The sequence below is a fragment of the Trujillonella endophytica genome (genome assembly GCF_900110555.1).
GTDB lineage: Bacteria > Actinomycetota > Actinomycetes > Mycobacteriales > Geodermatophilaceae > Trujillonella > Trujillonella endophytica.
Window position 1 is genome coordinate 1 of the sequence record NZ_FOEE01000006.1, and the last position, 56,138, is coordinate 56,138.

The following is a 56,138-nucleotide window of genomic DNA, read 5'->3' on the forward strand; positions in this document are numbered from 1 at the left end:
ACACCACACAACCAAAGCTGCGCAGTGCACGGGGTAAAACTTGGCACTGACTTTCGGCACGCTGTTGAGTTCTCAAGGAACGGACGCGCGAAGAACCAGGCCCTTTGGGGCCTTCGTCAACTGCGGCTTTTCCCACTGTACGCCGGTCTCAGAGGCTCGCACCCCGGGGGGTTCTCGCTCGCTCCGCGGCCCTTGCGGGCCCGACTGGCAACAGGGAGAACCATACACGGCCCTGAGAGCCCCTGCACGGGGGGTCCCGGAGGGGGTCCTCCGAGCCGCACCAGGACCGCGAACGGCCTGGTCAGAGCCCCAGGAAGGACTCGATGCCGACCGTGAGGCCCGGCCGCCGGCGCACCTCGCGGACCGCCAGGAGCACGCCAGGCATGAACGAGGCCCGGTCGTAGGAGTCGTGCCGCAGCGTCAACGTCTCCCCCTCGGCGCCCAGGAGCACCTCCTGGTGCGCCACGAGTCCCGACAGGCGGACGGCGTGCACGGCCACGCCCTCGACGTCGGCACCCCGAGCGCCGGGGAGCGAGTCCGTCGTCGCGTCCGGTGCCGGCGCCATCCCCGCGGCCCGCCGTGCCTGCGCGATCAGCCTGGCCGTGCGGACGGCGGTGCCGGAGGGCGCGTCGACCTTCTGCGGGTGGTGGAGCTCGACGATCTCCGTCGAGGGGAAGAAGCGCGCCGCCTCCTGGGCGAAGCGCATCAACAGGATCGCGCCGATGCCGAAGTTCGGTGCGATCACGACCCCCAGCTCCGGCTTCGGCTCCAGCCAGGCGCGGACCGTGTCCAGACGCTCCTGGTCGAAGCCCGTCGTCCCCACCACGCAGTGGATGTCCTGGTCGATGCAGAACCGGATGTTGTCCATCACGACGTCGGGCCGGGTGAAGTCGACGACCACCTGGGCGCCGGCGTCGGCCACGTTGAACAGCCAGTCCCCCGCGTCGACCATCGCGACGAGCTCCATGTCGTCGGCCGCGTTGACCGCCTTGACGACCTCGGCCCCCATCCGGCCGCGGGCACCGAGCACCCCGACCGAGACGAGCGGCGCCTCCCCGCTGTCGGTACCGGAGGGCTGCGGGTCGGGAGCGGGAGGCACGGTGGTCACCGGCCCAGGTTTCCCGTCGGTGCGGCAGGGCGCAAGACGCCGTCCGTTCACCGGGACCGGCGGGCGCGGGCGAGCCCCGTCCAGGCGAGCAGCCCGAGGGCGACGCCGAGCACGTCGGCCAGCAGATCGGCCACCGACCCGGACCGGTTCAGCGGCGCCACGGCCTGGACGACCTCGCTCGCGCCCGCGTACGCGACGAGCAGCACCGCGAGGACCCGGGGGGCGATACCGGCCCACCGCCCCGCCAGCGCCAGGGCGGCGAAGAGCGCGAGGTGCACCAGCTTGTCGACACCCGGGGGCGCCGAGGGCACGTCGTCGCCGGGGGTGAAGAGCACCGCCAGGGAGACCAGCACGGTCAGCGCCAGCGCGGCCCGGGACGGCGCGCCGTGGACGGCGAGGGCCGGGTGCCCCATCAGAGCGTGTCGAGGTCGGACTCGCGGTAGGGCCCCACGACCGCCAGGCACGTCGGCCGGGTCAGCAGGTCCGCCGCCACGGCGCGCACCTGCTCGGTGTCCACCGCGTCGATCCGATCCAGCACCCCGCGGACGGGCACGTACTCGCCGTGCGCGAGCTCGCTCTTGCCCAGCCGGGTCATCCGCGAGCCGGTGTCCTCCAGCCCCAGCACGAGGCCGCCGCGCAGCTGCCCCCTCCCGCGGGCCACCTCCTCCGCGGTGAGCCCGTCGGCGGCCACCCGGGCCAGTTCCTCGCGCACCAGGCGCAGCACCTCGGGCACGCGCTTGGGCGAGCAGCCGGCGTACACGGAGAACGTGCCGGTGCCCGCGTAGTGCGTGAGCGCCGAGCCCACGCTGTAGACCAGGCCGCGCTTCTCGCGGATCTCCTGGAACAGCCGCGAGCTCATGCCCCCGCCGACGGCGGTCTCCAGGACGGCGGCCGCGTAGCGCCGCTCGTCGTGCCGGCCCACGCCGAGCCCGCCGATCAGCAGGTGTGTCTGCTCGGTGCGCCGGCTGATCAGCCCGGTCGCCCGCGCGGGACGGTCGAGGACGACGTCCCCACCGCTGCGCAGCGGCGCGGGATCGGCGCGACCGCCGAGCCGCTCCCCGAACGCCTTCTCCACGAGCTCCAGCACCTGCTCGTGGGAGACCCGCCCCGCCGCCGCGACCACGATCGAGGGGACGGCGTAGCGGCTGCGGTACCAGCCATCGACGTCGTCCCGGGTCAGGGACTCGATCGACTCCACGGTGCCGAGCACCGACCGGCCGAGCGCGGTGTCGCCGAACAGCGTCTCCGCGAACAGGTCGTGCACCGCGTCGGCGGGCTCGTCGTCGCGCATGGCGATCTCCTCGAGCACGACCGTGCGCTCGCTCTCGAGGTCCTCGGCGGTGTTGAGCGCGTCGGTGACCAGGTCACCGAGGATCGCCACGGCCAGCGGGAGGTCGCTGGCGAGCACGTTGGCGTAGTAGCAGGTGTGCTCCTTGGCGGTGAAGGCGTTCATCTCGCCGCCGACGGCGTCCATGGCCGTCGCGATCTCCAGCGCGCTGCGGGTCCGGGTGCCCTTGAACAGCAGGTGCTCGAGGAAGTGAGAGGAGCCGGCCACCGGGTCGGACTCGTCGCGGGAGCCGACCCCCACCCAGATGCCGACGGTCGCCGAGAGGACGCCGGGCATGGTCTCGGTCAGCACCCGCAGGCCACTGGGCAGCCGGGTGCGCTCGACCCGGCCACCGACGTCGTCGAGGTCCAGCAGCTCGGGAACGCCGACCGGCGGAACACCGGCCGGGGCCGGGGCCGACGCGGATGCGCCGACCCCGGCCCCGGGGGTGTTCTCGTGGGGAGTGCTCACGCGTCCTGCGGCGCGGCCTCGGCAGGAGCGGCCTCGGCCGGGGCCTCGGCGGCACCCTCGCCGTCGGTGGCCACCGGCACCAGGCTGATCTTGCCGCGGGCGTCGATGTCGCTGATCTCGACCTGCAGCTTGTCGCCGACGTTGCAGACGTCCTCGACCTTGTTGATCCGCTTGCCGCCGCCGAGCTTGCTGATGTGGACCAGCCCGTCCTTGCCCGGGAGCAGGGAGACGAAGGCGCCGAACGGCGTGGTCTTGACGACCGTGCCGAGGAAGCGCTCGCCGACCTTGGGCATCTGCGGGTTGGCGATCGCGTTGATGCGGTCCACCGCGGCCTGGGCCGACGGGCCGTCGGAGGCGCCGACGTAGATCGTGCCGTCGTCCTCGATGGTGATGTCTGCGCCGGTCTCGTCCTGGATCGCGTTGATCATCTGACCCTTGGGGCCGATGACCGCGCCGATCTTGTCGACCGGGATGCGCACCGTGGTCACGCGCGGCGCGTACGGGCTCATCTCGTCGGGACCGTCGATGGCCTCGCCCATGACGTCGAGGATGTGCAGCCGGGCCGCGCGGGCCTGGGTCAGCGCACCCGCGAGGACGTCGGAGGGGATGCCGTCGAGCTTCGTGTCCAGCTGCAGCGCGGTCACGAACTCCTTGGTGCCGGCGACCTTGAAGTCCATGTCACCGAACGCGTCCTCGGCACCGAGGATGTCGGTCAGCGCCACGTACTCGGTCTTGCCGTCGACCTCGTCGGACACCAGGCCCATCGCGATGCCGGCGACCGGCGCCTTCAGCGGGACGCCGGCGTTGAGCAGGGCCAGCGTGGAGGCGCAGACCGAGCCCATGGACGTCGAGCCGTTGGAGCCCAGCGCCTCCGACACCTGCCGGATCGCGTAGGGGAACTCCTCGCGGTCGGGCAGCACGGGCAGCAGCGCCCGCTCGGCCAGCGCGCCGTGGCCGATCTCGCGGCGCTTGGGCGAGCCGACCCGCCCGGTCTCACCGGTCGAGTACGGCGGGAAGTTGTAGTTGTGCATGTAGCGCTTGCGGTTCTCCGGCGACAGCGTGTCGAGCTGCTGCTCCATGCGGAGCATGTTCAGCGTGGTGACGCCCAGGATCTGGGTCTCACCGCGCTCGAACAGCGCCGAGCCGTGCACGCGCGGGATGACCTCGACCTCGGCCGACAGCGGCCGGATGTCGGTCAGGCCGCGACCGTCGATGCGCACCTTGTCGCGCAGGATGCGCTGGCGCACGACCTTCTTGGTCAGCGCGCGGAAGGCACCCGAGATCTCCTTGTCGCGGCCCTCGAACTGGCCGGCCAGCGCGGCCTTGACCTCGTCCTTGAGCGCGTCGGTGGCGTCTTCGCGCTCGGCCTTGCCGGCGATCTGCTGCGCCTGGGCCAGCTTGTCGCCGACCTGGGCCTCGACGGCGGCGTACACGTCATCGGAGTAGTCCAGGAAGCGCGGGAACTCCGCGACGGGCTTGGCAGCCTTCGCGGCGAGCGCGGCCTGGGCGTCGCACAGCGCCTTGATGAACGGCTTGGCCGCCTCGAGACCCTGGGCCACGACCTCCTCGGTCGGGGCGGGGGCGCCACCGGCGACCAGCTCGATCGTCCGCTGGGTGGCCTCGGCCTCGACCATCATGATCGCGACGTCGCCGTCGGGCAGGGCCCGGCCGGCCACGACCATGTCGAACACGGCCTCCTCGAGCTCCGTGTGCGTCGGGAACGCGACCCACTGGCCGCGGATGAGCGCGACGCGGGTCGCACCGATCGGGCCGGAGAACGGCAGGCCGGACAGCTGGGTGGAGGCCGAGGCGCCGTTGATCGCGAGGACGTCGTAGAGGTGCGCCGGGTCCAGGGACATGACGGTGATGACGACCTGGACCTCGTTGCGCAGGCCCTTGGCGAACGTCGGGCGCAGCGGGCGGTCGATCAGGCGGCACGTGAGGATCGCGTCCTCCGACGGCCGGCCCTCGCGGCGGAAGAACGAGCCGGGGATGCGCCCCGCGGCGTACATGCGCTCCTCGACGTCGACCGTCAGCGGGAAGAAGTCGAAGTGCTCCTTGGGCTGCTTGCCGGCCGTGGTGGCCGACAGCAGCATCGTGTCGCCCATGGTGATGACGACGGAGCCGGCGGCCTGACGGGCGAGCCGGCCGGTCTCGAAGGTGACGCTGCGGCTGCCGAAGCTGCCGTTGTCGATGACCGCGGTGGCGGTGGTGACCCCGTCCTCGGGGTCGAACTCGGCGGCGATGCTGCCGGTGGTGGTGGGTGCGGACATGGTGTCCTCTTCCTACGTCGCATGCGGCGACGTCCTCTTGTGGCGCCCTGCGCCGACTGCGTCCGGGGCGACCGGTCTTCGAGAGAGACCCTCGGGGACGTCCCTCCCCGAGGGGAGAGGTCGTGCCCGGGGGCCACCACCGAGGACCGGACCGCGTCTGGCCGGATCGGCCGGAGGCCGGGGGTTCCGTGCGGCGGATGCCGGACGGAAGAGGGGACCGCCCCGGTGGGACGGTCCCCTCGTCGTACTAGCGGCGCAGACCGAGCCGCTCGATGAGCGACCGGTACCGGTTGATGTCGGTCTTGGCCAGGTAGTTCAGCAGCCGGCGACGACGGCCGACCAGCAGGAGCAGGCCCCGCCGGCTGTGGTGGTCGTGCTTGTGCAGCTTGAGGTGCTCGGTGAGGTCGCTGATCCGACGCGTGAGCATCGCGACCTGGACCTCGGGGGAGCCGGTGTCGTTCTCGACCGTGGCGTATTCGGTCATGATCTGCTTCTTCGTCGCGCTCTCGAGCGCCATGGTCGCCTCCCGGCGGGCAGGTGTGCGCCCCCGGTCTGACTCACGGGGGCAGGTGGACACACGGATCGGGCCGGAGCCCGACGCCCTATCGTACGCGGCCCCCCGGACCGCCCCGCCATCGCATCGTCGTCCTACCGGACGGCACCGCGACCACGTTCCGTCCCCGACCTGCGCCGAGCCCCACCCGCCGCTCCTCGCGGAGGCCTCCGGCCCCCACTCGTCCCGCCGACCGCTTCACGGATCCGTACCCGGAGGGGGCGCGGCCCGGTCGGCCGCCATGTCACATGCCCAGGACGCGGCGGGCCTCGACGAGGTCGTCGTCCATGGCGGCGATGAGCTCGTCCATGCCGGAGAACCGCAGCATCCCCCGCAGCCGCGCGGTGAACTCCACACCGGCGTGCTCGCCGTAGAGGTCGCCGTCCCAGTCGATGAGGTGTGCCTCCACCGTGCGGCGCGTGCCGTCGAACGTGGGGTTGGTGCCGACCGAGATCGCGGCCGGGAAACGCGCCCCGCTGGCGCCCTCGACGTCGCGGAGCACGAAGTGGCCGGCGTAGACGCCGTCGGCCGGGACGGCGGTGTAGGGCGGGCTCTCGACGTTGGCCGTCGGATAGCCCATCTGCCGCCCCCGCCGGTGCCCGCGGACGACGACGCCGTCGACCCGGTGCGGCCGGCCCAGCGCCTCGGTCGCGGACGTCATGTCCCCGGCCGCGACGCAGGCGCGCACGTAGGTCGAGGAGATCGTCAGCTCGTCCTCGGCCACGCTGGCCAGACCCACGCCGTCGACGGAGAACCCGAACCGGCGGCCCTCCGCGGCCAGCGTGGCCACGGTGCCGGCGGCGCGGTGCCCGTAGGTGAAGTTCTCCCCCACGACGACGTGCGACGCGTGCAGCGTGGACGCGAGCACCGTGTGCGTGAACGACTCCGGTGACTGGCGCATCAGGTCCTGGGTGAACGGCAGCACGCACATCGCGTCGACGCCGAGCGCCTCGACCAGCTCGGCCTTGCGGTCCAGCGAGGTGAGGATCGCCGGGTGCGAGCCCGGTCGCACGACCTCGGCCGGGTGCGGGTCGAAGGTGACCAGCAGGCAGGGCCGGCCCAGCGCGCGGGCGCGCTCGACCGCGGCACCGATCAGCTTCTGGTGGCCTCGGTGCACGCCGTCGTACATGCCGATGGTGACGACGGTGCGCCCGAGGTCACCGGGGACGGCGTCCAGTCCGCGCCAGCGCAGCACCTCAGGCGACCCGGTGCAGCCAGCCGCGGGTGTCGGGCACCCGGCCGTGCTGGATGTCGAGCAGGTGACCGCGCAGCGCCATGGTCAGCGGCCCCGGGGTGCCGTCGCCGACGGTGAAGTCGCCCGTCCGGGCCTTGACCTCGCCGACCGGCGTGATCACCGCGGCGGTGCCGCAGGCGAAGGTCTCGGTGACGGTGCCGTCGGCGACCCCGGCCCGCCACTCCTCGACGCTGAACTTCCGCTCGGTGACGCGGTGCCCCCGCTCACGGGCGACCGTGATCAGGGAGTCGCGGGTGATGCCGGGCAGCAGGGTGCCGGTGAGCTCGGGGGTGACCAGCTCGGCGTCGGCACCCGTGCCGAGGACGAAGAACAGGTTCATCCCGCCCATCTCCTCGACGTAGCGCTTCTCGTGCGCGTCGAGCCACACGACCTGGTCGCAGCCGGCCGCGATGGCCTGCTCCTGCGCCAGCAGGCTGGCGGCGTAGTTGCCGGCGCACTTCACGTCGCCCGTGCCGCCCGGCGCCGCCCGGATGTAGTCCTCGGAGAGGTAGACCGACACCGGGTGCACCCCGCGCGGGAAGTAGGCGCCGGCGGGGCTGGCGATCACGAGGAACAGGTATTCGTGGGCCGGCCGCACGCCCAGGAACGGCTCGGTGGCCAGCTGGTAGGGCCGCAGGTAGAGCGTCTGGTCCGGGCCGGTGGGCACCCAGTCGCGGTCGGCGTCGACCAGCGCGTCGACGGCGGCGAGGAACGCCTCCTCGGGCACCGGGGGCATCGCGAGGCGGCGGGCACCGCGGACGAACCGCGCGGCGTTGGCCTCGGGCCGGAAGGTCGCGACGCTGCCGTCGGGCTGGGCGTAGGCCTTGAGGCCCTCGAAGATCGACTGCGCGTAGTGCAGCGCGGCCGTGGCCGGGTCCATCTGCAGCGGCGCATAGGAGGTGAGCCGGGCGTCGTACCAGCCCTCGCCCGCGCGGTAGCGCGCCACGAACATCGAGTCGGTGAAGTACCGGCCGAACCCGGGGTCGTCCAGCAGCTGCTGCCGCTCGGCGGCGGGGCGGCGCCGGATCTCCTCCACCACCACCGGTACACCCCCGGTGAACTCCCGGGGGGAGGTACGGCTGTCGGCGAGGGTGTCGGTCATGGCTCCCACCTGCGTGTCCGGGTGGGTCCGGCGGTCGGCGGACCCACCCGCCCACGATAGTCCCGGCCCGAGGGGACTCAGTTCTGCCGGTCCTGGGCCACCTTCGGCCCCGCGGACTCGATGACCTCGTAGGACCACAGGTGCGCGGAGTTCGCCGCGGCGGGGGCGAGCGTGTCGCCGCCGCCGGAGTGGGCCCGGCCGAAGTCCTGACCGGACTGCCAGGCCTCGTAGGCGGCCTCGTTCTCCCACCGCGTGTAGACGAGGTACTGGTCGGTGCCCTCCTGCGGGCGCAGCAGCTCGAACCACTCGAACCCGGGTGTGCTCTCGACCGCGCCCGCGCGTCCGCGGAAGCGCTCCTCGAAGCGCTCCTGCCGCTCCTTGGGCACGGTGATCGCGTTGATCTTCACGACGCTCATGCCGCAGCCTCTTCCCCGGCCCGGCGGAGGTCAACCGCCGTGCCCGCCCGCGGGCTCAGCCGGGCGGGAAGCCGACCGCGACGCGCGCACCGGCGCCGGCGTCCTCGACGAGGGCGACCAGACGCCCATCCGGATCGACGGCGGCGGTCAGCCCGGCACGGCCCGTGGCGGGCACCCGCTGGCCGTGGCCGAGGGCGGTGGCCTCCTCCGCGGTGAGGGCGCGCGCGGGGAAGACCGCCGTCGCCGCCCCGGTCAGCCCCAGGACGCCGCGCCCGCCCCCCGCCAGGAGTGCCGCCGCGGCGTCCTCGACGGGCGCGGCCTGCTCGGTCCGGAACGGGCCCGAGGCCGTCCGCCGCAGGGCGGTGAGGTGCCCGCCCACGCCCAGCGCGGCACCGGCGTCCCGCGCGATGGCCCGGATGTAGGTGCCCGCGGTGCACACCACGGTGACCTCGACGTCGACCAGGTCCGGCGCCGGCCGGGAGATCCGGTGCACCTCGAGCCGGTGCACGGTCACGGCGCGGGGTTCGAGGACGACCTCCTCCCCCGCCCGCACGCGGTCGTAGGAGCGGCGGCCGTCGACCTTGACCGCGCTCACCGAGGAGGGCACCTGCCGCAGCGGGCCGGTCTGCGCCGCCAGGGCGGCCCGGACGGCGTCGTCGTCCAGGTGGCCGGCGGGGGTGGTCGTCAGCACCTCGCCCTCGCGATCGTCGGTGACGGTGCTCTGCCCGAGCCGGACGGTCGCCTCGTAGGTCTTGTCGTGCCCGCTCAGGTACCCGAGCAGGCGGGTCGCGGTGCCGACCCCGAGCACCAGCAGACCGGTGGCCATCGGGTCGAGCGTGCCCGCGTGACCGATGCGGCGGACCGACAGGGCGCGGCGGGCCCGGGCGACGACGTCGTGCGACGTCATCCCGCCGGGCTTGTCGACCAGCAGGATCGAGGGCGCGACGTCGGCGTCGGCCCGGCGGTTGCGGCTCACGACAGGGCACCGGCGGGGCCGTGGGGCGCAGGCGGGACGTCGTCGCGGGGGGAGTTCACGCGCCCACGGTCGCAGGTGCGGTCAGCCAGCGGTTCCCGGCCACCCGGACGAGCACGCCGACCAGGCGCAGCGCGATGAAGAGCGTGAGCCCCGTCCAGATCCCGGCCAGGCCCAGGTCGAGCGGTCCGGCCAGCAGGGACAGCGGCAGGAAGCCGACGACGGCGGCACCGATGGTGACCGTCCGGAGGTAGCCGACGTCACCGGCACCCATGAGGACGCCGTCCAGGGCGAAGACCACACCGGCCAGCGGCTGGAACCCGGCGAGGAACCACCACACCAGCTCCGCCTGCTCGCGGACGGCGGGGTCACCGGTGAACAGCGGCACCAGCAAGCCGCGCAGGGCGAGGAGCAGCGCCCCCACCCCGATCCCGGTGAGCAGTCCCCAGCGGGCCACCCGGACAGCGGTGAGGCGGGCCTCGGCGACCCGCCCGGCGCCGAGCGCGTGCCCCACGAGCGTCTGCGCCGCGATCGCGTAGGCGTCCAGGACCAGCGCGAGGAAGAAGAACAGCTGCAGCGCGATCTGGTGCGCCCCGAGTTCCGCCGCCCCCGCGCGCGCCGCGACCCCGGCCGCGACCAGGAAGGCGACCTGCAGGACGGCGGCCCGCAGGAGCAGGTCCCGACCCAGCACCAGTTGCGCGCGGACCGACCGCAGGCGCGGGCGCCAGTCCGCGCCCTCCCGGACCAGCGCGCGCACGAACAGGGCGGCGGTGAGCCCCTGGCCGACGACGTTGGCGACCGCGGAGCCGGGGAGCCCGAGGCCTGCCGTGTGCACCAGCAGCGGGCAGAGCACGAGGCTGGCGAGGCTGCCGGCCAGCACGAACCGGACGGGGCGGCGCAGCTCCTGCACCCCGCGCAGCCAGCCGTTGCCGGCGAGGGACACCAGCAGCAGCGGGGCGCCGAGGGAGGCGATGCGCAGCCACTGCTCCCCCGCCTCGGCCACCGCTCCCCCGCCGCCGGCCAGCAACCGGGTCAGCGGCCCGGCCAGCAGCTGGAAGGCCGCCAGCACGCCGACGCCGAGCCCCAGGGCCAGCCAGGTCGCCTGGACCCCCTCGGCGACGGCCCCCGCGCGGTCACCCGCCCCGGCCCGTCGCGCCGCCCGGGCCGTGGTGCCGTAGGCGAGGAAGTTCAGCAGCGCCGCGGCCCAGGCCAGCAGCCCCCCGCCGACGGCGAGGCCGGCCAGCGGCACGGTGCCCAGGTTGCCGATGACCGCGGTGTCGACCAGCAGGTAGAGCGGCTCCGCGGCGAGCACGACGAGGGCGGGCAGCGCCAGCGACAGCACGGACGGCGACCGGGGGTCGGGGCGCGGCGGCCGGAGGCCTTCCGGCGCGGGAGCCGGGCCGGGCTCCGCGCCGGTCGGGGACGGCGCCTGGCCGCGGTGCGGTCCGGAGGACCGCGACGTCATCCCGAGGTCATCTCTCGGCGGACGGCCGCGATCGTCCCCTCGCGGTCGGCGTGCGAGGTGAACCCGGCGGCGGCCCGGTGGCCTCCGCCACCCAGCGCGGCGGCGATCCGGGAGAGGTCCGTGCCGCCGCGCGAGCGCAGCGAGACCGACCAGGTGCCGTCGTCCTGCCCCTTGAGGATGCAGGCGACGTCGGCGTCCTCGGTGGCGCGGACGACGTCGACCAGCGCCTCCAGCTGCTCCCCGGGCAGGCCGTGCTCGCCGGCCTCGGCGGTGGTCGACCAGCTCCAGACCAGGCCGGCGCCGACCTCGGGCTCCAGCTGAGCCCGGCCGGTCACCGACGACAGCAGGCGCAGCCAGCCGAAGGGCGCGGTGTCGAACAACCGGCGGCTGATGGCGGCGTGGTCGATGCCGGTCTCGAGCAGCCGGGCGGCCAGCCGGTGGGTGTCGGGGCGGGTGTTGCCGAACCGGAAGGACCCGGTGTCGGCGGCCAGGCCCGCGTACAGGCAGGTGGCCAGCGTCGGGTCGAGGGGCACCCCGAGCCCGTCGAGCAGGTCGGCCACGAGGGTGACCGTCGCCGGTGCCCCCGGGTCGACGACGCGGATGTCCCCGAACCCGGGGTTGCTCGCGTGGTGGTCGACGACGACGGAGGTGCCGGCGCTCTCCAGCAGCGGCGCGAGCTCGCCCAGCCGGCCGGGCGAGGCGGCGTCCAGGCTGACGAAGACCTCCGGCGCGGCCGGGACCTGCGACGAGGGCACCAGGCCCGCGGCGCCGGGCAGCCACGCGAGGGAGGCCGGGAGGACGAACGGCTCGGGGAAGGTCGCGACCACGCGCGCGCCGCGCCGGCGCAGCCCCTCGGCCAACGCGAGGGTCGCCCCCAGCGCGTCGGCGTCGGGCTGAATGTGCGCGGAGAGCACGACGGTGGAACAGCTCGCAGCGGCCTCGGCGAGGACGTCGGCCGCTGTCCGGGTGGGGCGGGGTGCCGGGATCCGGGCCGGGATCGTCACGACTCCGGGCCGGTGCCGGCCACCGGCGGGGCGTCCTGCTCCTCGCGGACGTCGCCGCCGCCGACCGGGATCGGCGGGCCGCCGTCGTCGGGCTCGTCACCGGTGATGCTCGGGGCGTCCCCGATCTGGCCGGTCCTCCCGCCGCGCGTCGGGTCTCCGGTGGTGGGCATGGGTTCGCCCCCGAGCTCCGCGCGACCCTGCCCCTCGTCGGGCAGGGTCGGGTCGGGGTCGTTCTCGCTCACGCGTTGCTCCTGCTCTCGGCGGCCACGTCGACGGGGGTGGCGGCCGGCCGGTCGCCGGCGTCCGCGGCAGCGGGGTCGCCGTCCTCCTCGTCGTCCTCGTCCGCGGGCTTGCGGTAGGGGTCGGGCTCGCCGGCGTACTCGGCACCCTGGCGCGCACGGGCGAGGGCCTCGTCGGCCAGACGGGCGCGCTCCAGCGCCTCCTCCAGCTCCCGGGCGGTGTCCGGGACGATGTCGGCGATGAACGTGAGGGTCGGCACGAACTTGATGCCGGTCTGCTTGCCGACGGTGGCGCGCAGGATCCCGGTGGCGCTGGCAAGCGCCCGCGCCGAGTCCGCGATCTCGGTCTCGTCGCCGTAGACGGTGTAGAACACCGTCGCCTCGCGGAGGTCGCCGGTGACCTTGGCGTCGGTCACGGTGACCATGCCCAGGCGGGGGTCCTTGATCTGCATCTCGATCGCGGCGGAGACGATCTGTCGGATGCGCACCGCGAGCTTGCGGGCGCGGGCCGGGTCGGCCATCAGGACCTCCAGCAATCGGGACGCCGGAACGGCGCCGGTGGGCGTGCGGCCCCGTCCGAGGGACGGCCGCGCGCGGAGCGAGCGGTCGCGTGGACGGGGTCTGTCGAGGGGTCCTTCTAGTCGGAGTCGCTGTACAGCTGCCGGTGGATCGACAGCAGCGTCACCTCCGGCCGGTCGGCCAGCAACCGCTCGCAGGCATCGAGGACGTCGACCACCTGGTGGGCGTCCCCGGCGAGCGTGGCGACGCCGACCTGAGCCCTGCGGTGCAGGTCCGTGTCACCCACCTCGGCCGCGGCCACGGCGAACCGGCGCCGCAGCTCGGCCACGATCGGCCGGACCACGGCGCGCTTGCCCTTGAGCGAGTGGACGTCGCCCAGCAGCAGGTCGGCGGTGAGCGTGCCGGTGAACACTTGAAGGACCCCCCGCCCCCCACCGCTCGCAAGCTCGCGCCGGGCCCCTGCAGGAGGGCCGGAGGTCCTCCCGCAGGGGCCCGGCGTCAGCTCACCGTGACTACTCGCGCGGCTTCTCGCGCATCTCGAAGGTCTGGATCACGTCGTCGACCTTGATGTCGTTGAACGACCCCAGGCCGATACCGCACTCGTAACCCTCGCGGACCTCGGTCGCGTCGTCCTTGAACCGGCGGAGGGACTCCACCGTCAGGTTGTCGGCGACCACGGCACCGTCGCGGAGGAGCCGCGCCTTGGAGTTCCGCACGATCGTGCCGCTGCGGACCAGCGAACCGGCGACGTTGCCGATCTTCGGGACGCGGAAGACCTCGCGGACCTCCGCCGTGCCGAGCTGGACCTCCTCGAACTCCGGCTTGAGCATCCCCTTGAGGGCGGCCTCGATCTCGTCGATGGCCTGGTAGATGACCGTGTAGTACCGGACGTCCACCCCCTCGCGGGCAGCCAGCTCGGTGGCCTGACCCTCGGCCCGGACGTTGAAGCCCAGGACGATGACGTCGTCGGCCAGCGCGAGGTCGATGTCGCTCTTGGTGATGCCACCGACTCCGCGGTGGATGACGCGCAGCGAGATGTCGTCGTCCACCTCGATCTTCATGAGCGCCTCTTCGAGCGCCTCGACGGTGCCCGAGTTGTCGCCCTTGATGATCAGGTTGAGCTGACGGGTCTCCCGCAGCGCCGCGTCGAGGTCCTCCAGGCTGATCCGCTTCCGCATGGACGCGTTCTGCGCGTTGCGGATGCGGGCCTGGCGACGGTCGGCGATCTGCCGGGCGACGCGGTCCTCGTCGACGACGAGGAACGTGTCACCGGCGCGCGGCACCGAGGTGAGGCCGACGACCTGCACCGGACGGGCCGGCAGGGCCTCCTTGAGCTTGTTGCCGTGCTCGTCGAGCAGCGACCGGACGCGGCCGTAGGCGTCGCCGGCCACGATCGAGTCGCCCTGGCGCAGCGTGCCGCGCTGGACGAGCACCGTGGCGACGGGGCCACGGCCCTTGTCCAGCTTGCCCTCGATGACGACACCCTGCGGGTCCTGCTCGGTGTTGGCGCGCAGGTCCAGCGAGGCGTCGGCGGTCAGCAGGATCGAGGTCAGCAGGTCGTCGAGGCCCTGACGGGTGGTCGCGGAGACGTCGACGAACATCGTGTCGCCGCCGTACTCCTCGGCCACCAGCCCGTACTCGGTGAGCTGCTGACGGATCTTGGCGGGGTTGGCCCCCTCCTTGTCGATCTTGTTGACCGCGACCACGATCGGCACCTCGGCGGCCTGGGCGTGGTTGAGCGCCTCGACCGTCTGCGGCATGACGCCGTCGTCGGCCGCGACCACCAGGACGACGATGTCCGTCGCCTTCGCGCCACGGGCACGCATCGCGGTGAACGACTCGTGACCCGGGGTGTCGATGAAGGTGATCGGCCGCTCGTTGTGCTCGAGCTCGGTGACGATCTGGTACGCGCCGATGTGCTGCGTGATGCCACCGGCCTCGCGCGCCACGACGTTCGCGTTCCGGATCGCGTCCAGGAGCTTGGTCTTTCCGTGGTCGACGTGACCCATGACGGTCACCACCGGCGGACGGGACTCCCAGTCGCCCTCCTCGCCCTCTTCGTCACCGAAGGTGAGGTCGAAGTCCGAGAGCAGCTCGCGGTCCTCGTCCTCGGGGCTGACGACCTGGATGATCCAGCCGATCTCGGCGCCGAGCAGCTGCAGCGTCTCGTCGTTCACCGACTGCGTCGCGGTGACCATCTCGCCCAGGTGGAACAGGGCGGTGACCAGCGCGGCCGGCTGAGCGTTGATCCGCTCGGCCAGGTCGGTCAGCGAGGCACCGCGGGGCAACCGGACGGTCTGCCCGTTGCCACGCGGCAGGCTGACGCCGCCCATGCTGGGCGCCGCCATGGAGTCGAACTCCTGACGCCGCTGCTTCTTGCTCTTGCGCCCGCGGACGGGACCGCGCCCACCGGGACGACCGAAGGCACCCGCGGTGCCCGCACCGGAGCCGCCGCGACCACGGCCACGGCCACCGCCGCCACCACGGAAGCCACCGCCGGCCGGAGCGCCGGCACCGCCGCCGCCACCGGGACCACCGGGGCCACCGCCACCGGGACGGAAGCCACCGCCGCCGCCACCGCCGGGACCACCCGGACGGCCGCGGCCGCCGGGGCCACCGGCACCGCCGGGGCCGCCACCGGGGCGACCGGCCGGACGCGGCGGCATCATGCCGGGCGACGGGCGCTGCGGCATCATGCCCGGGTTGGGGCGCGGTCCGCCGGGACCGGCCGCGGGACGGGGACCGCCCGCACCGGGGCCCGGACGGGGACCACCGGCACCCGGACGGGCGCCGCCGGGACCGGCCGCGGGACGGGGACCGCCCGCACCGGCGCCCGGACGCGGACCGCCGGGACCACCGGGGCCGGCCGGAGCCGCTGCCGGGCCGGGGCGGGGACCCGCCGCCGGGCCGGGACGCGGCGCGCTGCTGAAGGGGTTGTTGCCCGGCCGGGGAGCCGGCCGGGGACCGGGACGCGGCCCGGCACCGGGGCCGCCGGGAGCGGCACCGCCGACGGGACGGGCGGCGGGCGCGGCCGGACGCGGAGCACCCGGACGGGGACCGGCCGGCGCGGTCGGGGCCGCCGAGGCGGCCGGGGCCTGCGGAGCCGCGGGCTGCGGAGCCGGGGCGGCCGGTGCCGGAGCGGCCGGAGCCGGGGCGACGGGAGCCTGGGCCGCCGGGGCCTGCGGCGCCGGAGCGGCCGGACGCGGGCCGGGGGCCGGAGCACCCGGGAGCGGGACGCCGGTCGGCGCGGCAGGCGCCTGCGCGGCCGGGCCGGGACGACCCGGCGCCGAGGGGCGCGGGCCGGGAGCCGGGGCCCCGGGACGGGGCCCGGCGGGTGCCGCGGCGCCACTGCCGGCGCCGGTGCTCGCACCGAGGGCCTCCCGCAGCCGCCGGGCCACGGGGGCCTCGACGGTGGAGGAAGCGGACTTCACGAACTCGCCCTGCTCCTTGAGCGTGGCGAGCACGGTCTTGCTGTCGACGCCGAACTCTTTGGCGAGTTCGTGTACGCGGGCTTTGCCTGGCACGGATCTCCTCTTTGTGAGGCCGGCGGCTTGCCCGCTCGACCCCGTCGTTAGTGGCGCATGGTCATCGTGAGAACTTCACGGCTGAGTCATCCGACGCTTGTCCTGTCGACGTGCGGACCGGCCTGGTGCCGATCCGACCTTGAACTGCTGTCCGTCCCGGCTCGCGGACCCGGCGCCTCTCACGAGGTCCCGAGGACGTGGGCCCGGAGCGGACCGGCCTCCACCGCGGCAGCGGCACCTCCGGAGAGGCGCAGCGCCCGGGGGAAGGCCCGGCGTCGCTCCGCTGCGTGCAGGCACTCCGGCGTGGGGTGCACCGACGCTCCCCGACCGGGGAGCCGCCGCCGCGGATCCGGGACCAGGGCCCCGGACCGGACGACGACACGCAACAGATCACTGACCGGAGCGCGCTTCCGGCACCCCACACAGGTGCGGACCGGCTGCGACGATTCGGCCACCCTGCACTCTAGCGCGCCCCGGGGCGCCGATGTTCCGGGCTCGGTCAGCGCCCCACCCGTCCGGGGCTGCGGCCGCCCGGGCCGCCGCGGCCCGAACCGCCCGGGCCGGGTCCACCGGAGCGCCCGGAACCCGGTCCGCCGGGGCGGCCCGAGCCGCCGGGGCGGCCGCCGGGACCGGAGGGCTGCCCACCCGAGCGCAGGGGCGGACGCCCCTCGCCGGGCGAGGGCTCGTTCCCCTCGGGCTCGGCATCGCTGCGGATGTCGATCCGGCACCCGGTCAGCCGGGCGGCCAGGCGGGCGTTCTGCCCCTCCTTGCCGATGGCCAGCGAGAGCTGGTAGTCGGGGACGACGACCCGCACCGCCTTGGCCGCGGGGTCGACGACCACCGCGCTGGTGACCCGCGCGGGGCTGAGCGCGGAGGCGACGAAGGAGGCCGGGTCGTCGGACCAGTCCACGATGTCGATCTTCTCGCCGTGGAGCTCGCTCATCACGTTGCGCACGCGCTGGCCCATCGGGCCGATGCAGGCGCCCTTGGGGTTCAGGCCCGGCACCGAGGTGCGGACGGCGATCTTCGACCGGTGCCCGGCCTCCCGCGCGACCGCCACGATCTCGACGCTGCCGTCGGCGATCTCGGGCACCTCGAGCGCGAACAGCTTGCGCACGAGGTTCGGATGGGTGCGGGAGATCGTGACCTGCGGGCCGCGGAAGGTCCGGGCCACCGAGATGACGTAGGCCTTCAGCCGGCTGCCGTGCGGATAGGACTCGCCGGGTACCTGCTCGGTCGGCGGCAGCACGGCCTCGACCTTGCCGATGTCGAGCAGGACCGTGCCCTGCACGTTGCGGCGGTCGTGCGCCTGCACGATGCCGCTGACGATGTCGCCCTCACGGCCGGCGTACTCGCCAAAGGTCTGCTCGTGCTCGGCGTCCCGCAGCCGCTGCACGATGACCTGCTTGGCGGTGCTGGCCGCGATCCGGCCGAAGTCGGAGGGGGTGTCGTCCCACTCGCGCACGACCTCGCCGTCGGGCCCCAGCTCCTGCGCGAGCACCGCGGCCTCGCCGGTCTTGCGGTCCACGTGCACCCGCACGTGCTTGGCCGCGCCGTCCGCGTGCCGGTAGGCGGTCACGAGGGCCGTCTCGATGGCCTCGATGACCGTGTCGGCGGGGAGGCCCCGCTCGCGCTCGACCGCCCGGAGGGCGGTCACGTCGATGTTCACTGTCCGTCCTCGATGTCGTGGTCGCTGTCGTCGGTGGGGAGGTCGGGATCGTCGTCCGGCAGGTCCCCGGGGTCGTCGGCGCCGGCGTCGTCCGCGGCACCCGGGCGGCCGAACTCGACCTGCACCCGGCCGGCGCCGAGCTCGGCCCACGGCACCGTGCGGACGGTCGGCGGGCGCTTGCGGGCGCCCGGCTTGCCGGGAGCCTCGACGGCCAGAGCGACGCCCTCGGCGTCGACGGCCTGCACCCGCGCCGTGACCTCCGCGGCCGCGTCCCGGGGCCCGACGGCGACGGTGACCAGGCGCCCGACGTTGCGCCGCCAGTGCCGCTGCTCGGTGAGCGGCCGGTCCACGCCCGGGCTGGTCACCTCGAGCACGTACGGCGCCCGGCCGAGCTCTCCCTCGTTCTCGTCCAGGGCGTCGGACACCGCCCGGCTCACCTCGGCGACGTCGTCGAGGGTCACCCCCTCGTCCCGGTCGAGGACGACGCGGACGACGCTGCGCCGTCCGGCCGGGGTGACGACGAGCTCTTCCAGGTCGAAACCGGCCGCGGCGACGACCGGCTGGATCCGGTCGGTCAGCCGGGCGGCGGCGGAATCGGTCCGGCGGGTGGTGGACACGGGCTCGCTCCCTCCTGAGGGCGTCGGGGCACGTGCACGGCGGACCCGCTCCCCGGTCCCGGGGCCCGATCGGGCCCGTCCGGGCGGATGGTCAGGCTACCGCCCGGCCCTCGGGGGACGGGACCGGACAGCGGGGACCTCCGTCCCGGGGCGCTCGGAGCGGCGGCTGCGCGGCGCCGGAGCGGGCTGCGAGGATGGGCGGGATGACCGCGTCGCCCGCTCCGAGCCCGCCCGGCTTTCCGCGGCGGACCCTGCTGGCGGGTGTGCTCGGCGCCGCCGGGCTGACCCTGCTGGCCGGGTGCACCTCGGACGACGGCGACGGCGCTCGGGCGCCCGACCAGGCCGGGAGCGACCTGCTGGCCGACCAGGTCGCCGTCCAGGAGGTCGTCGTGGCCGCCTACGCCGCCGCGGCGGCCGCCGACCCGGCCCTGGGCGACGAGGTGGAACCGCAGGCCCTGCAGGCCCTGGCGCAGCTGGAGGAGCTGCGGAACGCGGCGCCGGGGGCAACCCCGTCGAGCGCCGGGGCGGGCACCGGCCCGGCGCCGGGGACCGACGCCCGCGTCTGGCTGCGCGAGCAGCTGGGGGTCGCCGCGGGCGCCCACGAGGAGGCCTGCGCGGACCACGAGGGTGGGCGGGCGGCGCTGCTGGGCTCGGTGGCCGCCGGGCTGCGCGGCCAGGAGTCGGTGCTCGCATGAGCGCCGGCACGGCATCTCCGGGCGGTGGCGCGCGTGGCTGACGACGACCTCGCCGCCGAGGACGCGGCGCTGCGCCGGGTCGTGGCCGCCGAGCACGCCGCCGTGTGGGGCTACGGGGTGGTCGGTGCGGCCCTGCCCCCGGCCGAGCGCGGCCGGGCCGCCGAGGCGGAGAACGCCCACCGCGACGTGCGCGACCGGCTGGCCGCGCTGCTCGACGAGCGCGAGCTGGACGCGGAGCCCGCGCAGGCCGGCTACGAGCTGCCCTTCCCGGTGCTCTCCCCCGTCGACGCGGCGGCGCTCGCCGCGGGTCTCGAGGCCGGTGTGAGCGCGGCGTGGGTGGCGCTGCTGGACGACGCGGTGGCGGGCTCGACCCGCACGCTCGCCGTCCGGGAGCTGGGCGCGGCGGAGGTCCGGGCCGTGCGCTGGCGCGCGGCGGCCGGTCAGGCCCCGGCGACCACGCCGTTCCCCGGCCTCGCGCTGGGCTGAGCGCTCGGTGGCGTCAGCCCAGGCCGCCGAGGAACGCGTCGGTCACGCCGACCGCGACGCGGCTGGACTGCCCGGCCTCGACGAGCACGGCGAAGGCGATGTCGCCCTGCGGCCCGGCCAGCTGGTAGCCCATGAACCAGCCGTGCGACTCGGGCGGGACGGCGGTGCCGAACTCGGCGGTTCCGGTCTTGCCGTAGACCTCGCCGCGGCCGGCGAGGGCGGTCGCGGTCCCGGTCAGCACGACCTGGCGCATCATCGGCCGCAGCGCGTCCAGCACCGCGGCGTCCGGGCCCGCCGGCGCGGCCCCGGCCGGCTCGGCGCCGACCACCTCGACCGGGACGACCGGCGTGCCACCGGCGACGCCGGCGGCGACCAGGGCCAGCTGCGCGGGGCTCATGAGCACCTGCCCCTGCCCGATCGCGTCGGCCGCCTTCGTCGTCCCCGTGCTGTCGGCGGGCACGCTGCCGCCGAAGACGTCGACCGGTAGCTGCCAGTCCGAGCCGACGCCGTAGGACGCCGCGGCGGCGGCCAGCGCGTCGTCGGGCAGCGCCAGCGCCTGCTGGATGAAGGTGGTGTTGCAGGACTCGGCGAACGCCTCGGTGAACGGCACGGTGCCGAGGTCGAACTGGTCCTGGTTCTCGAACTCGCGGCCCTCGACCACCGTCGTCCCCGGGCAGGGCACCGGCGTCTGCGGGGTCACCGCGCCGGCGCCCAGCAGCGCGGTCGCCGTGATCGTCTTCATGCTGGACCCGGGCGGGAACCGGCCGCTGAGCGCGTTCGTCGGGTTGGCCGCCTCGTTGGACGCGACGGCGAGGATCTCGCCGGTCCCGGGCCGCACGACGACGACGTGCGCGGGCAGGGCCTGCCCGGCGACGGCGGCCTCGGCGGCGTTCTGGATCGCGGGCACCAGCGTGGTCTGCACCGGCTGCCCGGGGACCGGCTGCACGGCGTCGATCTGCCGCCCCTCGTCGCCGGTGCTCTCGTCGGTGCTGACCACCGTCACGGTGAACCCGGCCGTGCCGGTGAGCTGCTCCTGGAAGGCCCGCTGCAGCCCGGAGGTGCCGAGCTGGTCCTCGGCCGCGTACACCGGCCTGCCGTCCACGGCGGTCTCGTCCAGGATCTCCGCGGTCGCCGGCCCGACGCGGCCCAGCAGCCCGATGGCGTAGCGGGGCGTCGGCGCCAGGAGACGGGTGACCACCGGGAACACCGCACCCGGCAGGTCGAACACCTGGGCGCGGATCCGCTCGAAGTCCGGCCGGCGCAGGTCGATCACCGACACGAACTGCCCGGCCGCGGTCGCCTGGACGTCGGCGACGATCTCCTCGGCGGCGATGCCGGTGGCCGCCGACAGGGCCGCCGACAGCGCCGGCAGGTCGGTGACCCCGCCCGGGTCGACGCCGACCCTGACCACCTCGGTGGGGACGAAGATGGGGGCGCCGGTCGCGTCGGTGATCGGCGCGCGGTCGGGCAGGCTCCGGGCGACCTCCAGGTGCTGCCCCTCCCCCAGCTCCGGGTGCACCAGCGCGGGCTCGGCGACGACCTGCCAAGCGTCGTCGGCCTCGCGCAGCCGCAGGGTGGCCTCGTAGCTCCAGTCGGGGGCGGCGGCGAGGTCCCAGGTGGCGGTCCAGGTGGCGGTGGCGGCGCCGTCGTCACCGACCTCGACGTCGCCGAGGTCGGCGGCCAGCGTCGCCTCGGGGAGGTCGGCGGCGGTCTGGTCCAGCAGGGCGGTCGCGGCCGCGGGGTCGTCGGTGCCCTCGGCGGCGGCTGCGGCGTCCCCGCCGGCCCAGTCCGCGAGGAAGGCCTCCGCCGCCTCGCGGACGTCGTCGTCGTCGGACCCGCCGCCGCCCGAGCAGGCGGCCAGCACCGGCACGGCCAGCAGGGTCAGTGCCGAGCCCAGGACCGTTCCCCCACGACACCGCACGTCGACCATCATGACGGAGTCGAACGGCCGCCCTTCAGGGGCCCGCGCCGAGCCTGCGAGGCGTGGGGGGACGGGTGGCCCTTCATCAGAACAGCACGCTGGCGTACCGGCCGACCTCGCGGAAGCCGACGCGGGCGTAGGAGGCCCGGGCGGGGGCGTTGAAGTCGTTGACGTACAGGCTCACCACCGGGGCGATCGCCGTGCGGGCGTACTCGACGACGGCGGCGGTGCCCGCGGTGCCGATCCCGCGCCCGCGGACGGCCGGCGCGACCCAGACCCCCTGCACCTGGCAGACCGTCCGCGACACGGCGCCGATCTCGGCCTTGAACAGCACCCGGCCGTCCTCGATCCAGGCGACGGACTGCCCGGCCCGCACCAGCTCCGTCACCCGGGCGCGGTAGCCGGCCCCGCCGTCGCCGCGCAGCGGGCTGACCCCGACCTCCTCGGTGAACATGGCGACCGCCGCCGGGAAGAGCACGTCGATCTCGTCGGTGCGCACGGGGCGCACGCGCGGCTCCGGCGCCACCGCGGGCGGCCCCTCGATCGCCATCAGCGGCTGGCAGGGGCGGTGGTCGCGCGCCGGCCCCCAGTGCGGGGCGAGCAGCTCCCACAGCGGGTCCACCGAGCCCGCGGGGCCGACGATGGTCGAGCACCGGCGCCCGATGCGGCGCGCGCGCTCGGCGAAGGCGACCGCGGACGCCCGCTCGGCTCCCGGGAGCGCGAACGGGATGAGGTTGGCGCCGGCCAGGCAGACGGCGTCGAGCTCGCGGCCGCTGCCGAAGCCCCACAGCGGTGCGCCGAGCGCGGCCGCCGCGGTGCCGGCCCGCTCGACGCGGCCGGCGATCACGCAGCCGGCGACCGGATCGGTGTCCAGCAGCCGGCGGACGGCCGCCTCGTCGGCGCCGTCGAGCACGCGGGCCGTCGGGGTGGCGGGGCGGGTGGACGACATGGCAAAGCGCGGCGCCGGCGGGCGGGCCGTCAGCCGGCGGTGACGACGGGCGCACCCGAGGGGACGCCGTCGTCGGTCAGCTCGCCCGCGAGCCGCAGCGCCTCCTCGATGAGGGTCTCCACGATCTGCGACTCCGGCACCGTCTTGATCACCTCGCCCTTGACGAAGATCTGGCCCTTGCCGTTGCCCGACGCGACGCCGAGGTCGGCCTCGCGGGCCTCGCCCGGCCCGTTGACGACGCAGCCCATGACGGCCACGCGCAGCGGCACCTCGAGCCCGTCCAGCCCGGCGCTGACCTGCTCGGCCAGGGTGTAGACGTCGACCTGGGCGCGGCCGCACGACGGGCAGCTGACGATCTCCAGGCCGCGCTGGCGCAGGTTCAGCGACTCCAGGATCTGGGTGCCGACCTTGACCTCCTCGACCGGCGGCGCGGAGAGGGAGACGCGGATCGTGTCGCCGATGCCCTTGCTCAGCAGCGCGCCGAACGCGACCGCCGACTTGATCGTGCCCTGGAAGGCCGGGCCCGCCTCGGTGACGCCCAGGTGCAGCGGGTAGTCGCACTGCGCGGCCAGCAGCTCGTAGGCGCGGACCATGACGACGGGGTCGTTGTGCTTGACCGAGATCTTGATGTCGCGGAAGCCGTGCTCCTCGAACAGCGAGCACTCCCACAGCGCCGACTCCACCAGCGCCTCGGGGGTGGCCTTGCCGTACTTGGCGAGCAGCCGCTTGTCCAGCGAGCCGGCGTTGACGCCGATCCGGATCGGGATGCCGGCGTCCCCGGCCGCCTTCGCGATCTCGCCGACCTTGTCGTCGAACTTCTTGATGTTGCCGGGGTTGACCCGCACGGCGGCGCAGCCGGCGTCGATGGCGGCGAAGACGTACCGCGGCTGGAAGTGGATGTCGGCGATGACGGGGATCTGCGAGTGGCGGGCGATCTCCGGCAGGGCCTCGGCGTCGTCGGTGTCGGGCACGGCCACGCGCACGATCTGGCAGCCGGCGGCGGTGAGCTCCGCGATCTGCTGCAGGGTCGCGTTGACGTCCGCGGTCTTCGTCGTGGTCATCGACTGCACGCTGACCGGGGAGTCGCTGCCCACGCCGACGCCGCCCACGTCGAGCTGCCGAGTCCGGCGGCGGGGGGCGAGGACGGGCGGGGGCGCTGCGGGCATGCCGAGACCGACGGGGACTGCCATGACGCCCAGTATCGCCCTCCGTGCGGACCGATGCCGCCGCGCATCCCGTGAGGTGGGCGACCGCCGCTACTGCAGGGTGATGGGGTTGACCACGTCGGCGACCAGCAGGAGCCCCGACAGCGCGATGAACAACCCCGCGACGACGTAGGCGACCGGCATCAGCCGGGCGATGTCGAACGGCCCGGGGTCGGGCCGGCCGCGCCAGCGGGCCACCGTGGACCGCCCCTTCTCGTACAGGGCCCCGGCGACGTGGCCACCGTCCAGCGGGTACATCGGCAGCAGGTTGAACAGGAACAGCACCAGGTTCACGCTGGCCAGCAGGCTGAGGAAGAAGCTGAGCTTCTCTCCGTTGCTGAAGTCCTCGATGGAGAACACCTCGCCGGAGATCCGGCCGACGCCGACGACGCCGATCGGGCCCTGCTCGTCGCGCTCCTCGCCCAGGAAGGCGGCGCGGAACAGCTGCGGCACCCGCTCGGGGATCTCGACCAGCCGCTCGATCGAGTTGGTCACGATCATCCCGAAGTAGCCGGGCATCTCGCCGATCCCCTGCCGGGCGAAGCCGCCCACGGGGCTGACGCCGAGGTAGCCGGCGGTCATCGTGCCGTCCCCGTCGTCGGTGAGCACGGTGTTCTCGATGGGGGTGACGGTGAGCTCCTGCCGCTCCCCGTCCCGCTCGATGGTGAGCGCGAGCTCCTCCCCGGGCGAGTTCCGGATGGCCTGCTGCACCGTCGTCCAGCTGTCGTAGGCGGTCGGGTCGACCGACTCGCCGCCGACGGCGACGATCGTGTCGCCGGGCTGCAGCCCGGCGCGGGCCGCGGGGCTGGCGACCGGCAGCGCGCAGTTCGGCGTCCCCAGGTCGCAGACCTCGCCGGCCTCCGCGCCGCTGGTGACGATCGGGATGTCGCAGACGTCGCTGTCGTCGGCCGCGGCCCGGTCGATGCTCTGCGCGCCGGCGGGGACGACGCAGGCCGGGACGGAGCGCACCTGGGTGGTGATGACGCTGGTGCCGACCGCGGTCAGCGTGATGGCGAAGAACACGACGGCCAGCAACAGGTTGTGCAGCGGCCCGGCCGACATCACGATGACGCGCTGCCACCACGGCTTGGCGTAGAAGACCCGGCCCTCGTCGCCGGGGCGGACGTCGTTGAGCGCCTGGCCGCGCACCTCGGCGATGAACGACCGCATCCGGGTGGCGCGCTTGCTCTCGCCCTCCTCCGCCGGCGGGATCATGCCGACGATGCGGATGTAGCCGCCCATCGGGATGGCCTTGATGCCGAACTCGGTCTCGCCCCGGGTGCGGGAGAACACGGTCGGGCCGAAGCCGACGAAGAACTGCGGCACCCGCATGCCGAACTTCCGCGCCCACATGAAGTGGCCGTACTCGTGGAAACCGATGGAGAACAGCAGGCCGATCGCGAAGGCGACGATCCCGAGGACCGTCAGCAGGATCCCGGTCAGTGCATGCCCCCTGGGTGAGGTGCGGAGCCGATGGCGGCGCGGGCGTGCTGCCGGGCCCACCGCTCAGCGGCCAGGACGTCGTCCACGCAGGTGGGGGCGCCGAGGTCCGGCGCGTCGTCGAGGGTACGCGCGACGAGGTCCACGATGCCGCGGAACGGCAGCCGACCCGCGAGGAACGCCGCCACCGCCTCCTCGTTGGCCGCGTTGAACATCGCCGGCACCACGCCGCCGGCCTCCCCGGCGGAGCGGGCGAGCCCGACGGCGGGGAACGCCTCGCCGTCCAGCGGGGCGAACTCCCACGTCGAGGCGGCCGACCAGTCCAGCGCCGGTTGCACGTGCGGCAGCCGGTCGGGCCAGGCGAGGGCTAGGGCGATGGGCAGGCGCATGTCCGGCGGGCTGGCCTGGGCGATCGTCGCGCCGTCGGTGAAGGTGACCATCGAGTGCACGATCGACTGCGGGTGCACCACGACGTCGATGTCGGCGTAGGGGACGCCGAACAGCAGGTGCGCCTCGATCAGCTCCAGGCCCTTGTTCATCAGCGTGGCCGAGTTGATCGTCACGACCGGGCCCATGTCCCAGGTCGGGTGCGCGAGGGCCTGCTCCACCGTCACGTCGGCCAGGTCGGCGGCGCTGCGGCCGCGGAAGGGGCCGCCGCTTGCGGTGAGCACCAGCCGGGCCACCTCCCCGCGCGCGCCACCGCGCAGGCACTGGGCCAGCGCGGAGTGCTCGGAGTCCACCGGCACCAGCTGACCGGGCGCGGCCGCCGCCGTGACCAGGTCTCCCCCGGCGACCAGCGACTCCTTGTTGGCCAGGGCGACGGTGCGGCCCGCCGCCAGCGCCGACAGCGTCGGCCCGAGGCCGATGGACCCGGTGATCCCGTTGAGGACGACGTCGGCAGGCCGCGCGGCCAGCTCCTCGGCCGCGCGCGGCCCGGCGAGGATCTCCGGCAGCGCGTACTCGCCCTTGGACCAGCCGCGGCGCGAGGCGGCGGCGTAGAAGGCCAGCTGCAGGTCCTGGGCGGCGGTCGCGCGGGCGACGGCGACGGTGCGCACGCCCAGGGTCAGCGCCTGGTCGGCCAGCTCGGCGACGTTGCCGCCGCCCGCCGCCAGGCCCGTGATCATCAGCCGGCCGGGATTCTGCTCGGCGACGGCGATCGCCTGCCGGCCGATCGAGCCGGTCGCCCCCAGGACGGTCACCTCGCGGACGTCGTCCATCGGTTCGCTCACCGTGCCCATGGTCCGCTCACGGACCCATCCTCCCCGACGACGCGCCCTCCCTCGTGCGGTCCGGCCGCGCGGGGGCTGGCAAGATGCGTCCCGTGAGCGAGCAGACCCACCGGGACCGGATCACGACGGACAACCCCGACACCGAGCGGGTCGACCAGCCCGGTCGCGAGGAGGGCGTCGTCCGGCACGGCTCGCACCCGGTCGAGCACGAGCGTCCCGAGGAGTGGGGCTGGCACGGCGAGACCGGTCGCGCGGGTCGCATCGGCGCCTGGATCGCCGCGCTCGTCACCCTCACGTACCTGGTCGGCAACCACGAGGGCCGGGTCGAGGACTTCTGGGTCGTCGGGATCGCGCTGGGCATCGTGCTGATGCTGCTGCTGGACATCCGCCGCCGGAAGAACGCCTGGCGCGCCAAGTAACGGGTGCGGTCAGGCGACCGTGGTCCCGATCGCCAGGCCGATCGCGTAGGTGACGGCACAGGCCAGCGCGCCGAAGAGCAGCTGCCGCCCGCCGGAGAACCACCACGGCCGCCGGGTGAACCGCGCCGAGACGACGCCGGCCACGGCCAGGCCGGCGCCGCCGCACAGCAGCGCCACCCACAGCAGCGAGACGCCGAACAGGTAGGGCAGCAGCGGCACGACCGCGCCGACGGCGAACGTGGCCAGCGAGGAGAGCGCCGCCGTCCGGGGTGACGGCGCGTCGTCCACCGTCACCCCCAGCTCGGCCACCACGTGCAGCCGCAGGGCCGTCTCCGGGTCCCGGGAGAGCTGGGTGGCGACCTCGTGGGCCAGGTCCTCCTCCACCCCGCGCACCCGCAGCTGAGCGACCAGCTCGGCGAGCTCGCCGCGGGGGTTGCGCTGCAGCTCCCGGCGCTCCCGGGTGACCTCGAGGTCGAGCTGCTCGTTCTGCGTCTGCACCGAGGTGTACTCGCCGAGGGCCATCGAGATGGCACCCGCGACGAGGCTGGCGACGCCGGCCAGCAGGATCGCGCGCGGCGCCGCGCCCCCGCCCCCGACGCCCGCGACGAGCGCCGTGTTCGTGACCAGCCCGTCCATCGCGCCGAACACGGCGGCCCGGAGCCAGCCCCCGGAGACGTCGCCGTGGGCGTGCCCGTGCGAGCTCGCGCCGTCCACCGGGCCCTGGGCCCGGTCGGCGGCGCCCGCGGGGCCGCTCACGCGTCGGTCTCGGCGCCCAGCGCGACCGGCTCCTCCACCGGGGCCACCGGCGTGCTGGCGGCCACGCTGGGCACCCCCTCGGCGAGGTCGGCCGCGGCCAGCTGGCCGCAGGCGCCGTCGATGTCCTGGCCACGGGTGTCGCGGACCGTCGTCGGCACGCCGGCCGCGCGCAGCCGGGCGACGAACTCCCGCTGGGCGGGCAGCGGGCTGGCGTCCCACGGGCTGCCCGGCGTGGGGTTGAGCGGGATGAGGTTGACGTGCGCCCGCCGGCGGGCGAGCAGGCGGCCGAGCAGGTCGGCCCGCTCGGGCTGGTCGTTCACGTCGCGGATCAGCGCGTACTCGACCGAGTACCGGCGGCCGGTGCGCTCGGCGTAGGCGTCGGCCGCGGCCACGACCTCGGCGACCTTCCAGCGGGTGTTGATCGGCACGAGGGTGTCGCGCAGCTCGTCGTCGGGGGCGTGCAGGCTGACCGCGAGGGTGACCGACAGGCCCTCCTCGGTGAGCCTGCGGATGCCCGGCACCACGCCGACCGTGGAGACCGTGACCGAGCGCTGGGACAGCCCCAGCCCGTGCGGGGCGGGTGTGCGCAACGCCTCGAGGGTCCGGCTCACGCGGGAGTAGTTGGCCAGCGGCTCGCCCATGCCCATGAAGACCACGTTCGACAGCCGGCCCGGCCCCCCGGGCAGCTCGCCGTCGGCCATCGCCCGGGCCGCCGCCACCGCCTGCCCGATGATCTCCGCGGCCGACAGGTTGCGGGTCAGCCCGCCCTGGCCGGTGGCGCAGAAGGGGCAGGCCATGCCGCAGCCGGCCTGGCTGGAGATGCAGACGGTGGCGCGGTCGGGATAGCGCATCAGCACGCTCTCGACCAGGGCGCCGTCGTGCAGTCGCCACAGCGTCTTGCGGGTGCGGCCCCCGTCGGCGGCCTGGTGCCGGACCGGGGTCAGCAGGCCGGGCAGCAGGGCCGCGGTGAGGGGCTCGCGGGCGGACGCGGGGACGTCGGTCATCCGCGCCGGGTCGCTGGTGCCGCGGAAGAAGTGCCGGGACAGCTGGTCGGCCCGGAACGCCGGCTGGCCGAGGTCGGCGACGGCCGCCCGGGCCTCCTCGCGGGTGAGGTCGGCGAGGTGGCGGGGCGGCTTGCCCCGGCGGGGGGCGTCGAAGACGAGGGGTAGGGCTGTCATGGCGTCGTCCATGGTCCCACTACCGTGCGGCCCGTGACCGACTCGGAGAGGGAGCTCACCCCCGCCGAGCCCGTCGGCGTCGGGCCGTGGGCGGGGCCCTGGCCGGACGACGCCCGCTACGACCCGGAACTGCTCGCGGCGGGCGACCGGCGCAACGTCGCCGACCGGTACCGCTACTGGACGGTCCAGGCGGTCGTGGCCGACCTCGACACCCGCCGGCACCCCTTCCACGTCGCGATCGAGAACTGGAAGCACGACCTGAACATCGGGACCGTCGTCCGGACGGCGAACGCGTTCCAGGCCGCCGGGGTGCACGTGGTCGGACACCGGCGCTGGAACCGGCGCGGCGCGATGGTCACCGACCGGTACCTGCACGTGCACCACTCCCCCGACGTCGCCGCGCTGGCCGCCTGGGCCCGGACGGAGGGCCTGCCGCTGCTCGCCGTCGACAACCTGCCCGGCGCCCGGCCCCTGGAGAGCGAGCCACTGCCCCGCGCCTGCGTGCTGCTGTTCGGCCAGGAGGGCACCGGGCTCAGCGACGCGGCGCGGGACCTGGCCGACGGCGTCCTGTCGATCGCCCAGTACGGCTCGACCCGGTCGATCAACGCCGGCGTCGCGGCCGGGATCGCCATGCACACCTGGATCCGGCAGCACGGCGGGCCGCCTCCGGGGTGACAGGCGCGGGGACACCCGCGAGGCTGCGGGCATGAGCCGCCTCGCCGACGTCGACCTGTCGTTGCACCTGGGCAAGAAGGAGGCCAAGCAGCACCTGGCCGCCGCGCAGCGCCGGCTGGTGCAGCTGCGCCTCCTCCTGGGCGGGCAGGTCGGGTCGGGCGACCTCGGCCCGCCGCTGTGCGTGCTGTTCGAGGGCTGGGACGCCTCCGGCAAGGGCGGCGCCATCAAGCGGCTGGTCTCGGAACTGGATCCGCGGCACGTGCGGGTGGCGCAGTTCGCCGCCCCCACCGCCGACGAGAAGCGGCACCACTTCCTGTGGCGGTTCTGGCCGGCGCTGCCGGGCTGGGGCGGCATGGCCGTGCTGGACCGCACCTGGTACGGCCGCGTGCTGGTCGAGCGCGTGGAGGGCTTCGCCTCCGAGGGGGCCTGGCAGCGGGCCTACGAGGAGATCGTGGACCTGGAGACGACGCTCGCGGCCGAGGGCATGGTGCTGGTCAAGTTCTGGATGCACGTCTCGCCCGAGGAGCAGCTGCGCCGGTTCGAGTCCCGGCGCGACGATCCGCTGCGGGCCTGGAAGCTGACCGACGAGGACTGGCGCAACCGCGCGAAGCGGGAGGCGTACGAGGCCGCCGTCGAGGAGATGCTGCAGCGCACCGACATCCCCGCCGCCCCGTGGCACGTCGTCGCCGCCGACGACAAGCGCTGGGCCCGCCTGGACGTCGTCCGCACGGTGTGCGACGCGATCGAGGCGGCGCTGCGCACCCGCGGCATCGACCCGGGCGGGGCATGACGGCGCTGCTGCACCTGATCGAGCCCGCGGGCTGGCGGGCCGCGCTGGACGCCGGCGCGGTCCGCCCGCCGTCGCTGGCCGAGGCCGGGTTCGTGCACCTGTCCGAGCCCGAGCAGGTGCACCTGCCGGCGGGCCGGCTGTTCCCCGGCCGCCGGGACCTGGTGCTGCTGGTCGTCGACCCTCGCCGGCTGGCCGACCCCGTGCGCCTCGAGCCGGGGGTGCCGGGCGATCCGGAGGCGATGCGCTTCCCGCACCTGTACGGCCCGCTGCCGACCGCCGCCGTGCTCGCCGTCGTGCCGTACCTCCCCCCCGCCGCCCCCGTCCTGCCGTCGCCGGGCGACGCCCTCGGCCGCGCGCTGGCGCACACGCTGTCGCTGCGGACGCGGCGCGCGGCGGAGGTCCGCGACGTCCCCGGCGGCGTCGCGGTGCTGGACCCGGACTTCCCGCACTCCCGCGACGACAACCGGCTGCTGCTGTCCGAGCCCGTCGACGCCGCCACCGTCGAGGAGACCGCCGCGACCATCGCCGCCGAGGCCGGGCTGCCGCACCGCGCGGCCACCCTCCGCTGGCCGGGCGCCGGGGCGGTGGCCCGGGAGCTCGCCGCGCACGGCTGGGAGGTCGAGGAGGTGGTCGTGATGGCCCGGACGGCGCAGCCCCCGCCCGCGGGCCCCCGGGCCGTCCAGGTCGCGCAGCGCGAGGTCCACGGCCTGTGGCGCCGGTCGTGGCGGACGGTGCTCGCCGGTTCCCCGGACCTGGAGGAGGTGGTCGACCAGCTGGTCGGCCGCGAGTTCCGCAACGACCGCGTGGTCGCCGTGCACGACCTCGCGGTGACGGAGGAGGGCCGGCCGGTCGCCGCCGGTCAGCTGCGGATCGACGGCGCCACCGCCGTCGTCGACTCGGTGCTCACCGATCCCGCGGCGCGCGGCCGCGGGCACGCCGACGCCGTCCTGGCCGCGGCGCTGGACGGCGCCGCGGCCGCCGGGTGCGACCTGGTGGTGCTCGAGGCCGCGGCCGACGACTGGCCGCGCTCCTGGTACGCCCGGCGCGGGTTCGCCGAGGTGGGCTCGGTGTGGGAGGTGGGCACCCGTCAGGCGGGCGCCACCCAGGACAGCAGCAGGTAGGCCACCGCGGCCGACGGGAGCAGCGAGTCCATCCGGTCCATGAGCCCGCCGTGCCCCGGCAGCAGGTCGCCCATGTCCTTGATGCCGAGGTCCCGCTTGATGAGGGACTCCCCCAGGTCGCCGAGGGTCGAGCTGACCGCCAGCGCCGCACCGAACAGCACGCCGCCCCACCACGGCCCGTCCAGCCCGAGGGTGACGATGGGGGTGGCGACGGCGACGCAGGCCAGCACCGAGCCCGCCATCCCCTCCCAGGACTTCTTCGGGCTGACCGTCGGCGCCATCGCGTGCCGACCGAAGAGGACGCCTGCGGCGTAGCCCCCGACGTCGTTGCCGACCACGGTGGCGATGAACAGGATCACCCGCGTGGCGCCGTCGTCGGGCACGAGCAGCAGGACGGCGAACCCGGCCAGCAACGGCACGTAGAGCGCGACCAGCACTCCCGTCGAGGCGTCGCGGAGGTAGCCCACCGGGCCGTCGGCCAGCCGCCACAGCAGCACCGCGAGGACGGTCAGCAGGAAAACGACGACCAGCCCGGTCGCGCCGCGGGTCCACGCGAGCGCGACCATCGCCACCGAGCCGACCAGCACCGGGACCACGGGCGGCGCGGCTCGGCCGGCGCGCAGCGCCCTGCTCAGCTCGACGACCGAGACCAGCACCGCACCACCGACGACGACCAGGAACGCCGGCCGGTACACCAGCAGCGACACCAGGACGAGCGCGCCCAGGCTCGCGCCGACGCCGATGGCCGCCGTGAGGTTGCGACCGGCCCGGCCGGCCGCGGGGGGCGGCGGCGGGACCACGGCGGCCACCTCCTCGGTGGGCGGCAGCCGCTCGCCTTCGGAGCCCTCCCCGGCCGGCGGGCCGGCGTGCGTGCCGCCGGCGTGCGGGCCCGCGACCTGCGGGATCTCGGTGGTCGCCGGCGTGGCGTGCCTGCCCGCGTCGACCGGCGGGGCCGACCGCGTGGCGGGAACGGCGATCTCCGCCGTCGGGGGGCCGACCGGCGGGCGCCCGGCCGGTGCCGTCCCGGCCGGTGCCGTCCCTGCCGGTGCTGCCCCTGCCGGTGGCGGCCCGGCCGGCGGGCCGGCGGTGGGTACGGGTGGCTGCCCGGGGGCCGGCCCCGGGCGGACTGCCGGCAGCGGGCCGGTGTCGGACTCGCGTCTCATGGTCGTGGTGCCGGTGTCGCTCAGACCTCGAGGAGCTCGGTCTCCTTGTTCTTGACCGCCTCGTCCACGTGGTGCACGTGCTGCGCGGTGAGGTCGTCCAGCTCCTTCTCGGCGCGTCGCACGTCGTCCTCGCCGGCCTCGCCGTCCTTGGCGATGCGGTCGAGTTCCTCCTTGCTGCGCCGCCGGATGTTGCGGATGGCGACCTTGGCGTCCTCGCCCTTGGCCCGGGCCTGCTTCACCAGGTCGCGGCGGCGCTCCTCGGTCAGCTGCGGGAACACCACGCGGATGATCTGGCCGTCGTTGGTCGGGTTCACGCCGAGGTCGCTGTCGCGGATGGCCTTCTCGATGGCGCCCAGCAGGCTCATGTCGTAGGGCTTGATGACGGCCATGCGGGCCTCGGGCACGGTGATCGACGCCATCTGCGGCACCGGGGTGTACGCGCCGTAGTAGTCCACCGCGATCTTGTTGAACATGGAGGGCGCCGCGCGGCCGGTGCGTACCGAGCCGAGGTCCTCGCGCGCGACCGACAGGGCCTTGTCCATCCGCTCCTCGGCGTCGAGCAGGGTGTCGTCGATCACGGGTCTGTCCCTCCTGCGGCGGCGCCACGGCGGGCCGCCTCTTCTTCGTGCTCCGGTGTGCCCTCGGCGCGCGGCGTCAGGCCGGCGTGCTGATCAGCGTGCCGATCCTCTCACCTGCGACCGCACGCGCGATGTTCCCGTCCTGCAGCAGGTTGAACACCACGATCGGCATCCGGTTCTCCATGGAGAGGCTGATCGCGGTCGCGTCGGCGACCTTCAGCTCGTCGGCCAGGACCGTGGCGTAGTCGAGGTCGGTGTACATCGTCGCGGCGGGGTTGAGCCGCGGGTCGTCGTCGTAGACCCCGTCGACGCCGTTCTTGGCCATCAGCAGCACCTGGCAACCGATCTCCAGCGCGCGCTGGGCGGCCACCGTGTCGGTCGAGAAGTAGGGCATGCCCGCGCCGGCACCGAAGATGACCAGCCGGCCCTTCTCCATGTGCCGGACGGCCTTGCGCGGGATGTAGGGCTCGGCGACCTGACCCATCTCGATCGCCGTCTGCACCCGGGTCTGCAGGCCGACCTGCTCGCAGAACGCCTGCAGGGCCAGGGCGTTCATGACCGTGCCGAGCATGCCCATGTAGTCGGCGTGCCGGCGGTCCATGCCGGCCTCGGCCAGCTCCGCGCCGCGGAAGAAGTTGCCCCCGCCGACGACGACGGCGACCTGGGTGCCGCCGTGGACGACGTCGGCCAGCTGCTGGGCGATGTTGTGCACGATGGTCGAGTCGACCCCCACCCCGCCGCCGCCGAAGGCCTCACCGGAGAGCTTCAGCAGCACCCGCGTGTAGCCGCCGCCGTCGGCCGGTGCGAAGGCCGTGGGGGCGGAGGTGGGCGCGGACGTTCTCGGCGCAGCGGTGTCGGTCAACTGGTCATCCCTCGCTCGACGGTGTGCTGATCCTGCCTCATGGCGCCCGGGCCGACAGCCGGGCCCGGACATGCCACCGGCCCCGCCCGCAGGAAGGGGAGCGCGACAGGACCCCGCCACCCCCTACGCCTCGCGAGCTCGGCGCGGGCCCCTGCGAGGGGGCCGATGGGGGTGACGGGGTCCTGGGTCGTTGCGGTTACGCCTGGCCGACCTCGAAGCGGGCGAAGCGCTCCACGGTCAGGCCGGCCTCGTCGACGATCTGCTTCACCGTGCGCTTGGGCTCGGTGATCGACGGCTGCTCGAGCAGGACAAAGTCCTTGTAGTAGGAGTTGACCCGACCCTCGACGATCTTGGTGATCGCCTGCTCGGGCTTGCCCTCCTCCTTCGCCGTCTGCTCGGCGACCCGGCGCTCGGTCTCCACCGCGTCGGCGGGGACCTCGTCGCGGGTGAGGTACCGGGGACGGGCGGCCGCGATGTGCATCGCGAGGCTGCGTGCCGCCTCCTCGGAGCCGCCGCTGTACTGCACCGCGACACCGATGGCCGGGGGCAGGTCGGTGGCCCGCTTGTGCAGGTAGGTCGCGGTGGTGCCCTCGAACAGCGCGAAGCGCGACAGCACGAGCTTCTCGCCGATGCGGGCCGACTCGGACTGGATCAGCGAGGCGACCGTCTGGCCGTCGATGTCGGCGGCGAGCAGCGCGTCGACATCGGCCGGCTTGGACGCCAGGACGACGTCGAGCAGGCGCTCGGCGAGCTTGACGAAGTCGGCGTTCTTGGCGACGAAGTCCGTCTCGCAGTCGATCTCGAGCAGCGCGCCGTCCCTGCTGACGACGATGCCGTTGGTCGTGGAGCGCTCGAGGCGCTTGCCGACGTCCTTGGCGCCCTTGATGCGCAGCAGCTCGACGGCCTTGTCGTAGTCGCCGTCGGCCTCGGTCAGCGCCTTCTTGCAGTCCATCATGCCGGCGCCGGTGGCGTCGCGGAGACGCTTGACGTCGGCTGCCGTGAAGTCAGCCATGTCTTCTTCCTGGGGAGTCTCGATACGGGGATGAGGCGCCAAGGCCCCCTCGTTCCCCGCCGCGAGCCTGCGGGCGGCGGGGAACGAGAGGGTTCTCGGCTTACGCGTTCTCGGCGCCCTGGGTGCCGGTCTCGGTGCTGGCGGTGGCGGGCACGTCCTCGACGGGCACGACCTCCTCGGCCGTGGCGGTCGGCTCGGCGGCCGGCGCCTCGGGCAGCTCGGTGGCGGCGGCCGGGGTCTCGGGGACCTCGGTGGCGGCCGCGGCCTCGCCGGTCTGGCCGGTCAGCAGCTCGCGCTCCCAGTCGGCCAGCGGCTCGCCGCCGCCGATCGCGGGCTCGGCGCCGTCCTCGCGGCCGGCGTTGGCCTGCGCGGCCGAGCGGGCCAGGAGACCCTCGGCGACGGCGTCGGCCACCACGCGGGTCAGCACGGCGATGCTGCGGATCGCGTCGTCGTTGCCCGGGATCTTGTAGTCGACCTCGTCGGGGTCGCAGTTGGTGTCGAGGATCGCCACCACCGGGATCTTGAGCTTGCGCGCCTCGCCGACGGCGATGTGCTCCTTCTTGGTGTCCACGATCCAGATGGCGCTGGGCACCTTCTTCATGTCGCGGATACCGCCGAGGCTGCGCTCGAGCTTGGCCTTCTCGCGGCTGAGGACCAGCTGCTCCTTCTTGGACAGGCTGACCAGCACGCCGGTCTGCTCCATGTCCTCGAGCTCCTTGAGGCGCTCCAGCCGCTTGAAGACGGTCTGGAAGTTCGTGAGCATGCCGCCCAGCCAGCGCTGGTTGACGTAGGGCATGCCGACCCGCTGCGCCTGCTCGGCGACCGGCTCCTGCGCCTGACGCTTGGTGCCGACGAAGAGCACCGTGCCGCCGTGCGCGACCGTCTGCTTGACGAACTCGTAGGCGTTGTCGATGTACCCGAGCGTCTGCTGCAGGTCGATGATGTAGATGCCGTTGCGCTCGGTGAAGATGAAGCGCTTCATCTTCGGGTTCCAGCGGCGGGTCTGGTGCCCGAAGTGGACGCCGCTGTCGAGCAGCTGCTTCATGCTGACGACTGCCATGGTCGCCTCTCTGTGTGCGCGCGGCCGTCGTGCGGCCGCGGTTTCTCGGTTGTCGCGGGCACCGGTGGTGCACCGCCCTGGCATCCCGGGCGCCACACCACCCCGCGGGTGGACCGCGGGGACCGAGGTGGCGACCACCCCGCTGGACAGCGGCGGGGTACGAGGACGCGCGAAGTCGACCCACCGGGGTGGGCCGCATCGGTCAGCATACGCCCCGCCCGGCAGGGCCCCGGCCGGGCGTCCACCGGCGGGATAGGCATCCACAGGGGACGCCACACCGCAGCCGGCCGGCCCGGCGACGGGCAGCGTGGGCCGGGTGCCGCTCCGACTGCCGACCGCGCTGCCGGCCCTCCTGCTCCTGATCCCCGCGGTCCTGCTCGCCCCCGTGGCGGCGGCCGCGGACCCCGCCGTGCCGCCGCCCCCGATCCCGGCCGGACCCGCGGCCGGCTGGGTCGCACCCCTGCCCGCGCCCGAGGTCACGCGCGCGTTCGATGCGCCGGGGTCGCCCTACGGCCCGGGGCACCGCGGCGTCGACCTGGCCGCGGCCCCGGGGACGGTGGTCGTCGCCGCCGGCGACGGGGTCGTCGCGTTCGCCGGCCAGGTGGCCGGCCGGCCGGTGGTCAGCATCGACCACCCGAACGGCCTGCGGACGACGTACGAGCCGGTCGACCCCGCGGTGGCCGCGGGCCAGGCGGTGGTCCGGGGCTCCCCCATCGGCACGCTGTCCGCCGGGCACGCGGGCTGCCCGGCCGCCGCGTGCCTGCACTGGGGGCTGCGCCGCGGCGAGGTCTACCTCGACCCGTGGTCACTGCTCGCGCCGCCGCGGATCCGGCTGCTCCCGTCGGCGTGAGCCCGCGCCGCTCTAGACGATGTCGGCGAGCTTGGTCCGCAGGTGCAGCACCGCCTTGGTGTGCAGCTGGCAGATGCGGCTCTCGGTGACGCCCAGGACACGGCCGATGTCGGCGAGGGTGAGGCCCTCGAAGTAGTACAGGCTGACGACCACCTTCTCGCGCTCCGGCAGCTGCTCCACGGCGCGGGCCAGGAGCTGCCGGGCCTCCCCGTGCTCGGCCATGGCCTGCGGGTCCAGCGCGCTGTTGTCGCGGAGCGTGTCGACCAGCCGGGGGGCGCCGCCGTCGTCGTCGGTGAGCAGCTCGTCGAGCGCCACCACGTTGACCAGGGAGAGCTGGCCGAGGAACTTGCGGACGTCCTCGACGTCCATGTCCATCTCGTCGGCCACCTCCTCGTCGGTGGGGCTGCGCCGGAGCTTGCTCTCCAGGCTGGCGACGGTGCGCTCGAAGAGGCGGGCCTTGCTGCGGACCGACCGCGGGATCCAGTCGGTGGTGCGGAGCTCGTCGATGATGGCGCCGCGGATGCGGGCCATCGCGTAGCTCTCGAACTTGACCTCGCGCGAGGGCTGGTACCGGGTGATCGCGTCGATGAGCCCGAACGTCCCGTAGGAGGCCAGGTCGGCCTGCTCGACGTGGGCGGGCAGGCCCGAGCCCACCCGTCCCGCCACGTACTTCACCAGCGGCGCGTAGTGGAGGATCAGCCGGTCCCGCAGCGCGGGGTCGCGGTCGGCGACGTACTCCCGCCACAGCGCGGCGATCGCCGCGTCGGTGTCCTCGTTCGACTCGTCGAGCGCGTGGGTCGTCGCCTCGGGCACGGTGGAGCTCCCCCGATCGCTTCTGGGTCCGTCGCGACGGGCCCCTGGTGGGCATCGCAGTCCAGTATCGGCACCTCTGGGCCCCGTCACGCGCGGGGATGGGCCTGCGCGTGCACCGCACGCAGCCGTTCGACCGTCACGTGCGTGTAGATCTGCGTCGTCGCGAGGCTAGCGTGCCCGAGCAGTTCCTGGACCGACCGCAGGTCGGCGCCGCCTTCGAGCACGTGCGTGGCGGCGGTGTGCCGCAGCCCGTGGGGGCCGATGTCCGGGGCGCCGGGAACCGCCGCCATCGCCGCGTGCACGATGCGCCGCGCCTCGCGGGGGTCCAGCCGGCCACCGCGCGTGCCCAGCAGCAGGGCCGGGCCCGTCCGGTCGGTCACCAGCGCCGGGCGGCCCCGGGTCAGCCAAGCGTCGAGCGCCCGCTCGGCCGGGGCGCCGTAGGGGACGCTGCGCTCCTTGCGGCCCTTGCCCAGCACCCGGAGGAGCCGTCGGCCGCGGTCGACGTCGTCGACGTCGAGCCCGACGAGCTCGCTCACCCGGACGCCGCTGGCGTAGAGGAGCTCGAGCACGAGCGCGTCGCGGAGGCCGGCCGGCTCGTCGGCTCCCCCGGTGGACTCGACGACGGCGCGGGCCTGGTCGGGTGCGAGCACGTCGGGCAGGGTCCGGTGGGCCTTCGGGCTGACCAGCCGCAGCCCGACGTCCTCGGTGGTCAGCCCGGTCCGGCGCAGCCACCGGGTGAACGACCGGGCCGCAGCGGCGCGGCGGGCGGTCGTGGCCCGGCCGTCGCCGGTGGTGCGCCCCCGCGCCAGCCAGCTGCGCAGGGCGGCGAGGTCCAGGTCGCCGACCCGGGTGCCGCTGCGGCGGGCGAGGTGGTCCAGCAGCGACACCGTGTCGGTCAGGTAGGCGCGCACGGTGTGCTCCGAGAGCTCGCGGCCGCCCCGCAGGTGCTCCTCGTAGTCGTCGACGACCGCGGCCAGGGCGGGTGGCAGCCCACCGCGCAGCTCCGCCGTCGTCCTGGTCACGCCGCGACGCTCCGTCGGTGCCGGCGACCGGTCAAGCGGGCGCGCCGGACGGGCACCCGACGGGCGCTGGACGACACGGACGTCGGGGGGCTCCCGGCGCGGTGATAGGGATCGCGCATGGCCCACGATTTCGACACGTTGCTCCGACTGCACCCGCGGGGGGACGACTCGTTCCAGAACGAGCCGCTGGTCGAGGGGCACCTGTACGGCGGCTACACGCTGGGACTCGCGGTGCGCGCCGCGGCCCGGACCGTGGCGCCCGGACTGCTGCCGACCTCGGTGCACGCCGTGTTCCCCTCCGGCGGCGAGCTGGGCAGCCCGCTCACCCTGGGCGTGCGGGCGGTCCGGGACGGGCGCTCCAGCGCCGTGCGGCTGGTGACGGTGACGCAGGGCAGGGGCACACCGCTGCTGCTGACCGCCTCCTTCCATGTCGGCGGCGAGGGCCCCGACTGGCAGGAAGCGCTGCCGCCCCTGCCCGCCGACCCGGACGAGATCGCCCCCGACGAGGTGCGGCTGATGGGGCTGGACCCGTTCGAGTACCGGCCGGCCGGGCGGTTCCGCGTCGACGCCGGAGCCGACGTGTTCTCGCCGCTGCACCCGTACTGGGTGCGCCCGCACCGCCCGCTTCCCGCCGACGACCCCGGCCTGCACGCCGCCGTGATCGCGTTCGTCTCCGACTACATGGTCTTCTCCGCCGCCCAGGTGCCGGGAGCGCCGCCGTCGCCGGAGACGCGTGGGGTCACGATGGACCACACGCTGTGGTTCCACCGCCCCGTCGACGCCGGCGAGTGGCTGCTCTACTCGGCCGATCCGGTGCGGGTACTCGGCGACCGCGGCTTGGTCCGGGGCACGGTCCGCACCCGGGACGGCGAGGTCGTCGCCTCGTTCGCGCAGGAGGCGCTGACCTTCCGCCCGCGCGGCTGACGACGCCCCTCCGCACTCGGCGGGCACGAGGCGGGTACCCGTCACGAGGGGCGCCCCTCCTTCCGCGGAGGCGTGACCCTCTGCGGGGGCGCGACCCGCCAGCCGGTGCCCGTCCACTCGACCAGGCCGGCGAGCTCCAGCGCGGGCAACACCTGGAGCACCTGGACCACCCCGCAGCCGGCCACGGCGGCCAACCGCTCGGGGCTCACGCCGCGGCGCACGGGGCAGGCGTCGAGGACCCGGATCGCGATGTCGGACAGGCCCTCGCGTGCATCGGTCGCCACCTCGGGGGGCGGTGCGAGGTCCTCCCCCAGCCGGCCGACCTCCTCGAGCACGTGCGCGGCGCTGCCGACGAGCACCGCCCCGAGGGCGCGGTCCCGCACCAGCTCGTGACAGCCGACGGACATCGCGCTGGTCACCGGGCCCGGCACCACCATGACCGGGCGGCCCAGCCGGCCGGCGCGCCGCGCCGTCGCCTGCGCGCCGGACCGCGCCGCCGCCTCGACCACCACGGTGCCGCGGGTGAGCGCGGCGATCAGCCGGTTGCGGACGAGGAACCGGTGCCGGTGCGGGGCCGCGCCCGGGGGCCACTCGCTGACCACGAGCCCCTCCTGGGCGATCCGCTCGAGCAGCGCGCCGTTTCCGCTGGGATAGACCCGGTCGATCCCGCAGGCCAGCACGGCGACCGTCGGCGCCTGCGCGGCGAGGGCACCCCGATGGGCGGCGGCATCGATGCCGTAGGCGCCGCCGGAGACCACCGTCCAGCCCCGCTCCCCGAGCCGGTGGGCCAGGTCGCCGGCCACGTGCTCCCCGTACGCCGTCGAGGCCCGCGAGCCGACCACGGCCACCGACCGGTCGACCACGTCGACCAGCCGCCCCGGGCCGCGGACCCACAGGGCCACCGGCGGCACGGGCGCCTTCGTGCGGTCGCTCATCTCCCCGGAGTCGGCTCGCTCCCCCGAGGCGGCCACGGTGAGGGCGTGCAGGGCCAGCGCCGGCCACTCGTCGTCCTCGGGGATGACCAGCCGGGCACCGCACCGGTCGGCGCGGCGGAGATCGGCCGCGCTGGCGTCCTGCTCGGCCCGGACGCCGACCAGCGCCTGGACGGCGTCGGGTGCGCGCCCGGCCCGCAGCAGCCGGACCGCCGCCACCGGCCCCGCCCGCTCCACGAATCGCCAGACGACGACGCTCCCCGGCTCCGCGGCGCGGGTCAGCCACGCCCGCGCCCGCCGGACCGTGGCGGTCCCACCCTCCGCCGCCGGCGCGGCGAGAGCGGCGTCGAGATCCGGTACCGCTGTCATGCCGCCGCCCTCTGCAGCCGCATCCCCAGGGCCTCGGCAACCTGCTCGGCACCGGGGACGGCGAGGCCCGCCAGGTCGCTCATCGTCCAGGCGACCCGCAGCACCCGATCGAAGCCGCGCACGGACAGCACGCCGCGTTCCAGCGCGCGCTCGGCCAGCCGCGAGGCCGACCGCGGGACCACCCACCGCTCGCGCAGCAGCCGCCCGGGCACCTGGCCGTTGAGGGTCAGCCCGCTGCCGCGCAGCCGCTCGGCCGCCGCGGCCCGCGCCTCGGCCACCCGGGCGGCCACCACCGCGGACGGCTCCGGCAGGTCCACCCCGTCCAGCCACGCCGCCCGGGTGACCGGGGGCAGGTCGACGCGCAGGTCGATGCGGTCCAGCAGCGGCCCGGACAGGCGTGCCTGGTATCGCCGCCGCTCGTGCGCGCTGCACGTGCAGGCCGTGTCCCCCGCCGCGCTCGCGCAGGGGCAGGGGTTCGCGGCCAGCACGAGCTGGGCGCGGCACGGAAAGGTCGCCGACCCCGACGCCCGCGAGATGGTCACCGACCCCCGCTCCAGCGGCTGGCGCAGGGTGTCCAGGACGGCGCGGGGGAACTCGGGGCTCTCGTCGAGGAAGAGGACCCCGCGATGGGCCCGGCACAGGGCACCGGGCCGGATCTGGCCCGAGCCGCCCCCCACGAGTGCCGCCATCGTCGCCGAGTGGTGCGGGGCCTCGAAGGGGGGACGGGTGACCAGCGGCGCCTCCGCCGGCAGCGTGCCGGCGACGGAGTGGATCGCGGTCACCTCGAGCGCGGCCGGCTCGTCGAGCGGCGGCAGCAGCCCGGGCAGGCGTTCGGCCAGCATCGTCTTGCCGGCGCCGGGCGGGCCGGCGAGGAACAGGTGGTGCCCGCCCGCGGCGGCCACCTCGACGGCCCTCCGCCCCACGGCCTGACCGACGACGTCCCCCAGATCGGGACCGGGCGGCGGGTCGGGGCGTGGACCGGGGACGTGCGGCTGCAGCCGCACGCGGCCGGTGAGGTGTGCCAGCAAGTCCTGCAGCGACCCCACGGGGAGCACGAGGACGCCGTCCACCAGCGCCGCCTCGTCGGCGTTGCCCACCGGGACGACGACCCGCCGATGCCCCGCCCGGCGGGCCGCGAGGACCGCGGGCAGGACGCCACGGACGGCGCGCACCGTGCCGTCGAGACCCAGCTCGCCGAGCAGCACGAGGTCCGCGACCTCGGCCGCGGGCACGGCGTCGGCGGCGGCGAGCACGCCGGCGGCCAGCGCGAGGTCGAAGCCGCTGCCCTGCTTGGGCATGGAGGCCGGGGACAGGCCGATCGTCACCCGGCGCAGCGGCCAGCTGGCCCCGGCGTTGGCCACGGCCGCGCGCACCCGGTCCACCGACTGGCGCACGACGGTGTCGGGCAGTCCGACGAGCACGACGCCGGGCATCCCGGCCGCCATGTCGACCTCGACCTCGACCATGGCGCCGTGGACGCCGACCAGGCCGACCGACCACGTGCGGGCCAGCGTCACGAGAACGCCGCCGGCAGGTGGGTCACGACCGCCGGCCCCCGACCGCGGACGAGCACGCCGACGACGTCGAAGCGCAGGTCGGGGGCGTGCTCGGAGTGCACGGCCAGCCAGCGGTGCGCCAGCAGCCGCAGCCGCCGCTGCTTGGCCGGGGTGACGGCCTCCACCGGATGGCCGAAGCCGACCTCCCGGCGGGTCTTCACCTCGCAGAAGACGATCGCGGCACCGTCGCGGGCGACGATGTCCAGCTCGCCCTCCCGGCAGCGCCAGTTGCGATCGAGCAGCCGCAGTCCGCGGTCGGTCAGGTAGCGGACCGCGATCCGCTCACCGTGCTGGCCCAGTTCCGTCGTCGTTCGCACCCGGCGACCGTGGCCCGCCCGGGTGCCGCGCGGCGACGTCCGCTCGCGATCTGTGGACCGGGCCGGGGCCTGTGGACGGAGCGACGGGGAACGTCAGCGGCGGGGGCGAACCTCACCGCATGCGCCCCTCCCCCGCTCCACGGCCCGGCTCAGGGCAGCCGAGGCCCGTCGGGCAGCTCCAGGTCCGGCTTGTCCAGCTCCTCGACGTTGACGTCCTTGAACGTCAGCACGCGCACGTTGCGCACGAAGCGGGCGGGCCGGTACATGTCCCACACCCAGGCGTCGGAGAGCTTGAGCTCGAAGAAGACCTCGCCGCCGGCCTCGCGCACCTGCAGGTCGACGGAGTTCGCCAGGTAGAAGCGCCGCTCGGTCTCCACCACGTAGGTGAACTGGCGGACGATGTCCCGGTACTCGCGATAGAGCTGCAGCTCCATCTCGGTCTCGTACTTCTCCAGGTCCTCGGTACTCATCGTGGCTCTCCGGAGACGGTGGGCATGGGTCCATCATCGACCATCGCCGCGGCGCCGGTCAGCCGGGCGTCGCGACCGGCGTGTGCCGCGGCCGCGCGGGCGACGTTGACGAAGCGTCGGCGGTGCTCCGGACAGGGTCCGTGGCGGTCGAGGGCGGCGCTGTGCGCATCGGTGATGTAGCCCTTGTGCACGGCGAAGTCGTACTCGGGGAAGCGCTCGTGCAGGTCGAGCATCATCCGGTCCCGGGTCACCTTGGCCAGCACCGACGCGGCGGCGACGCAGGCGGCGACCCGGTCGCCCTTCCACACCGCGAGGGTGGGCCGGGCCAGGCCGCTCACCGGGAAGCCGTCGGTGAGCACGTAGTCGGCGCCGGGGTCGAGCAGCCACACCGCCCGGCGCAACGCCTCGATGTTGGTGACGTGCATGCCGCGCGCGTCGAGGTCGTCGACGGGCATCACCACGACCGACCAGGCGACGGCGCGCTCGACGATCTCGGCGTAGACGCGCTCCCGCGCCGCGGGAGTGAGCAGCTTGGAGTCCGCGAGGCCGGGCACCCGCCCGCGCCGACCCGACGGCAGCACGCAGGCCGCGGCCACCAGGGGCCCGGCACAGGCGCCGCGACCGGCCTCGTCGACGCCGGCGACGGCGGGGAAGCCTCGTCGGCGCAGGGACCGCTCCATCTGCCAGAGCGCGTCGGACCGGTCGTCGGCGGCGGGGCTCCGGCCGGCCGGGGCGGGCGCGGAGCGGAGGCTCGCGGTACGGACTGCCATCGCGTTCCGACCCTACGACGTCGGGCGGACCGGTCGCCCCCCTCCCGGGACGCCGACACGCCACGAGCCGGCCCCCGGGGTCACAGGGGGCAGGCTCGTGGCGTGGCGCGACCGGGAGGTCGCAGGCGTCGGACCGGATCGCTGAGGAGGCGAGACCGTCGGGTCCGGCGCCGAAGGGCGGAGGAGCGGCGAGCCGTTCCCGCGCCCGGCTCGGGAGGTCAGACCTCGGCGGTCTCGGAGGGCACGACCGCGTGGGTGCCGCAGGTGCAGCCCGCGCCCGAGGAGCGGGAGGAGAGCACCAGGGAGACCGCGTGGGCACGGTCGCGGGCACCCAGCTTGCGCAGGATGGCCTTGACGTGGCTCTTGACCGTGTCCTCGCTGATGAAGAGGTTGCGGCCGATCTGGCGGTTGGACTGGCCCTGGAGCAGTTCGTCGAGGACGTCGGACTCGCGGCGGGTGAGGGGCACCTCGGGGGCGAAGGGCTTGGCGGCCGGCAGGGCCGACGGCTCCACCCGGCGGATCTGCGGGTCCACCACGGTGCGGCCGGCGCGGGCGGCGAGGATGGCCCAGCCGAGCAGGGTCGGGCTCGTGTTGATCATCAGGTATCCACGGATCCCGGCGGCGACGGCCTCGTTGACCACGGCGGGGTCCTCGGAGGTGGCCAGCGCGATGATGGCGACCCGGGGGAAGCGGCGACGCAGGTCCCGGCAGGCGGCCAGCGTCGCGGCGCGGCCGGAGCCCAGCTCGACGACGACGGCGTCGGGGCGGGCGGTCTCGACCAGGGTCAGGGCCCGGCGGAGCTCGCCCGGGGTGCCGACCGACTGCATCCCGGCGGTCTCGTTGATCATGCTGACCAGCCCGCGGCGCAGGACCGGGGCGTCGGCGAGGATGAGCACGCGGGTCACGCCGCGGGCGGTGCTCGCCATGGGTGCAGACACTGTCGACTCCGTTTCACACGTTCGGGGTGGTGCTTACACACCATCCATCGGACGAGTGAGAGAACTGCTTGACACTTTTTCCGACATTTTCTCGACCATTGTTCGATTGACCCGGAACGGCTACTCGAGTCCCATGGATGACCGTTCGCCCGATTGTCGACATGGCGACGAGCCATTCATCGACCATTCCGCCCGCCGCGACGGACGGTCCGCGGGCAGACGTCGGGCCGTCGGCGCACCGTCCGGGGTGGCGACGGGTCGAGGTGGGCGCCCGGTGTCCGCCGACGAGGCGAGCAGGCCGCGAGCGCTCAGCGCGCGGAGTGCACCGGGTGGCGGCGGCGCCGCCGGCGACGCCGCCAGGCCACGAGGGGAACGGCGCCGACGAGTCCGAGCACGTGCGGCGCGGCCACCGCGGCCGCGCCGGCGAGCGGCTGTCCGGCCCCCTGGATGTCGGGCGAGCCGAGGGTGCCGAACCGGTCCAGCGGCCAGACGATCACGGCGGCCTTGCCGATGACGTCGTCCACGGCGATGGTCCCGGCGTACTGGTCCTGGACGTGCGACCGGGAGTCCGCCGACGCCGAGCGGTGATCGCCCATCACCCACAGCCGGCCGTCGGGGACCGTCACCGGCCCGAACGCCCGGCTCTCCGGCGGCGTGTTCTGGTAGATGTACGGCTCGTCCAGCGGCTGGCCGTCGACCACGACCCGCCCCTCGGGGTCGCAGCACTCGACGGTCTGCCCGCCGACGGCGATGACCCGCTTGACGTAGTCGTCCTCGCTCGGCGGCGCGACGCCCACGGCCCGGCCGAGCCAGAGCAGGCCACCGGAGATCCAGTTGCCGGGCTCGGCGACCTGCACCTCGGGCGACCACGTGTCGGGGCCCTCGAACACGACGATGTCGCCGGGCTCGGGCTCGCCGAACCAGTAGGGCACCTTGTTCACCAGGACCCGGTCACCGGTGCAGCCCGGGCAGCCGTGCAGCGTGGTCTCCATCGACCCGGACGGGATGAAGAACGCCTGCACGAGGAACGTCTTGACCAGCAGGGCCAGCACGAAAGCGACCAGCAGCAGCACCGGCAGCTCGCGCAGCAGCGAGGGCTTCCTGTCGCCGGGCTGCGTGCGCCGGGCGCTCCACCAGCGGCGCCGGGCCGCCGGGGCGGCAGGGACCTCCGGGCCACCCGGCCGGTCGGGGGCCGCAGCGGCCCTGCCGTCCTCGGGATCGTCCCCGGGGACGACGTCGGCGGGCCCCCCGTGCCGGTCGCTGCTCATCGTGGCTCAGCGTACGGGCGCGGGGGACCCGCCGTGTCGAGGCAGGACGAGCCGGCGTGGGTGTGTCAGCGCGAGATGATCTCGCGCTTCTCCTTGATCTTGGCGGCCTTGCCGCGCAGCTCGCGGAGGTAGTACAGCTTGGCGCGACGCACGTCACCGCGGGTCAGCACCTCGATCTTCTCGACGATGGGGGTGTGCACCGGGAAGGTGCGCTCCACGCCGACGCCGAAGCTGACCTTGCGGACGGTGAAGGTCTCGCGGATCCCGCCACCCTGGCGCCGGATGACGACGCCCTGGAAGACCTGGATGCGGGAGCGGTTGCCCTCGACGACGCGGACGTGCACCTTCACGGTGTCGCCCGGGCGGAACTCCGGGATGTCGTCGCGCAACGAGTCGGCGTCGAGTGCGTCCAGGGTGTTCATCGCGGCGTTCCTCTTGTTCTGGCCAAGTACTTCGGCGGCATGGTCTCAACGGTCTCGGACAGCGGGGCGCCCCGGCTGTCCGTCCCGGGGAGCTGCAGCTCCGGCGTGCGGGAGCCCCATCGGCCAGGCCGACGGTCGTGCAGCAGCTGTCGATTGTGCCACGACTTCACGAGACGAAGCGCGGCGGCCCCCGGTGCGGACCCGGCAGCAGGTCGGCGAGGGCGTCGGCGAGGTCGCCGGGCGCGAACGCGTCCGCGGCCACCGCGATCTCCGCCACCGACCACCAGCGGTGCGGCTCGTCGCCCAGCAGCTCCAGATCGGTTCGCCCCGAGGCGTCGACGGTGTGCTCGACGTCGCGGAGCACGAAGAACGTCTCCCGCGAGTCGATGTCCTGGTCGCCGAAGGAGCCCATGTGGCGGCGGAACCAGACCGGCCCCTCGAGCGCGGCCGGGTCGACGACCAGGCCGATCTCCTCGGCCAGCTCGCGGACGGCGGCCTCGCGGACCGTCTCGCCGTCCTCCACTCCCCCGCCGGGCGTGTACCAGAACAGCACGTCGCCGGGGACGGCGTCCGGGCCCGACAGCCGCGCTCCCAGCAACAGCACCCGCCCCGCCGGATCGAGCACGACGACCCGCGCGGTGGGGCGGACCCACGCCCGGTCAGGCATCGTCGAGCACCGCGCGGTCGGCGCCGGTCAGCGTCTCCTCGGGCAGCGCGGCGAGCAGGTCGGGACGGCGCTCGGCCGTGCGGCGCAGCGACTCCGCACGCCGCCAGCGGGCGATCGCCGCGTGGTCCCCGGAGAGCAGCACCGGGGGGACCTCGCGGTCCCGCCACGACGCCGGGCGCGTGTAGGAGGGCCCCTCGAGCAGCCCGTCGGCATGGGAGTCGAACTCGACCGACTCGCGGTTGCCGACGACGCCGGGGAGCAGCCGCGTGACGGCCTCGACCATGACCAGGACCGCGGACTCGCCGCCGGCGAGCACGTAGTCGCCGATCGACACCTCCGACACCGGCCCCGCTGCCGCGGCCCACTCGGCGACCCGCTGGTCGATGCCCTCGTACCGGCCGCAGGCGAAGACGAGACCGGGCTCGCCCGCCCACTCGGCCGCGGTCGCCTGGGTGAACGGCCGCCCGGCCGGGGTCGGCACGACGAGCCGGGTGCCCGGCGGGCGCACCTCCTCCAGGGCGCGCGCCCACGGCTCGGGGCGCATCACCATGCCCGGACCGCCGCCGTAGGGGGCGTCGTCGACGGTGCGGTGGACGTCGTCGGTCCAGTTCCGCAGGTCGTGGACGCCGATGGCCACCAGCCCCCGCTCGGCGGCCTTGCCCAGCAGCGACTGCCGGAGCGGGGCGAGGTACTCCGGGAAGATCGTGACGACGTCGACGCGGAAGGGCCGGTCGACGGGTCCGGTGCTCACAGGTCCAGCAGCCCCTCGGGCGGATCGACGACGAGGAACCCTCCCGCCACGTCGACGGTCGGCACGATGGCGGAGACGAACGGCACGAGCAGCTCCCCGCCCTCGGTGCGGCGCACGACGAGGGTCTCGGCGCCCTCGTGGCGGACGCCGTCGACCTCTCCGAGGACCGTTCCGTCGGGCAGGCGGGCGCTGAGGCCGACCAGCTGGTGGTCGTAGAAGACGTCGGGGTCGTCGAGCTCTGGGAGCGCCTCGACCGGCACGAGCAGCCGGGTGTTGCGCAGGGCGTCGGCGGTCTCGCGGTCGCCGACGACCGCGCCGTCCGGCGTCGCCAGCTGCAGCAGCAGCGAGCCGCTGTGCCAGCGGGCCGTCACGACGGTGAGCGGGCCGCGCTCGGCCGGCTCGGTGAGCAGGACGGCGCCGGCGGTGAAGCGCAGATCGGGGTCGTCGGTGCGGACCTCGACGGTGACGAGACCACGAACACCGTGGGGCCGGCCGATGCGGCCGACCACCACGGTGTCGTCGGGGGTGGTGCTCAAGGGGAGGTGCGCTCAGCGCCCGTCGGTGTCGACGACGTCGACCCGCAGGCCCCGGCCACCGACCCCGGTCATGACGGTGCGCAGCGCCTTCGCGGTGCGCCCGCCGCGGCCGATGACCTTGCCGAGGTCGTCGGGGTGGACCCGGACCTCGAGGGTCTTGCCACGGCGGCCGGTGAGCAGGTCGACCTGGACGTCCTCCGGGTGGTCGACGATGCCCTTGACCAGGTGCTCGAGCGCCTCTTCCACCATGTCTTACTCGGCGGGCGTCTCGGCGGGAGCGTCCGCCGGTGCGGCGTCCTCCGCGGCGGGGGCGGCCTCGGCCTTGGGAGCGGCCTTCTTCTTCGGGGTGGTCGCGCCGGCGGCCGGCTCGCTCCCGGAAGCGAGGACGGCGGCCTCGTACAGGGCCTTCTTGTCCGGCTTCGGGGCGGCGACCTTCATGGGCGGCGGCGCGGCCTCGCCCTTGAACTTCTGCCAGTCACCGGTGACCCGGAGGATGGCGGCGACGGCCTCGGTCGGCTGCGCGCCGACGCCGAGCCAGTACTGCGCCCGCTCGGTGTCGACCTCGATGAAGGACGGGTCCTCCTTCGGGTGGTACTTGCCGATGGTCTCGATCGAGCGGCCGTCGCGCTTGGTGCGCGAGTCGGCGACGACGATGCGGTAGTACGGCGCGCGCATCTTGCCCAGGCGCATGAGCTTGATCTTGGTGGCCACGGTGGGTGGTGTACTCCTCGAACGCTGTGTGGTTGCTCGCCGGTGCGGCGTGTGGGGGTACGCCGGGGCGGAGCGAGGGACACGGCCAGGAACGGTGAGAGGGCCGCCACCGCCGTGTTCGACCGACCATGATGCCAGACGCGCGCGCCGGGCATCGAGGCCGCTCGGGTCAGCTCCCCCGGACCTCCGCTCGGATGCGTTCCGCGGCCTCGGCCACCGGCACCTCCGAGCGCTCGCCGGTGGCGCGGTCGCGCACCTCGATGACGCCCTCGGCCAGACCGCGGCCCACGGTGACGATCGTCGGCATGCCCAGCAGCTCGGCGTCCTTGAACTTGACGCCGGGCGAGACCTTCGGCCGGTCGTCGTAGAGCACGGTCAGCCCGGCGGCGACGAGCGCCTCCGACAGCTGCGCGGCGGCCTCGAACACGGCGGCGTCCTTGCCCGTGGCGACGACGTGCACGTCGGCCGGGGCGATCTCGCGCGGCCAGACCAGCCCGAGCTCGTCGTGCATCGACTCGGCGATGGCGGCGACGGCCCGGGAGACGCCGATGCCGTAGGAGCCCATCGTCACCGTGACCAGCTTGCCGTTCTCGTCGAGCACCTTGAGGTCCAGCGCCTCGGCGTACTTGCGGCCGAGCTGGAAGATGTGTCCCATCTCCACGCCACGGGCGAGCTCGAGCGGGCCCGAGCCGTCCGGCGCCGGGTCCCCGGGCAGCACCTCGGCGGCCTCGACGACGCCGTCCCAGGTGAAGTCCCGGCCGGCGACCAGGTCGAACACGTGCCGCCCGGCCGCGTTGGCGCCGGTGATCCACCGGGTGCCGGCGACGACGCGCGGGTCCACGAGGTAGCGGATGCCGGACTCGCTGTCGGCGCCGAGCACCTGCGGCCCGATGTAGCCCTTCACCAGCGCGGGGTGCTTGTCGAACTCGGTGAACGGCTCGACCTCGGCGGGCGCGACCTGGGCCTCGAGCCGCTTGGCGTCGACCTCGCGGTCGCCGGGGACGCCGATCACGACGGGCTCCCGGCTGCCGTCGGGGTGCAGCAGCGTGACGACGACGTTCTTCAGCGTCGAGGCGGCGGTGTACCCGGCGTCGGGGAACAGCTGCCGGGCCACCGCGACGAGCGTCTCGATGGTCGGGGTGTCGGGGGTGTCCTCGACGTGGGCGGCGGGCAGCCCGTCGAGCGGGATCGGATCGGGGACCACCGCGGTCACCGCCTCGACGTTGGCCGCGTAGCCGCCGGCGGAGCGGACGAAGGTGTCCTCGCCGATCTCCGTCGGGTGCAGGAACTCCTCGCTGCGGGAGCCGCCCATGGCCCCCGACATCGCGGAGACGATGACGTACTCCAGGCCCAGCCGGTCGAAGATCCGGATGTAGGCGTCGCGGTGGGCGGTGTAGCTGGTGTCCAGTCCGGCGTCGTCGACGTCGAAGGAGTAGCTGTCCTTCATCGTGAACTCGCGGCCACGGAACAGGCCGGCCCGCGGCCGCGCCTCGTCCCGGTACTTGGTCTGGATCTGGTACAGCGACAGCGGCAGGTCCTTGTACGACGAGTACAGGTCCTTCACCAGGAGCGTGAACATCTCCTCGTGCGTGGGCCCGAGCAGGAAGTCGTTGCCCCGGCGGTCGGTCAGCCGGAAGAGGTTCGGGCCGTACTCGGTCCACCGGTTGGTCGCCTCGTAGGGCTCGCGCGGCAGCAGCGCGGGGAAGTGCACCTCCTGGGCGCCCATCCGGTCCATCTCCTCGCGGACGACGCGCTCGACGTTGCGGAACACCCGGTGGCCCAGCGGGAGCCAGGTGAAGCCCCCCGGCGCGGCGCGGCGGATGTAGCCGGCCCGCACCAGCAGGCGGTGACTGGGCACCTCCGCATCGGCCGGGTCGTCGCGGAGCGTGCGCAGGAACAGGGTCGACATCCGGAGGAGCACGACGCCGATCCTCCCAGGCGACCGTGCGGGACCGCCCCCGGGTTTCCTAGCGGTACACGCGGCCGCGCAGGACGGTGAGCGCCGGACGGGCGAGGACGTCGAGGTCGGTGCGCGGATCGGCGTCGTACACGACGAGGTCCGCGGGGGCGCCGTCGTCGACGTTCGGGAGGCCGAGCCAGGTGCGCGCCGCCCACGACCCGGCGGCCAGCGCCGCCTCGGCGGGCAGTCCGGCGGCCGCGAGCGCGCGGATCTCGTCGGCCACCCGGCCGTGCTCGATGCCGCCGCCCGCGTCGGTGCCGGCGAACACCGGGACGCCGGCCTCGTAGGCGGCCCGGACGACCGCGCCCGACTGCGCGTGCAGCCGCCGCATCGTGGACGCGTAGGCCGGGAACCTCGCCTCCCCCGACGCCGCGAACCCCGGGAAGTTCTCGACGTTGACCAGCGTGGGGACGACGGCGGTGCCCCGGGCGGCCATCTCGCCGATCAGCTCCTCGGTCAGCCCCGTGCCGTGCTCGACGCAGTCGATGCCGGCGCTGATCAGGGCGGGCAGGGCGTCGGTGCCGAACGTGTGCGCGGTGACCCGGGCGCCCGCCTCGTGCGCGGCGGCGATCGCGGCTGCCACCACGTCGGCCGGCCACTCCGGCGCCAGGTCGCCGACCGAGCGGTCGATCCAGTCGCCGATGAGCTTGACCCAGCCGTCGCCGCGCCGGGCCTGCACCCGCACCTGGTCGACGAGGTCCCCGGGCTCCAGCTCGATGCCCAGCCCGGGGATGTACCGGCGGGTGCGGGCCAGGTGCCGGCCCGCGCGGATGATCCGGGGCAGGTCGGGCTCGTCGTCCAGGGCGCGGGTGTCGACCGGCGCCCCGCAGTCGCGCAGCGCCAGGACCCCGGCGGACCGCTCGGCGAGCGCCTGCTCGCGCAGCCCGTCGAACGTCTCGACGTGCCCCCCGCCGCGGGCGATGCCCACGTGGCAGTGCGCGTCCACCAGCCCGGGCAGCACGAAGCCGCCGCGGGAGACGGTCTCGGCACCCGGCACCGGCTCGGACGTGATCCGGCCGTCGCGCAGCCACAGGTCCCGGTGCTCGCCCTCGGGGAGGACGACGCCGGAGACGTGCAGCGCCGGGAGGGTCACGGGGTCAGCGTCCGCCGTCCTTGAACTGGTCGAAGTTCAGCTTGCTCAGGTCGGGCAGGCCCTGGCCGGGCGGCAGGCTCGGCATCCCGCCGGGCATGCCCCCGCCCGGGAAGCCCGCACCCGGCGGCAGCCCCGCGCCGCCCATCGGCCGGCGGGCCGGGGCCTTCCCCTTGCCCTTCTTGCCCTTCTTGCCCTTCGCGGACTGCGCCTGCATCTGCCGGCCGCGGGCCTTCTTCGACATCGGGCCCATGCCCGGCATGCCCATGCTGCCGGCCATCTGGCCCATCATCTTCTGGGCCTGCGCGAAGCGCTCCAGCAGCTGGTTGACGTCGGTGACGCTGACGCCGGAGCCGTTGGCAATGCGGACGCGCCGCGAGGCGTTGATGATCTTGGAGTTGACCCGCTCCTGCGGCGTCATCGAGCGGATGATCGCCGCGGTGCGGTCCAGGTCGCGGTCGTCGACCTGCTTGAGCTGCTCCTTCATCGCGCCGGCGCCGGGCAGCATCCCGAGCAGGTTGGCGATCGGGCCCATCTTGCGGATGGTCAGCATCTGCTCGAGGAAGTCCTCGAGCGTGAAGCCCTCGCGGGAGGCGAGCTTGCCCGCCATCCGCTCGGCCTGGTCGGCGTCGAACGCCTGCTCGGCCTGCTCGATGAGGGTGAGCACGTCGCCCATCCCCAGGATGCGCGACGCCATCCGCTCGGGGTGGAAGACGTCGAAGTCGGTGAGCTTCTCGCCGGTGGAGGCGAACATGATCGGCTGGCCGGTGACGTACCGCACCGACAGCGCGGCACCACCGCGGGCGTCGCCGTCGAGCTTGGTCAGGACGACACCGGTGAAGCCGACGCCATCGCGGAAGGCCTCCGCGGTGGTCACCGCGTCCTGACCGATCATCGCGTCGACGACGAAGAGGATCTCGTCGGGACGGACGACGTCCCGGATGCCGGCGGCCTGCTGCATCATCTCGGCGTCGATGCCCAGCCGGCCGGCGGTGTCGACGACGACGACGTCGTGCATCGTGCGGCGGGCGTGGTCGATGGAGTCCGCCGCGACCTTGATCGGGTCGCCGACGCCGTTGCCCGGCTCGGGCGCGTAGACGTCGACCCCGGCCTGCCCGGCCACGATCGCGAGCTGGTTGACCGCGTTGGGCCGCTGGAGGTCCGCGGCCACGAGCAGCGGCGTGTGCCCCTGGCTCTTCAGCCACGTGCCGAGCTTGCCGGCCAGCGTCGTCTTCCCGGCGCCCTGGAGGCCGGCGAGCATGATCACCGTCGGCGAGGTCTTGGCGTAGCGCAGCCGCCGGGTCTCGCCGCCGAGGACCTGGACGAGCTCCTCGTTGACGATCTTGATGACCTGCTGCGCGGGGTTGAGGGCCCCGGAGACCTCGGAGCCGCGGGCCCGTTCCTTGACGGCGTTGATGAAGGTGCGCACCACCGGCAGCGCGACGTCGGCCTCCAGCAGCGCGATGCGGATCTCGCGCGCGGTGGCGTCGATGTCGGCGTCGGTCAGCCGGCCCTTGCCGCGCAGGCCGGTGAAGACCTTGTCGAGGCGGTCGGAGAGGGTCTCGAACACAAGCCGTCCTCAGGGAGAGTCGCGGGCGCGGGCCAGCCGCGCCTCCTGGCCCCAGGGTATCGAGGTGCGGGCGTCAGGCGGCCCGGCGCATGGTCACCGGGGTCGGCCCGGCGAACACGGCGGCCCCGCAGTCGGCGCAGACCCACTCCGGGCACTCGCCACCCTCGTCGGTGTGCCCGTCGGCGCACGGCGGCTGCACGAACTCCCGGAGGTCGCCGCAGTCGGGGCAGGCCCAGTCGCGGCTCGGCACATCATGGACGGCGGACACGCGCACTCCTCTCGGCTCCGGGCGGAACGATTCCGTCCCGCTCCGGACCGAGGAGAGCACGGCCCTCCGACAGACCGGTGGCCCCGTCCGGCGTGTCGGCCGCGCTACGCGCTGGTCACCGCCTCCGGGACCCCGCGCGTCGCCTCGACCAGGGCGCTCTCCACGCGGGCGCGCTGGGCGGCGTCGATCGGCTCGCGGGTGGCGTTGCACACGTAGAAGTAGTCCGCGGCGTCGGCGCCCAGGGTCTCGACCCGGGCGGAGGTGACGTCGAGGCCCTCGCCGGCCAGCGCGGCGGTCAGCCGGTACAGCAGCCCCGCCCGGTCGCCGGCGCGCACCTCGACGATGCTGTTGGACTCTCCGCTGGCCTCCGAGTCGTGCCAGGAGATCCGCGAGGGCGCCGCCCGGGTCGCGTCCTGCCGGTAGTCGGCCTCCCGCTGGCGCAGCCGCTCGGCCAGCGGCAGCGTCCCCTCGAGCGCGGCGCGGACGGCGTCGGCCAGGATCGTCGCCACCGGCGCGCGCCCGAACCGCGGCCGCACGGCGAAGACCGCCGTCGCCCGGCCGTCGAGCACGTTCACCTTGGCCGCCCGGACGTCGAGCTGGTTGAGGGCCATGACCCCGGCCAGGACGCTGAACAGGCCCCGCCGGTCGGGGGCGCCGACGGTGATCTGCTGGCCGTCGGCGACGTCCTCGATGCCGACCGTGACCGCGGAGGCGGCCCCCGCGGCCTCCGACGCCGACGCCGTGACCTGCGGCTGCGTGGGGTGCAGCACCGGCTCGTGCGCGGGCAGCCCGGTCGCGCCGCTCCCCGTGCCGAGGCTGCCCTGGACCCGGGCGACCAGCGCGGCCACGAGGTGCGCCTTCCACGGCGACCACGCCGAGGTGCTCGTGGCGGCGCCGTCGGCCTGCGCGAGCGCGTGCAGCAGTTGGAGCAGCGCGGGGTCGCCGCCGAGGGTCTCGCCGACCCGCTCGATGGTGGCCGGGTCGTCGATGTCGCGGCGGGTGGCCGTGTCCGGCAGCAGCAGGTGGTGGCGGACCATCGCGGCGATGGTGGCCACGTCGTCGGGCGCGAAGCCCATGCGCGTGGCGATGTCGGCGCCGATGGGCTCGCCGACGACGCTGTGGTCACCGGGCCAGCCCTTGCCGATGTCGTGCAGCAGCGCGCCGACCAGGAGCAGGTCGGGCCGGTCGACGTCGCGGGTGAGCTCCGCCGCCGCGGCCGCCGCCTCCACGAGGTGCCGGTCGACGGTGAAGCGGTGCCACGGGTGCCGCTGCGGCAGCGACCGGACGCGGTCCCACTCCGGCAGCAGCGAGGCCAGCAGGCCCTCCTGGTCCAGCTGCTCGATGACCGGTACCGCGCTGCGGCCGCTGGCCAGCAGCCGCAGGAACGACCAGCGGACCTCCGCGGGCCACGGCTCGGGCACCGGCGGGCTGTGCACCGCCAGGACCTTGAGCGTGTAGGGCGACAGCAGCAGGTCGGCGCGGGCCGCCGCAGCGGCGCCGCGCAGCACCAGACCGGGGTCGGTCGCCGGCCGCGCGTCGCGGGCGAGCACCACCTCGTCGCCCTGGCGGACGACGCCCTCGGCGAGGGGCTCGCGGTGCACGCGGCGGTAGCGCGCCCGCGGACGGCGGACCAATGCCGCCTCCACCCGCCGCCACGTCTCGTCGGCGACGAAGGCCAGCCGGCGCCCGGCCAGGCTGACCTGGCGCAGCAGCGCGTCCTCGTCGGCCAGCCCGAGCGCGGCGGCGACGGGCCGCTGTTCCTGGCGGACGAGCACGTCCTGGGCGCGGCCGGACCGGCGGCGGAGCTCGTCGCGCACGTCGAGCAGGAAGGCGTACGCCTCCTCGGCCTCGCGGGAGGGCTCGTCGGCGAGCTGCGCCGCGGCGACCGCGCGCAGCACCTG

At 74.8% G+C, this 56,138-nt stretch carries 58 protein-coding genes and 1 pseudogene (1 of these 59 running past the window's edge); 8 read left to right on the forward strand and 51 right to left on the reverse strand.

From position 1 onward, the window contains the following. Positions 1–301 precede the first annotated feature (301 nt). The 19 genes and pseudogenes from dapB to rimP all read right to left on the reverse strand — a co-directional run bounded on the left by dapB (position 302) and on the right by rimP (position 18,494). Complete coding sequence (dapB, locus tag BMY88_RS10645; protein WP_091942956.1) at positions 302–1,108, reverse strand: 4-hydroxy-tetrahydrodipicolinate reductase; 807 nt, start codon at positions 1,106–1,108, stop codon at positions 302–304. A 47-nt stretch (positions 1,109–1,155) separates the two neighbouring features. Next, positions 1,156–1,521 carry a VanZ family protein gene (locus tag BMY88_RS10650; RefSeq protein ID WP_091942958.1) on the reverse strand — a complete coding sequence of 122 codons (366 nt, stop codon included), beginning with the start codon at positions 1,519–1,521 and terminating at the stop codon, positions 1,156–1,158. After that, positions 1,521–2,906: a M16 family metallopeptidase gene (locus BMY88_RS10655; protein ID WP_244524591.1), complete on the reverse strand. Its 1,386-nt coding sequence runs from the start codon at positions 2,904–2,906 to the stop codon at positions 1,521–1,523. Before BMY88_RS10655 ends, BMY88_RS10650 begins: the two co-directional genes overlap by 1 nt. After that, positions 2,903–5,179, reverse strand: coding sequence for a polyribonucleotide nucleotidyltransferase (locus BMY88_RS10660; RefSeq protein ID WP_091942960.1), 2,277 nt, complete (start codon positions 5,177–5,179; stop codon positions 2,903–2,905). Before BMY88_RS10660 ends, BMY88_RS10655 begins: the two co-directional genes overlap by 4 nt. Before the next feature lie 247 nt (positions 5,180–5,426). Then, complete coding sequence (gene rpsO / locus BMY88_RS10665) at positions 5,427–5,696, reverse strand: 30S ribosomal protein S15 (protein WP_091942961.1); 270 nt, start codon at positions 5,694–5,696, stop codon at positions 5,427–5,429. A 280-nt stretch (positions 5,697–5,976) separates the two neighbouring features. Next, positions 5,977–6,927, reverse strand: coding sequence for a bifunctional riboflavin kinase/FAD synthetase (locus BMY88_RS10670; protein ID WP_091942963.1), 951 nt, complete (start codon positions 6,925–6,927; stop codon positions 5,977–5,979). A 1-nt stretch (position 6,928) separates the two neighbouring features. Then, a complete protein-coding gene (locus tag BMY88_RS10675) occupies positions 6,929–8,068 on the reverse strand; it encodes a branched-chain amino acid aminotransferase (RefSeq protein ID WP_170861061.1) in 1,140 nt (379 codons plus the stop codon). A gap of 77 nt (positions 8,069–8,145) precedes the next feature. Beyond that, a complete protein-coding gene (locus tag BMY88_RS10680) occupies positions 8,146–8,484 on the reverse strand; it encodes an antibiotic biosynthesis monooxygenase family protein (RefSeq protein ID WP_091942965.1) in 339 nt (112 codons plus the stop codon). Between the two features lie 55 nt (positions 8,485–8,539). Next, positions 8,540–9,460 carry a tRNA pseudouridine(55) synthase TruB gene (truB, locus tag BMY88_RS10685; RefSeq protein WP_244524592.1) on the reverse strand — a complete coding sequence of 307 codons (921 nt, stop codon included), beginning with the start codon at positions 9,458–9,460 and terminating at the stop codon, positions 8,540–8,542. Between the two features lie 55 nt (positions 9,461–9,515). After that, on the reverse strand, positions 9,516–10,799 hold the full coding sequence (locus tag BMY88_RS10690; protein ID WP_244524593.1) for an MATE family efflux transporter: 1,284 nt from the start codon (positions 10,797–10,799) through the stop codon (positions 9,516–9,518). A gap of 119 nt (positions 10,800–10,918) precedes the next feature. Then, complete coding sequence (locus tag BMY88_RS10695; RefSeq protein WP_244524594.1) at positions 10,919–11,926, reverse strand: DHH family phosphoesterase; 1,008 nt, start codon at positions 11,924–11,926, stop codon at positions 10,919–10,921. Further along, entirely contained in the window at positions 11,923–12,168 is a 246-nt protein-coding gene (locus BMY88_RS10700; RefSeq protein ID WP_091942969.1) for a hypothetical protein, read from the reverse strand. The genes BMY88_RS10695 and BMY88_RS10700 overlap by 4 nt, the downstream gene beginning before the upstream one ends. Then, positions 12,165–12,686 carry a 30S ribosome-binding factor RbfA gene (gene rbfA, locus BMY88_RS10705; RefSeq protein ID WP_091942971.1) on the reverse strand — a complete coding sequence of 174 codons (522 nt, stop codon included), beginning with the start codon at positions 12,684–12,686 and terminating at the stop codon, positions 12,165–12,167. Before rbfA ends, BMY88_RS10700 begins: the two co-directional genes overlap by 4 nt. 116 nt (positions 12,687–12,802) lie before the next feature. Then, positions 12,803–13,096, reverse strand: a complete 294-nt coding sequence (locus BMY88_RS10710) for a DUF503 domain-containing protein (RefSeq protein ID WP_091942973.1) — start codon at positions 13,094–13,096, stop codon at positions 12,803–12,805. Positions 13,097–13,196: 100 nt separating this feature from the next. Further along, complete coding sequence (gene infB, locus BMY88_RS24405) at positions 13,197–15,032, reverse strand: translation initiation factor IF-2 (RefSeq protein ID WP_244524624.1); 1,836 nt, start codon at positions 15,030–15,032, stop codon at positions 13,197–13,199. A 1,029-nt stretch (positions 15,033–16,061) separates the two neighbouring features. Further along, a pseudogene (locus BMY88_RS24655) lies at positions 16,062–16,208 on the reverse strand (translation initiation factor IF-2 N-terminal domain-containing protein); the annotation flags it as partial. 179 nt (positions 16,209–16,387) lie between these two features. Beyond that, positions 16,388–16,663 (reverse strand): DUF448 domain-containing protein, encoded by a 276-nt coding sequence (locus BMY88_RS10720; protein WP_091942977.1) that lies wholly within the window; start codon positions 16,661–16,663, stop codon positions 16,388–16,390. 44 nt (positions 16,664–16,707) lie between these two features. Beyond that, entirely contained in the window at positions 16,708–17,877 is a 1,170-nt protein-coding gene (gene nusA / locus BMY88_RS10725) for a transcription termination factor NusA (protein WP_091942979.1), read from the reverse strand. Next, positions 17,874–18,494 carry a ribosome maturation factor RimP gene (rimP, locus tag BMY88_RS10730; protein WP_091942981.1) on the reverse strand — a complete coding sequence of 207 codons (621 nt, stop codon included), beginning with the start codon at positions 18,492–18,494 and terminating at the stop codon, positions 17,874–17,876. Before rimP ends, nusA begins: the two co-directional genes overlap by 4 nt. Positions 18,495–18,697: 203 nt before the next feature. On the opposite strand from rimP, the gene BMY88_RS10735 reads away from it, so the two are divergent. Continuing rightward, positions 18,698–19,189: a hypothetical protein gene (locus BMY88_RS10735; protein WP_091942983.1), complete on the forward strand. Its 492-nt coding sequence runs from the start codon at positions 18,698–18,700 to the stop codon at positions 19,187–19,189. Between the two features lie 33 nt (positions 19,190–19,222). Then, positions 19,223–19,675: a ferritin-like domain-containing protein gene (locus tag BMY88_RS10740; protein WP_091942985.1), complete on the forward strand. Its 453-nt coding sequence runs from the start codon at positions 19,223–19,225 to the stop codon at positions 19,673–19,675. A gap of 13 nt (positions 19,676–19,688) precedes the next feature. On the opposite strand, the gene BMY88_RS10745 is transcribed toward BMY88_RS10740, so the two are convergent. From BMY88_RS10745 to dxr, 5 genes are all read right to left on the reverse strand, one after another. Further along, on the reverse strand, positions 19,689–21,596 hold the full coding sequence (locus BMY88_RS10745; protein WP_244524595.1) for a penicillin-binding transpeptidase domain-containing protein: 1,908 nt from the start codon (positions 21,594–21,596) through the stop codon (positions 19,689–19,691). Between the two features lie 85 nt (positions 21,597–21,681). Next, positions 21,682–22,545: a GNAT family N-acetyltransferase gene (locus BMY88_RS10750; protein ID WP_091942987.1), complete on the reverse strand. Its 864-nt coding sequence runs from the start codon at positions 22,543–22,545 to the stop codon at positions 21,682–21,684. Between the two features lie 29 nt (positions 22,546–22,574). Beyond that, positions 22,575–23,735: a flavodoxin-dependent (E)-4-hydroxy-3-methylbut-2-enyl-diphosphate synthase gene (ispG, locus tag BMY88_RS10755; protein WP_170861062.1), complete on the reverse strand. Its 1,161-nt coding sequence runs from the start codon at positions 23,733–23,735 to the stop codon at positions 22,575–22,577. 66 nt (positions 23,736–23,801) lie between these two features. Continuing rightward, entirely contained in the window at positions 23,802–25,253 is a 1,452-nt protein-coding gene (locus tag BMY88_RS10760) for a M50 family metallopeptidase (RefSeq protein ID WP_244524596.1), read from the reverse strand. Continuing rightward, positions 25,190–26,419 carry a 1-deoxy-D-xylulose-5-phosphate reductoisomerase gene (gene dxr / locus BMY88_RS10765; protein ID WP_244524597.1) on the reverse strand — a complete coding sequence of 410 codons (1,230 nt, stop codon included), beginning with the start codon at positions 26,417–26,419 and terminating at the stop codon, positions 25,190–25,192. The genes BMY88_RS10760 and dxr overlap by 64 nt, the downstream gene beginning before the upstream one ends. Positions 26,420–26,502: 83 nt before the next feature. Here dxr and BMY88_RS10770 point away from each other — a divergent pair, with 83 nt between their 5' ends. Then, entirely contained in the window at positions 26,503–26,838 is a 336-nt protein-coding gene (locus BMY88_RS10770; RefSeq protein WP_170861063.1) for a DUF2631 domain-containing protein, read from the forward strand. Positions 26,839–26,847: 9 nt separating this feature from the next. Here the strand turns inward: BMY88_RS10770 and BMY88_RS10775 are convergent, their stop codons facing one another. Both BMY88_RS10775 and rlmN read right to left on the reverse strand, forming a co-directional pair. Next, positions 26,848–27,594: a VIT1/CCC1 transporter family protein gene (locus BMY88_RS10775; RefSeq protein ID WP_244524598.1), complete on the reverse strand. Its 747-nt coding sequence runs from the start codon at positions 27,592–27,594 to the stop codon at positions 26,848–26,850. Next, the gene (gene rlmN, locus BMY88_RS10780; RefSeq protein WP_091943387.1) at positions 27,591–28,772 is read right to left on the reverse strand and encodes a dual-specificity RNA methyltransferase RlmN; all 1,182 of its coding nucleotides are present in this window, start codon (positions 28,770–28,772) and stop codon (positions 27,591–27,593) included. The genes BMY88_RS10775 and rlmN overlap by 4 nt, the downstream gene beginning before the upstream one ends. A gap of 33 nt (positions 28,773–28,805) precedes the next feature. Between rlmN and BMY88_RS10785 the strand changes: the two genes are divergently transcribed. Genes BMY88_RS10785 through BMY88_RS10795 form a run of 3 tightly spaced genes read left to right on the forward strand, consistent with a single transcriptional unit; the run spans position 28,806 to position 31,358 of the window. Beyond that, positions 28,806–29,447, forward strand: a complete 642-nt coding sequence (locus tag BMY88_RS10785; protein WP_211435597.1) for a TrmH family RNA methyltransferase — start codon at positions 28,806–28,808, stop codon at positions 29,445–29,447. A 31-nt stretch (positions 29,448–29,478) separates the two neighbouring features. Then, entirely contained in the window at positions 29,479–30,237 is a 759-nt protein-coding gene (locus BMY88_RS10790) for a polyphosphate kinase 2 family protein (protein ID WP_091942990.1), read from the forward strand. Further along, positions 30,234–31,358, forward strand: a complete 1,125-nt coding sequence (locus tag BMY88_RS10795; protein ID WP_091942992.1) for a DUF952 domain-containing protein — start codon at positions 30,234–30,236, stop codon at positions 31,356–31,358. The genes BMY88_RS10790 and BMY88_RS10795 overlap by 4 nt, the downstream gene beginning before the upstream one ends. Here BMY88_RS10795 and BMY88_RS10800 read toward each other — a convergent pair. The 5 genes from BMY88_RS10800 to rpsB form a co-directional block, all read right to left on the reverse strand. Further along, positions 31,325–32,167, reverse strand: a complete 843-nt coding sequence (locus tag BMY88_RS10800) for a phosphatidate cytidylyltransferase (protein WP_244524599.1) — start codon at positions 32,165–32,167, stop codon at positions 31,325–31,327. The two genes, BMY88_RS10795 and BMY88_RS10800, sit on opposite strands and share 34 nt — an antisense overlap. A 374-nt stretch (positions 32,168–32,541) precedes the next feature. Continuing rightward, positions 32,542–33,099: a ribosome recycling factor gene (frr, locus tag BMY88_RS10805; protein WP_091942997.1), complete on the reverse strand. Its 558-nt coding sequence runs from the start codon at positions 33,097–33,099 to the stop codon at positions 32,542–32,544. Between the two features lie 76 nt (positions 33,100–33,175). Continuing rightward, complete coding sequence (pyrH, locus tag BMY88_RS10810) at positions 33,176–33,961, reverse strand: UMP kinase (RefSeq protein WP_428978314.1); 786 nt, start codon at positions 33,959–33,961, stop codon at positions 33,176–33,178. A 196-nt stretch (positions 33,962–34,157) separates the two neighbouring features. Continuing rightward, positions 34,158–34,973, reverse strand: coding sequence for a translation elongation factor Ts (gene tsf, locus BMY88_RS10815; protein ID WP_091943001.1), 816 nt, complete (start codon positions 34,971–34,973; stop codon positions 34,158–34,160). A gap of 100 nt (positions 34,974–35,073) precedes the next feature. Continuing rightward, the gene (gene rpsB, locus BMY88_RS10820; RefSeq protein ID WP_091943003.1) at positions 35,074–36,033 is read right to left on the reverse strand and encodes a 30S ribosomal protein S2; all 960 of its coding nucleotides are present in this window, start codon (positions 36,031–36,033) and stop codon (positions 35,074–35,076) included. A 316-nt stretch (positions 36,034–36,349) separates the two neighbouring features. Here rpsB and BMY88_RS10825 point away from each other — a divergent pair, with 316 nt between their 5' ends. Continuing rightward, entirely contained in the window at positions 36,350–36,883 is a 534-nt protein-coding gene (locus BMY88_RS10825; RefSeq protein ID WP_170861064.1) for a M23 family metallopeptidase, read from the forward strand. A gap of 12 nt (positions 36,884–36,895) precedes the next feature. Here BMY88_RS10825 and whiG read toward each other — a convergent pair whose 3' ends face one another. Together whiG and BMY88_RS10835 are read right to left on the reverse strand one after the other, a co-directional pair. After that, the gene (gene whiG, locus BMY88_RS10830) at positions 36,896–37,696 is read right to left on the reverse strand and encodes an RNA polymerase sigma factor WhiG (protein WP_091943005.1); all 801 of its coding nucleotides are present in this window, start codon (positions 37,694–37,696) and stop codon (positions 36,896–36,898) included. 86 nt (positions 37,697–37,782) lie between these two features. Then, positions 37,783–38,718, reverse strand: a complete 936-nt coding sequence (locus BMY88_RS10835; protein ID WP_091943007.1) for a tyrosine recombinase XerC — start codon at positions 38,716–38,718, stop codon at positions 37,783–37,785. Between the two features lie 117 nt (positions 38,719–38,835). Between BMY88_RS10835 and BMY88_RS10840 the strand changes: the two genes are divergently transcribed. Further along, the gene (locus BMY88_RS10840; protein ID WP_091943010.1) at positions 38,836–39,642 is read left to right on the forward strand and encodes an acyl-CoA thioesterase; all 807 of its coding nucleotides are present in this window, start codon (positions 38,836–38,838) and stop codon (positions 39,640–39,642) included. Positions 39,643–39,683: 41 nt separating this feature from the next. Here the strand turns inward: BMY88_RS10840 and dprA are convergent, their stop codons facing one another. The 18 genes from dprA to BMY88_RS10925 all read right to left on the reverse strand — a co-directional run. Next, the gene (dprA, locus tag BMY88_RS10845; protein WP_091943012.1) at positions 39,684–40,943 is read right to left on the reverse strand and encodes a DNA-processing protein DprA; all 1,260 of its coding nucleotides are present in this window, start codon (positions 40,941–40,943) and stop codon (positions 39,684–39,686) included. Further along, positions 40,940–42,460 (reverse strand): YifB family Mg chelatase-like AAA ATPase, encoded by a 1,521-nt coding sequence (locus BMY88_RS10850; RefSeq protein ID WP_091943014.1) that lies wholly within the window; start codon positions 42,458–42,460, stop codon positions 40,940–40,942. Before BMY88_RS10850 ends, dprA begins: the two co-directional genes overlap by 4 nt. Then, entirely contained in the window at positions 42,457–42,816 is a 360-nt protein-coding gene (locus BMY88_RS10855; RefSeq protein ID WP_091943016.1) for a YraN family protein, read from the reverse strand. The genes BMY88_RS10850 and BMY88_RS10855 overlap by 4 nt, the downstream gene beginning before the upstream one ends. Positions 42,817–42,965: 149 nt before the next feature. Continuing rightward, positions 42,966–43,286, reverse strand: a complete 321-nt coding sequence (locus tag BMY88_RS10860; RefSeq protein WP_029432918.1) for a DUF2469 domain-containing protein — start codon at positions 43,284–43,286, stop codon at positions 42,966–42,968. Next, a complete protein-coding gene (locus BMY88_RS10865; RefSeq protein ID WP_091943018.1) occupies positions 43,283–44,056 on the reverse strand; it encodes a ribonuclease HII in 774 nt (257 codons plus the stop codon). The genes BMY88_RS10860 and BMY88_RS10865 overlap by 4 nt, the downstream gene beginning before the upstream one ends. 218 nt (positions 44,057–44,274) lie before the next feature. Continuing rightward, positions 44,275–44,982 (reverse strand): LuxR C-terminal-related transcriptional regulator, encoded by a 708-nt coding sequence (locus tag BMY88_RS10870; protein ID WP_091943020.1) that lies wholly within the window; start codon positions 44,980–44,982, stop codon positions 44,275–44,277. Positions 44,983–45,302: 320 nt separating this feature from the next. After that, positions 45,303–46,262 (reverse strand): signal peptidase I, encoded by a 960-nt coding sequence (gene lepB / locus BMY88_RS10875; protein WP_091943022.1) that lies wholly within the window; start codon positions 46,260–46,262, stop codon positions 45,303–45,305. A gap of 65 nt (positions 46,263–46,327) precedes the next feature. Continuing rightward, positions 46,328–46,684 (reverse strand): 50S ribosomal protein L19, encoded by a 357-nt coding sequence (rplS, locus tag BMY88_RS10880; protein WP_091943025.1) that lies wholly within the window; start codon positions 46,682–46,684, stop codon positions 46,328–46,330. Between the two features lie 166 nt (positions 46,685–46,850). Continuing rightward, positions 46,851–47,351, reverse strand: a complete 501-nt coding sequence (locus BMY88_RS10885) for an NUDIX hydrolase (RefSeq protein ID WP_091943027.1) — start codon at positions 47,349–47,351, stop codon at positions 46,851–46,853. Further along, complete coding sequence (gene trmD / locus BMY88_RS10890) at positions 47,344–48,102, reverse strand: tRNA (guanosine(37)-N1)-methyltransferase TrmD (RefSeq protein ID WP_091943029.1); 759 nt, start codon at positions 48,100–48,102, stop codon at positions 47,344–47,346. Before trmD ends, BMY88_RS10885 begins: the two co-directional genes overlap by 8 nt. Further along, positions 48,099–48,638 carry a ribosome maturation factor RimM gene (rimM, locus tag BMY88_RS10895; RefSeq protein ID WP_091943031.1) on the reverse strand — a complete coding sequence of 180 codons (540 nt, stop codon included), beginning with the start codon at positions 48,636–48,638 and terminating at the stop codon, positions 48,099–48,101. The genes trmD and rimM overlap by 4 nt, the downstream gene beginning before the upstream one ends. 12 nt (positions 48,639–48,650) lie before the next feature. Further along, positions 48,651–48,887, reverse strand: coding sequence for an RNA-binding protein (locus BMY88_RS10900; protein WP_091943033.1), 237 nt, complete (start codon positions 48,885–48,887; stop codon positions 48,651–48,653). A 3-nt stretch (positions 48,888–48,890) separates the two neighbouring features. Beyond that, entirely contained in the window at positions 48,891–49,349 is a 459-nt protein-coding gene (gene rpsP, locus BMY88_RS10905; protein ID WP_091943035.1) for a 30S ribosomal protein S16, read from the reverse strand. Positions 49,350–49,518: 169 nt separating this feature from the next. After that, the gene (locus BMY88_RS10910; RefSeq protein WP_091943037.1) at positions 49,519–51,270 is read right to left on the reverse strand and encodes a proline--tRNA ligase; all 1,752 of its coding nucleotides are present in this window, start codon (positions 51,268–51,270) and stop codon (positions 49,519–49,521) included. Between the two features lie 46 nt (positions 51,271–51,316). Next, the gene (locus tag BMY88_RS10915; RefSeq protein WP_170861066.1) at positions 51,317–52,402 is read right to left on the reverse strand and encodes an amidohydrolase family protein; all 1,086 of its coding nucleotides are present in this window, start codon (positions 52,400–52,402) and stop codon (positions 51,317–51,319) included. A 4-nt stretch (positions 52,403–52,406) separates the two neighbouring features. After that, positions 52,407–53,969, reverse strand: coding sequence for a signal recognition particle protein (gene ffh / locus BMY88_RS10920; protein WP_091943039.1), 1,563 nt, complete (start codon positions 53,967–53,969; stop codon positions 52,407–52,409). A 73-nt stretch (positions 53,970–54,042) separates the two neighbouring features. Further along, positions 54,043–54,237: a hypothetical protein gene (locus BMY88_RS23385; RefSeq protein WP_139220457.1), complete on the reverse strand. Its 195-nt coding sequence runs from the start codon at positions 54,235–54,237 to the stop codon at positions 54,043–54,045. Between the two features lie 104 nt (positions 54,238–54,341). Then, on the reverse strand, positions 54,342–56,138 hold the 3' portion of the coding sequence (locus tag BMY88_RS10925; RefSeq protein WP_091943041.1) for a [protein-PII] uridylyltransferase. The gene runs 579 nt beyond the window's last position; only the last 1,797 of its 2,376 coding nucleotides appear in the window; its start codon lies off the right edge, out of view — the gene reads right to left on this strand; its stop codon occupies positions 54,342–54,344.

What these genes read in the sequence shown, in the direction of transcription:
- BMY88_RS10795 (WP_091942992.1), top strand. Translation starts at nt 30,234, where the DNA reads ATGACGGCGCTGCTGCACCTGATCGAGCCCGCGGGCTGGCGGGCCGCG.
- BMY88_RS10790 (WP_091942990.1), top strand. Translation starts at nt 29,479, where the DNA reads ATGAGCCGCCTCGCCGACGTCGACCTGTCGTTGCACCTGGGCAAGAAG.
- BMY88_RS10750 (WP_091942987.1), bottom strand. Translation starts at nt 22,545, where the DNA reads ATGTCGTCCACCCGCCCCGCCACCCCGACGGCCCGCGTGCTCGACGGC.
- infB (WP_244524624.1), bottom strand. Translation starts at nt 15,032, where the DNA reads ATGGCGGCGCCCAGCATGGGCGGCGTCAGCCTGCCGCGTGGCAACGGG.
- rlmN (WP_091943387.1), bottom strand. Translation starts at nt 28,772, where the DNA reads ATGACAGCCCTACCCCTCGTCTTCGACGCCCCCCGCCGGGGCAAGCCG.
- BMY88_RS10885 (WP_091943027.1), bottom strand. Translation starts at nt 47,351, where the DNA reads ATGCCTGACCGGGCGTGGGTCCGCCCCACCGCGCGGGTCGTCGTGCTC.
- BMY88_RS10865 (WP_091943018.1), bottom strand. Translation starts at nt 44,056, where the DNA reads ATGGCAGTCCGTACCGCGAGCCTCCGCTCCGCGCCCGCCCCGGCCGGC.
- lepB (WP_091943022.1), bottom strand. Translation starts at nt 46,262, where the DNA reads ATGAGCAGCGACCGGCACGGGGGGCCCGCCGACGTCGTCCCCGGGGAC.
- rpsO (WP_091942961.1), bottom strand. Translation starts at nt 5,696, where the DNA reads ATGGCGCTCGAGAGCGCGACGAAGAAGCAGATCATGACCGAATACGCC.
- tsf (WP_091943001.1), bottom strand. Translation starts at nt 34,973, where the DNA reads ATGGCTGACTTCACGGCAGCCGACGTCAAGCGTCTCCGCGACGCCACC.
- rbfA (WP_091942971.1), bottom strand. Translation starts at nt 12,686, where the DNA reads ATGGCCGACCCGGCCCGCGCCCGCAAGCTCGCGGTGCGCATCCGACAG.
- BMY88_RS10650 (WP_091942958.1), bottom strand. Translation starts at nt 1,521, where the DNA reads ATGGGGCACCCGGCCCTCGCCGTCCACGGCGCGCCGTCCCGGGCCGCG.
- BMY88_RS10680 (WP_091942965.1), bottom strand. Translation starts at nt 8,484, where the DNA reads ATGAGCGTCGTGAAGATCAACGCGATCACCGTGCCCAAGGAGCGGCAG.
- BMY88_RS10675 (WP_170861061.1), bottom strand. Translation starts at nt 8,068, where the DNA reads ATGACCGACACCCTCGCCGACAGCCGTACCTCCCCCCGGGAGTTCACC.
- BMY88_RS10770 (WP_170861063.1), top strand. Translation starts at nt 26,503, where the DNA reads ATGCGTCCCGTGAGCGAGCAGACCCACCGGGACCGGATCACGACGGAC.
- BMY88_RS10735 (WP_091942983.1), top strand. Translation starts at nt 18,698, where the DNA reads ATGACCGCGTCGCCCGCTCCGAGCCCGCCCGGCTTTCCGCGGCGGACC.
- BMY88_RS10870 (WP_091943020.1), bottom strand. Translation starts at nt 44,982, where the DNA reads ATGGCGAGCACCGCCCGCGGCGTGACCCGCGTGCTCATCCTCGCCGAC.
- BMY88_RS10840 (WP_091943010.1), top strand. Translation starts at nt 38,836, where the DNA reads ATGGCCCACGATTTCGACACGTTGCTCCGACTGCACCCGCGGGGGGAC.
- ispG (WP_170861062.1), bottom strand. Translation starts at nt 23,735, where the DNA reads ATGGCAGTCCCCGTCGGTCTCGGCATGCCCGCAGCGCCCCCGCCCGTC.
- BMY88_RS10860 (WP_029432918.1), bottom strand. Translation starts at nt 43,286, where the DNA reads ATGAGTACCGAGGACCTGGAGAAGTACGAGACCGAGATGGAGCTGCAG.
- BMY88_RS10900 (WP_091943033.1), bottom strand. Translation starts at nt 48,887, where the DNA reads ATGGTGGAAGAGGCGCTCGAGCACCTGGTCAAGGGCATCGTCGACCAC.
- BMY88_RS10660 (WP_091942960.1), bottom strand. Translation starts at nt 5,179, where the DNA reads ATGTCCGCACCCACCACCACCGGCAGCATCGCCGCCGAGTTCGACCCC.
- rplS (WP_091943025.1), bottom strand. Translation starts at nt 46,684, where the DNA reads ATGAACACCCTGGACGCACTCGACGCCGACTCGTTGCGCGACGACATC.
- dprA (WP_091943012.1), bottom strand. Translation starts at nt 40,943, where the DNA reads ATGACAGCGGTACCGGATCTCGACGCCGCTCTCGCCGCGCCGGCGGCG.
- rpsB (WP_091943003.1), bottom strand. Translation starts at nt 36,033, where the DNA reads ATGGCAGTCGTCAGCATGAAGCAGCTGCTCGACAGCGGCGTCCACTTC.